This is a genomic window from Azospirillum endophyticum (genome assembly GCF_016595245.1).
GTDB lineage: Bacteria > Pseudomonadota > Alphaproteobacteria > Azospirillales > Azospirillaceae > Azospirillum > Azospirillum endophyticum.
The window spans coordinates 448,233-505,474 of sequence record NZ_JAENHM010000073.1; the positions used below are offsets into that span (position 1 = coordinate 448,233).

General features: G+C 68.7%; 48 protein-coding genes (2 of these 48 cut by a window edge). 25 read left to right on the forward strand and 23 right to left on the reverse strand.

What is annotated here, in order from left to right; translation table 11 throughout:
* A protein-coding gene (locus JHL17_RS29050) for a peroxidase-related enzyme (protein WP_200198111.1) crosses the window boundary here: on the reverse strand, nt 1–327 show its 5' portion. Its footprint begins 246 nt before the window's first position; the window shows 327 of its 573 coding nt (coding positions 1–327); its start codon is at nt 325–327; the stop codon falls past the left edge of the window.
* Between the two features lie 170 nt (nt 328–497).
* Here JHL17_RS29050 and JHL17_RS29055 point away from each other — a divergent pair, with 170 nt between their 5' ends.
* Nucleotides 498–1,565, forward strand: a complete 1,068-nt coding sequence (locus JHL17_RS29055) for a response regulator (RefSeq protein WP_200198112.1) — start codon at nt 498–500, stop codon at nt 1,563–1,565.
* A 67-nt stretch (nt 1,566–1,632) separates the two neighbouring features.
* Here JHL17_RS29055 and JHL17_RS29060 read toward each other — a convergent pair whose 3' ends face one another.
* Nucleotides 1,633–3,705, reverse strand: coding sequence for a methyl-accepting chemotaxis protein (locus JHL17_RS29060; RefSeq protein WP_200198113.1), 2,073 nt, complete (start codon nt 3,703–3,705; stop codon nt 1,633–1,635).
* Nucleotides 3,706–3,998: 293 nt separating this feature from the next.
* Between JHL17_RS29060 and JHL17_RS29065 the strand changes: the two genes are divergently transcribed.
* The 3 genes from JHL17_RS29065 (at nt 3,999) to glpX (ending at nt 7,676) form a co-directional block, all read left to right on the forward strand.
* Nucleotides 3,999–5,273 carry an LL-diaminopimelate aminotransferase gene (locus JHL17_RS29065; protein WP_098740140.1) on the forward strand — a complete coding sequence of 425 codons (1,275 nt, stop codon included), beginning with the start codon at nt 3,999–4,001 and terminating at the stop codon, nt 5,271–5,273.
* Nucleotides 5,273–6,577 (forward strand): homoserine dehydrogenase, encoded by a 1,305-nt coding sequence (locus JHL17_RS29070; RefSeq protein ID WP_200198114.1) that lies wholly within the window; start codon nt 5,273–5,275, stop codon nt 6,575–6,577. Before JHL17_RS29065 ends, JHL17_RS29070 begins: the two co-directional genes overlap by 1 nt.
* Nucleotides 6,578–6,674: 97 nt before the next feature.
* Nucleotides 6,675–7,676, forward strand: coding sequence for a class II fructose-bisphosphatase (glpX, locus tag JHL17_RS29075; protein WP_247893879.1), 1,002 nt, complete (start codon nt 6,675–6,677; stop codon nt 7,674–7,676).
* 105 nt (nt 7,677–7,781) lie between these two features.
* Here glpX and JHL17_RS29080 read toward each other — a convergent pair whose 3' ends face one another.
* Nucleotides 7,782–9,689, reverse strand: coding sequence for a carboxylesterase family protein (locus JHL17_RS29080; RefSeq protein WP_200198115.1), 1,908 nt, complete (start codon nt 9,687–9,689; stop codon nt 7,782–7,784).
* Between the two features lie 159 nt (nt 9,690–9,848).
* Here JHL17_RS29080 and JHL17_RS29085 point away from each other — a divergent pair, with 159 nt between their 5' ends.
* Nucleotides 9,849–10,187: a DUF1127 domain-containing protein gene (locus JHL17_RS29085; protein ID WP_200198116.1), complete on the forward strand. Its 339-nt coding sequence runs from the start codon at nt 9,849–9,851 to the stop codon at nt 10,185–10,187.
* Nucleotides 10,188–10,500: 313 nt separating this feature from the next.
* A complete protein-coding gene (locus JHL17_RS29090) occupies nt 10,501–11,712 on the forward strand; it encodes an ATP-binding response regulator (protein WP_200198117.1) in 1,212 nt (403 codons plus the stop codon).
* 67 nt (nt 11,713–11,779) lie between these two features.
* Here the strand turns inward: JHL17_RS29090 and JHL17_RS29095 are convergent, their stop codons facing one another.
* The gene (locus tag JHL17_RS29095) at nt 11,780–12,094 is read right to left on the reverse strand and encodes a hypothetical protein (RefSeq protein ID WP_200198118.1); all 315 of its coding nucleotides are present in this window, start codon (nt 12,092–12,094) and stop codon (nt 11,780–11,782) included.
* A 128-nt stretch (nt 12,095–12,222) separates the two neighbouring features.
* On the opposite strand from JHL17_RS29095, the gene cutA reads away from it, so the two are divergent.
* From cutA to JHL17_RS29110, 3 genes are all read left to right on the forward strand, one after another.
* Entirely contained in the window at nt 12,223–12,555 is a 333-nt protein-coding gene (gene cutA, locus JHL17_RS29100; protein ID WP_200198119.1) for a divalent-cation tolerance protein CutA, read from the forward strand.
* 164 nt (nt 12,556–12,719) lie between these two features.
* Nucleotides 12,720–13,967 carry a molybdopterin molybdotransferase MoeA gene (locus tag JHL17_RS29105; RefSeq protein WP_200198120.1) on the forward strand — a complete coding sequence of 416 codons (1,248 nt, stop codon included), beginning with the start codon at nt 12,720–12,722 and terminating at the stop codon, nt 13,965–13,967.
* The gene (locus tag JHL17_RS29110; RefSeq protein WP_200198121.1) at nt 13,964–14,866 is read left to right on the forward strand and encodes a LysR substrate-binding domain-containing protein; all 903 of its coding nucleotides are present in this window, start codon (nt 13,964–13,966) and stop codon (nt 14,864–14,866) included. Before JHL17_RS29105 ends, JHL17_RS29110 begins: the two co-directional genes overlap by 4 nt.
* Nucleotides 14,867–14,878: 12 nt before the next feature.
* Here JHL17_RS29110 and JHL17_RS29115 read toward each other — a convergent pair whose 3' ends face one another.
* Nucleotides 14,879–16,246, reverse strand: coding sequence for a PepSY-associated TM helix domain-containing protein (locus tag JHL17_RS29115; protein ID WP_200198122.1), 1,368 nt, complete (start codon nt 16,244–16,246; stop codon nt 14,879–14,881).
* Nucleotides 16,247–16,296: 50 nt separating this feature from the next.
* Nucleotides 16,297–16,707 (reverse strand): hypothetical protein, encoded by a 411-nt coding sequence (locus JHL17_RS29120; protein ID WP_200198123.1) that lies wholly within the window; start codon nt 16,705–16,707, stop codon nt 16,297–16,299.
* 205 nt (nt 16,708–16,912) lie between these two features.
* On the opposite strand from JHL17_RS29120, the gene JHL17_RS29125 reads away from it, so the two are divergent.
* A complete protein-coding gene (locus tag JHL17_RS29125) occupies nt 16,913–22,126 on the forward strand; it encodes an alpha-2-macroglobulin family protein (RefSeq protein ID WP_200198124.1) in 5,214 nt (1,737 codons plus the stop codon).
* A gap of 276 nt (nt 22,127–22,402) precedes the next feature.
* Nucleotides 22,403–24,436 (forward strand): penicillin-binding protein 1C, encoded by a 2,034-nt coding sequence (gene pbpC / locus JHL17_RS29130; RefSeq protein WP_200198125.1) that lies wholly within the window; start codon nt 22,403–22,405, stop codon nt 24,434–24,436.
* Nucleotides 24,437–24,441: 5 nt separating this feature from the next.
* Here the strand turns inward: pbpC and JHL17_RS29135 are convergent, their stop codons facing one another.
* A complete protein-coding gene (locus JHL17_RS29135) occupies nt 24,442–24,651 on the reverse strand; it encodes a hypothetical protein (RefSeq protein WP_200198126.1) in 210 nt (69 codons plus the stop codon).
* Nucleotides 24,652–25,354: 703 nt separating this feature from the next.
* Between JHL17_RS29135 and JHL17_RS29140 the strand changes: the two genes are divergently transcribed.
* Nucleotides 25,355–26,890 carry a multicopper oxidase family protein gene (locus tag JHL17_RS29140; RefSeq protein WP_200198127.1) on the forward strand — a complete coding sequence of 512 codons (1,536 nt, stop codon included), beginning with the start codon at nt 25,355–25,357 and terminating at the stop codon, nt 26,888–26,890.
* Nucleotides 26,891–26,936: 46 nt separating this feature from the next.
* Here JHL17_RS29140 and JHL17_RS29145 read toward each other — a convergent pair whose 3' ends face one another.
* From JHL17_RS29145 to JHL17_RS29160, 4 genes are all read right to left on the reverse strand, one after another.
* A complete protein-coding gene (locus JHL17_RS29145) occupies nt 26,937–27,149 on the reverse strand; it encodes a SlyX family protein (protein ID WP_200198128.1) in 213 nt (70 codons plus the stop codon).
* Between the two features lie 80 nt (nt 27,150–27,229).
* Nucleotides 27,230–28,519 carry an Nramp family divalent metal transporter gene (locus JHL17_RS29150; RefSeq protein ID WP_200198129.1) on the reverse strand — a complete coding sequence of 430 codons (1,290 nt, stop codon included), beginning with the start codon at nt 28,517–28,519 and terminating at the stop codon, nt 27,230–27,232.
* A 225-nt stretch (nt 28,520–28,744) separates the two neighbouring features.
* On the reverse strand, nt 28,745–30,946 hold the full coding sequence (locus JHL17_RS29155) for a helicase-related protein (protein ID WP_200198130.1): 2,202 nt from the start codon (nt 30,944–30,946) through the stop codon (nt 28,745–28,747).
* Entirely contained in the window at nt 30,943–31,752 is an 810-nt protein-coding gene (locus tag JHL17_RS29160) for a TrmH family RNA methyltransferase (protein WP_247893880.1), read from the reverse strand. Before JHL17_RS29160 ends, JHL17_RS29155 begins: the two co-directional genes overlap by 4 nt.
* A gap of 362 nt (nt 31,753–32,114) precedes the next feature.
* Here JHL17_RS29160 and JHL17_RS29165 point away from each other — a divergent pair, with 362 nt between their 5' ends.
* Nucleotides 32,115–33,197 (forward strand): patatin-like phospholipase family protein, encoded by a 1,083-nt coding sequence (locus tag JHL17_RS29165; RefSeq protein WP_211113581.1) that lies wholly within the window; start codon nt 32,115–32,117, stop codon nt 33,195–33,197.
* 6 nt (nt 33,198–33,203) lie between these two features.
* On the opposite strand, the gene JHL17_RS29170 is transcribed toward JHL17_RS29165, so the two are convergent.
* The gene (locus JHL17_RS29170) at nt 33,204–36,344 is read right to left on the reverse strand and encodes an efflux RND transporter permease subunit (RefSeq protein ID WP_200198132.1); all 3,141 of its coding nucleotides are present in this window, start codon (nt 36,342–36,344) and stop codon (nt 33,204–33,206) included.
* A gap of 15 nt (nt 36,345–36,359) precedes the next feature.
* Nucleotides 36,360–37,586: an efflux RND transporter periplasmic adaptor subunit gene (locus tag JHL17_RS29175; RefSeq protein WP_200198133.1), complete on the reverse strand. Its 1,227-nt coding sequence runs from the start codon at nt 37,584–37,586 to the stop codon at nt 36,360–36,362.
* A 361-nt stretch (nt 37,587–37,947) separates the two neighbouring features.
* Here JHL17_RS29175 and JHL17_RS29180 point away from each other — a divergent pair, with 361 nt between their 5' ends.
* Nucleotides 37,948–39,033 (forward strand): lytic transglycosylase domain-containing protein, encoded by a 1,086-nt coding sequence (locus JHL17_RS29180; protein ID WP_345773898.1) that lies wholly within the window; start codon nt 37,948–37,950, stop codon nt 39,031–39,033.
* 425 nt (nt 39,034–39,458) lie between these two features.
* Here the strand turns inward: JHL17_RS29180 and JHL17_RS37355 are convergent, their stop codons facing one another.
* From JHL17_RS37355 to JHL17_RS29195, 4 genes are all read right to left on the reverse strand, one after another.
* On the reverse strand, nt 39,459–39,704 hold the full coding sequence (locus tag JHL17_RS37355; RefSeq protein ID WP_345773899.1) for an aldo/keto reductase: 246 nt from the start codon (nt 39,702–39,704) through the stop codon (nt 39,459–39,461).
* Nucleotides 39,701–39,844 carry a hypothetical protein gene (locus JHL17_RS37360; protein ID WP_247893943.1) on the reverse strand — a complete coding sequence of 48 codons (144 nt, stop codon included), beginning with the start codon at nt 39,842–39,844 and terminating at the stop codon, nt 39,701–39,703. The genes JHL17_RS37355 and JHL17_RS37360 overlap by 4 nt, the downstream gene beginning before the upstream one ends.
* A gap of 41 nt (nt 39,845–39,885) precedes the next feature.
* Complete coding sequence (locus JHL17_RS29190; RefSeq protein ID WP_200198135.1) at nt 39,886–40,200, reverse strand: putative quinol monooxygenase; 315 nt, start codon at nt 40,198–40,200, stop codon at nt 39,886–39,888.
* Nucleotides 40,201–40,286: 86 nt separating this feature from the next.
* A complete protein-coding gene (locus tag JHL17_RS29195) occupies nt 40,287–41,087 on the reverse strand; it encodes a type 1 glutamine amidotransferase domain-containing protein (RefSeq protein ID WP_200198136.1) in 801 nt (266 codons plus the stop codon).
* 110 nt (nt 41,088–41,197) lie between these two features.
* Here JHL17_RS29195 and JHL17_RS29200 point away from each other — a divergent pair, with 110 nt between their 5' ends.
* The gene (locus JHL17_RS29200; protein WP_200198137.1) at nt 41,198–42,109 is read left to right on the forward strand and encodes a LysR family transcriptional regulator; all 912 of its coding nucleotides are present in this window, start codon (nt 41,198–41,200) and stop codon (nt 42,107–42,109) included.
* Between the two features lie 25 nt (nt 42,110–42,134).
* On the opposite strand, the gene JHL17_RS29205 is transcribed toward JHL17_RS29200, so the two are convergent.
* From JHL17_RS29205 to JHL17_RS29215, 3 genes are read right to left on the reverse strand one after another with little or no spacing between them, the layout of a single operon-like run.
* Entirely contained in the window at nt 42,135–43,115 is a 981-nt protein-coding gene (locus tag JHL17_RS29205; RefSeq protein WP_200198138.1) for an alpha/beta fold hydrolase, read from the reverse strand.
* Between the two features lie 14 nt (nt 43,116–43,129).
* Complete coding sequence (locus JHL17_RS29210) at nt 43,130–44,002, reverse strand: DMT family transporter (protein WP_200198139.1); 873 nt, start codon at nt 44,000–44,002, stop codon at nt 43,130–43,132.
* A 12-nt stretch (nt 44,003–44,014) separates the two neighbouring features.
* A complete protein-coding gene (locus JHL17_RS29215; RefSeq protein ID WP_200198140.1) occupies nt 44,015–44,857 on the reverse strand; it encodes an alpha/beta fold hydrolase in 843 nt (280 codons plus the stop codon).
* Between the two features lie 136 nt (nt 44,858–44,993).
* On the opposite strand from JHL17_RS29215, the gene JHL17_RS29220 reads away from it, so the two are divergent.
* Entirely contained in the window at nt 44,994–45,533 is a 540-nt protein-coding gene (locus tag JHL17_RS29220) for a TetR/AcrR family transcriptional regulator (protein ID WP_345773900.1), read from the forward strand.
* Nucleotides 45,534–45,652: 119 nt separating this feature from the next.
* Nucleotides 45,653–46,594 (forward strand): polyphosphate kinase 2, encoded by a 942-nt coding sequence (gene ppk2 / locus JHL17_RS29225; protein WP_200198141.1) that lies wholly within the window; start codon nt 45,653–45,655, stop codon nt 46,592–46,594.
* Nucleotides 46,595–46,730: 136 nt separating this feature from the next.
* Here ppk2 and JHL17_RS29230 read toward each other — a convergent pair whose 3' ends face one another.
* The gene (locus JHL17_RS29230) at nt 46,731–47,684 is read right to left on the reverse strand and encodes an NmrA/HSCARG family protein (RefSeq protein ID WP_200198142.1); all 954 of its coding nucleotides are present in this window, start codon (nt 47,682–47,684) and stop codon (nt 46,731–46,733) included.
* Nucleotides 47,685–47,810: 126 nt separating this feature from the next.
* On the opposite strand from JHL17_RS29230, the gene JHL17_RS29235 reads away from it, so the two are divergent.
* The 5 genes from JHL17_RS29235 (at nt 47,811) to JHL17_RS29255 (ending at nt 51,139) form a co-directional block, all read left to right on the forward strand.
* Nucleotides 47,811–48,695 carry a LysR family transcriptional regulator gene (locus tag JHL17_RS29235; protein WP_345773901.1) on the forward strand — a complete coding sequence of 295 codons (885 nt, stop codon included), beginning with the start codon at nt 47,811–47,813 and terminating at the stop codon, nt 48,693–48,695.
* 137 nt (nt 48,696–48,832) lie between these two features.
* Nucleotides 48,833–49,459, forward strand: coding sequence for a TetR/AcrR family transcriptional regulator (locus JHL17_RS29240; RefSeq protein ID WP_200198144.1), 627 nt, complete (start codon nt 48,833–48,835; stop codon nt 49,457–49,459).
* Nucleotide 49,460: 1 nt separating this feature from the next.
* The gene (locus tag JHL17_RS29245) at nt 49,461–49,904 is read left to right on the forward strand and encodes an SRPBCC family protein (protein WP_200198145.1); all 444 of its coding nucleotides are present in this window, start codon (nt 49,461–49,463) and stop codon (nt 49,902–49,904) included.
* A 4-nt stretch (nt 49,905–49,908) separates the two neighbouring features.
* Nucleotides 49,909–50,454, forward strand: coding sequence for a VOC family protein (locus tag JHL17_RS29250; RefSeq protein ID WP_425599658.1), 546 nt, complete (start codon nt 49,909–49,911; stop codon nt 50,452–50,454).
* 40 nt (nt 50,455–50,494) lie between these two features.
* Nucleotides 50,495–51,139 (forward strand): glutathione S-transferase family protein, encoded by a 645-nt coding sequence (locus JHL17_RS29255; RefSeq protein ID WP_200198146.1) that lies wholly within the window; start codon nt 50,495–50,497, stop codon nt 51,137–51,139.
* A gap of 154 nt (nt 51,140–51,293) precedes the next feature.
* On the opposite strand, the gene guaA is transcribed toward JHL17_RS29255, so the two are convergent.
* Both guaA and JHL17_RS29265 read right to left on the reverse strand, forming a co-directional pair.
* Nucleotides 51,294–52,862, reverse strand: a complete 1,569-nt coding sequence (guaA, locus tag JHL17_RS29260; protein ID WP_200198147.1) for a glutamine-hydrolyzing GMP synthase — start codon at nt 52,860–52,862, stop codon at nt 51,294–51,296.
* Nucleotides 52,863–52,899: 37 nt separating this feature from the next.
* Complete coding sequence (locus JHL17_RS29265; RefSeq protein WP_200198148.1) at nt 52,900–53,478, reverse strand: GNAT family N-acetyltransferase; 579 nt, start codon at nt 53,476–53,478, stop codon at nt 52,900–52,902.
* Nucleotides 53,479–53,724: 246 nt separating this feature from the next.
* Between JHL17_RS29265 and lptG the strand changes: the two genes are divergently transcribed.
* The 3 genes from lptG to pdxA form a co-directional block, all read left to right on the forward strand.
* A complete protein-coding gene (lptG, locus tag JHL17_RS29270) occupies nt 53,725–54,819 on the forward strand; it encodes an LPS export ABC transporter permease LptG (RefSeq protein WP_200198149.1) in 1,095 nt (364 codons plus the stop codon).
* 204 nt (nt 54,820–55,023) lie between these two features.
* Complete coding sequence (locus JHL17_RS29275) at nt 55,024–56,484, forward strand: peptidylprolyl isomerase (protein ID WP_200198150.1); 1,461 nt, start codon at nt 55,024–55,026, stop codon at nt 56,482–56,484.
* Nucleotides 56,484–57,242, forward strand: the 5' portion of a protein-coding gene (gene pdxA, locus JHL17_RS29280; protein WP_200198151.1) for a 4-hydroxythreonine-4-phosphate dehydrogenase PdxA. The gene runs 267 nt beyond the window's last position; 759 of the gene's 1,026 nt are visible here — the first part of the coding sequence; the start codon lies at nt 56,484–56,486; its stop codon lies beyond the right edge, outside the window. The genes JHL17_RS29275 and pdxA overlap by 1 nt, the downstream gene beginning before the upstream one ends.

Below are 57,242 nucleotides of genomic sequence, written 5' to 3' on the forward strand. Positions count from 1 at the left end.
CAGCATCTCGCCCAGCTCCGGATCGCCGGACAGCTTGCGCACCGCCTGCCCATGGGCGACCAGGCAGTAGTAGCAATGGTTGGCGGAGGAGACGACGACCGCGATCATCTCGCGCTCGAGCTTGCTGAGGCCGCTCTCGCCCAGCATCAGCTCGTTGTAGAGCATGGCGAAGTTGCGCAGCTTCTTCGGCCGTAGGCTGTAGGCCTGGAGCACGTTGGGCACGAAGCCCAGCTTTTCCGTGCACTTGTCGAACAGCGCCTGCATGTCGGCGTCGAGGTCCGGCTTTTCCGGCAGGGCCAGGGCCATGACGTGATCGGGTTGCGGCATCGGGCGGTTCCTCTTCTCTTTGATTGGTGGGCCTGTGCGGCCGGGCGAGGGTAACCGCGGCGGGGTCGGCTTGTCTCCCGTTCCGCTTGCCTCTCGCCAATTGGGACCGGCTGTGCCAGAAGGGGAGGAGTGAATGCGGGGATATGGCCCGGTTGGCGAGACAGGGGGCGATGACCCAGCCGAAGCTCGATCTTCTCTCCGTCCTGGTGGTGGAGGACAGCGGGTTCATCCGCACGGTCCTGGCCGCCACCCTGCGTGCCATCGGCATCGGCCGGGTCGAGGGCGTGGCGAGCGGCGCCGACGCGATCCGCTGGCTAGAGGACCGCCGCGCGGCGCTGCCGCCGGGGACCGCTCCGGTCGACTTGATCCTGTCCGATCTGGTGATGCCCGAGGTGAACGGGCTGATGCTTCTGCGGTGGATTCGCTCCAGCCCCAGGAGCCCGGACAAGTTCCTGCCGGTCCTGATGCTGTCGGGCGCTGCCGACCGCCAGTATGTGGAGCAGGCACGCGATCTCGGCGCCACCGACTTCATCGCCAAGCCGTTCTCCGCCCAGACGATCGCCAGCCGCCTGCTGTTCGCCCTTGCCCGGCCGCGCCGCTTCGTGCTGGCCAAGGGCTATTTCGGCCCCGACCGCCGCCGCGCCGACAAGCCGGTGGCGATGGATTGCCGGATGACCGCGCCGTCGGAGATCCTGATCGTGCACAGCGCGTCGAAGGCACGCGGCATCGACCGTTTCCCCGTCATCTATTTCGACCTGCCCAACCGGCTGGGCGCCAAGGTCGGCCTTGCCCCGCGCGATCCGGTCCCGACTTTGCCGCCGGAAGTTCTCGCCGCCGCGGAGGAGGAGATCCTGAACCGTGCCGGCGATTACGCCGTCTGGATCGGCGCGGAGGTGGAGGAGATGGGCCGCCGCATCGACCGGCTGCCGCATGAGCCGGCGGCGGTGCCCGGCCTGCTGGCCCAGGTCAACCGCTCCGCCCACGAGATGCGGGGGCAGGGCGGCATCTTCGGTTATCCCCTGATCACCCACATCGCCAAGTCGCTCTACGAAGCGACCCGCAACGGTCCGACCGCCGTGACCGCCAGCGAGCACCTGCTGTTCAAGGCCCATGTGGATGCGATCAGGGCGGTGATGACCGGCCGCGTCAGCGGCGACGGCGGGGCCACCGGGCAGCAACTGCTGGCGTCGCTGGAGGTGGCGAAGCGCAAGCACGCCAAGGCGAGTGGGGCAGGGTGAGGGGCTTCAAACTTCCCTTATCCTAGGGGGCGTGATCCCTACCGAATGTCAGCTCCTTTCCGTACCCTCACGCCGCCCGGATTTTCCCGATGAAGGCGGCCACGTCGTTGCGCAGGCCGTCGGCGTTCCGCTTCAGCGCGTCGGCCATGGAGAGAACCTCCTTCGCCATCGCGCCGGCGCGTCCGGCTTCGGTGCCGACCAGGGCGGCGTTGTGGGACACCTCGTCGGTGCCGTCGGCGGCTTGGCGGACGTTGCGGCCGATCTCCGCGGTGGCGGCGTTCTGCTCCTCCACCGCGGCGGCAACGGCGGAGATGTTCTCCTCGATCCGGGTCACGATGGTGCCGATGTCGTCGATGGCGGTGACGGTGTGGCCGGTCGCCGACTGGATCTCGGCGACCTTGGCGGTGATGTCCTCGGTGGCCTTGGCGGTCTGGTTGGCGAGCTGCTTCACCTCCTGGGCCACCACCGCGAAGCCCTTGCCGGCCTCGCCGGCGCGGGCGGCCTCGATGGTGGCGTTCAGCGCCAGCAGGTTGGTCTGGCTCGCGATGTCGGTGATCATCCGGACGATCTCGCCCACCTGCCGGGCGGCGGCGCTGAGATCGCCGATGACTTCGGCGGTGTGCCGGACGTCGGTGACCGCCCGTTCCGCCATCTCGGTCGAGCCCGCCATCTGCCGCCCGATCTCGGCGATGGAGGCGGTCAGCTCCTCCGCCGCTGCCGCGACCGCCTGAACATTGTCGGACGCTCCCTCCGACGCGCGGGCGACGGAGAGCACATGGACTTCGGTGTCCGACGCGATGCGGCTCATCTGCTCGGCATTGCCGCGCAGGCCGCTGGCGGCGCCCGCCAGTTGTTCGGCGACCTTTTCGATATGGCGGTCGAACTCCGCCACCAGCCGTTCCAGCCGCTCGGCCTCGCGCAGGCGGTCCTCCTGGTGCCGCCGCTGCTCGGCGGTGAGCCGGTCCGCCTCGGCGAGGCCGAGACGGAACTGGTCGAGGCGGCGGGCCATGGCGCCCAGCTCGTCCGCGCGTCCGGCCCCGTCGATGGTCAGGTCGCGTTCTCCGGCCTCCAGCCGGGCCATGTCGCCGTTCAGGCGGGCGATGGGCCGGGTGATGTTGCGGGCGACCAGCACGGCGATGACGCTCATCGTCACCAGCAGGATCGCCAGACCGGCGGCAACCCCGATCAGCCGGTTCATCGAGTCCCGTGCGTCGCGGTTGGCGAGCCCGATCAGGTCTTCGGCGACATGGGTTTCGACGCTGCGCAGCATGTCGATGGTGACGGTGATGGTATCGAACCACTTTCCAGCGTCGATGCCCCGGTTGTCCGCCCCATAGGCGGAGGCGACGCCGATCCGCCGCATCCGCTCGACCTCGGCGATGGCCGGGCCGGCGAGGGTCTGATCGTAATAATGCGCCTGTTCCGCCGTCAGCTTGGACTTCAGGCCGCCCATCAGCGCCTTGTACTCGCCCGACAGCTCGATGAAACGCTCATGCGCGTCGGCGGGGAAGCGGTCCTTGCGGAAGGCGCCGCCGCCCACGGCGCGCTGCTGCCCCAGCCGTTCCTTCGCCTCCGACAAGGAGACCATGGCGTCGGCGGCGCGCAGCTGGTCGCTGTCGTCGGACAGGGAGCGCGCCTGCCCGGCGGCGTCCAACAGCTTGCGGATCGTCGCGCTGTAACTTTTCACCACCTCCATCGAGGACTGCGACAGGCCGTCGACGCCGGAGCGCAGTCCGGCCAGCTGCGACAATGCGTCGCGGGCGCCGGTGAACGCTTCGGCGACCTGGGGATCGCGGATGCGGGCATCGGCGAATTGCCGGGTCAACTCCGCCAGCCTGGCGTCGGCCGCGGTCCGCACCGTCTCCATGCGCCGGCGGTCGTCGTCCAGCTTGCCGCTGAGGAAGATGGAGGAGGACCCGCGCTCCTTCTGCAGCTCATGCACCAGGCTGGTCATGCCCACCGACAGACGGGTGACGGAGGCGAGATCGGCGGCCCGGCGGCTGGAGTCGACCTGTTCCCAGACCAGCAGCGACGACAGGACGACCACCCCGCCTATCGGGACGGACAGGGCGAGCACCATCTTCCGCGTGAAGCGCAGGTCGCCGAGCAGCCGATCCGCAACCTTCAAAAGCGAAACCATCTCATAACTCCAGCAGACGAGGCTGTCACGACATGACCACAGAGAATTTCCGGCCGAAGGTATGAAAGCCAAGGAGTTAAAGCACAGTTAGGTTTAACCACGAGGTTGGTGGGGTGATTGTTAAGTCACTCCATGACCGGACCCGTCCGGCGGATCCCGGCCAAAGCGCTGCGCCGGACCGTCCGGCCGCGAAATTTGCCTCGCTTCCGTCGCGTCGCGGCGGTAGAACGTCAGTCCCGGTCCGCAGGTCTCTTGGGTTCGTGGCGTGACCGGAGCGGTCTTCCGGAGCGTCCATGTCCAACACCGAATTCCATCGCATCAAGCGCCTGCCGCCCTACGTCTTCGCCGAAGTCAACGCGATGAAGGCGCGAGCTAGGGCCAACGGCGCCGACATCGTCGACCTCGGCATGGGCAATCCCGACCAGGCGACCCCGCAGCACATCGTCGACAAGCTGGTCGAGGCCGTGCGCGATCCGAAGACGCACCGCTATTCGAACTCCCGCGGCATCCCCGGCCTGCGCAAGGCCCATGCCGCCTATTACAAGCGCCGCTTCAACGTCGACGTCGATCCCGAGACCGAGTGCATCGTCACCATCGGTTCGAAGGAAGGTCTGGCCAACCTCGCCCAGGCGATCACCAGCCCGGGCGACATCATCCTTGTGCCGAATCCCAGCTATCCGATCCATCCCTTCGGCTTCATCTTGGCCGGCGCCTCGGTGCGCCACCTGCCGGTGGGCATGGAGAACGGGGCGTCGACCGACATCGACAGCTTCATGATCATGCTGGAGCGCGCGGTGCGCCACAGCGTGCCGAAGCCGCTGGCGCTGGTTCTGAACTACCCGTCGAACCCGACGGCCGAGGTGGTCGGGCTGGACTTCTACCGCCCGATCGTCGAGTTCTGCCGCAAGCACGGCATCTACATCCTGTCCGATCTGGCCTACGCCGAGATCTTCTTCGACAACGACCCGCCGCCGTCGATCCTGGAGATTCCGGAAGCGCGCGAGATCGCGGTCGAGTTCACCTCGATGTCGAAGACCTATTCGATGGCCGGCTGGCGCATCGGCTTCGCCACCGGCAACAAGACGCTGATCACCGCGCTGGCCCGCATCAAGTCGTATCTCGACTACGGCGCCTTCACGCCGATCCAGGTCGCCGCCGCCGCCGCGCTGAACGGTCCGCAGGACTGCGTGCAGCAGGTGCGCGACATGTACAAGCAGCGCCGCGACGTGATGATCGAGGGTCTGGCCGCCGCCGGCTGGGAAGTCCCCAGCCCGAAGGCGTCGATGTTCGCCTGGGCGCCGATCCCGCCGCAATTCGCCCATCTGGGCTCGCTGGAGTTCTCCAAGCTGCTGCTGCAGCAGGCGGAGGTCGCGGTGGCGCCCGGCATCGGCTTCGGCGAATACGGCGACGGCCATGTCCGCCTGGCGATGGTGGAGAACGTCCACCGCATCCGCCAGGCGACCCGCAACATCAAGGAGTTCTTCCGCTCCAACGCCGGCGGCGTTGCGGCGAGCAAGGACCCGGTGGCCCGCGCCGCCCTTCTGGAATCCGAGAAAGCGAAAGCCTGATGCCGAACGCCCAGCAAGCCCCCCTGAAAATCGCCGTTGCCGGCCTTGGTACGGTCGGTGCCGGTGTCCTCAAGCTGCTGGAAACGCAAGGCTCGCTGATCGAACAGCGCTGCGGCCGCCGGATCGAGGTGGTCGCGGTCAGCGCCCGGTCGAAGGGCAAGGACCGCGGCGTCGCCCTGTCGCGCGTTCAATGGTTCGACGATCCCGTCGCCATGGCCGCCCAATCCGGCGCCGATCTGGTGGTGGAGCTGATCGGCGGGTCGGAAGGCCCGGCGCGCGACACCGTCGCCACGGCGCTGGAAACCGGCAGGCATGTGGTCACCGCCAACAAGGCGCTGCTGGCGATCCACGGTACCGAGATCGCGCAGAAGGCCGAAGCCCGCGGCTTGGCCGTCGCCTTCGAGGCGGCGGTGGCCGGCGGCATCCCGATCATCAAGGGGCTGCGCGAGGGTCTTGCCGCCAATTCCGTCTCGGAAATCCACGGCATCCTGAACGGCACCTGCAACTACATCCTGACGGAGATGCGGACCACCGGCCGCGATTTCGCCGACGTGCTGGCCGACGCCCAGGATCTCGGCTATGCCGAGGCCGATCCCAGCTTCGACGTCGACGGCGTCGATGCCGCGCACAAGCTGGCGATCCTCGCTTCCGTCGCCTTCGGCACGGCGGTCGATTTCGCCTCCGTCTTCATCGAGGGCATCCGGCAGGTCGCGGCGGTCGATTTCGACTATGCCGATCAGCTCGGCTTCCGCATCAAGCTGCTGGGCATCGCCCGGCGCACCGATGCCGGGATCGAGCAGCGCGTGCATCCCTGCATGGTGCCGAAGACCGCTCCGATCGCCTCGGTGGACGGCGTCTTCAATGCCGTGGTGGCCCAGGCCGATTTCGCCGACCGGGTGCTGTTCGTCGGCCGCGGCGCCGGCGCCGGCCCGACCGCGTCGGCGGTGGTGGCCGATCTGATCGACATCGCCCGCGGGCGGTCGACGCCCATTTTCGGCGTCTCGGCCGGGCTGCTGGGTGCCGCCACCCCTTCGCCGATGGAAGCGCGCCGCGGGGCGTACTACGTCCGCCTGATGGTGAAGGACCGTCCCGGTGTGATAGCGGATATCGCGGCGGCGATGCGCGACCAGGGCGTCTCGATGGAGCAGTTCCTGCAACGCGGCCGTTCGCCGGACGAAGGCGTTCCGGTGGTCCTGACCACCCATGACACCGACGAGGCGTCCATGCAGCGCGCGCTTGCGACCATCGCTGCCAGCGACACGGTTCTGGAGCCGCCGCGGATGATCCGGATCGAGCAGTTCTGAGCCAGAGCCTATTCCGAACAGGACAGCCTTGACCTGCCCCGTTTCCCACCTAACCAAACACAGCCTGATACGACCGAAGAGTCGGGGGGAGCACACGATGTCTACGCCGTCTACGCATGTCGACCTGTCCCACATGGACCGCAACCTCGCGCTGGAGGCCGTCCGCGTGACCGAGGCCGCCGCCCTGTCGGCCTCGCTGCTGATGGGCCGCGGCGACGAGAAGCTGGCAGACCAGGCCGCGGTCGACGCCATGCGCCAGGCGCTCAACACGCTCTACATCGACGGCACCGTCGTGATCGGCGAGGGTGAGCGCGACGAGGCTCCGATGCTGTACATCGGCGAGAAGGTCGGCGCCGGCATCGGCTCCGGCCCGAAGGTCGACATCGCGCTCGACCCGCTGGAAGGCACCACCATCTGCGCCACCGGCGGTCCGAACTCGCTGGCCGTCATCGCCATGGCGGAGGAGGGCGGCTTCCTGAACGCTCCCGACGTCTACATGGACAAGATCGCCGTCGGCGCCGGCCTGCCGGACAACGTCGTCGATCTGGATGAGACGCCGGCCAACAACCTGAAGGCGCTGGCCGCCGCCAAGGGCACCGAGGTGCAGGAACTGCTGGTCTGCATCCTGAACCGTCCGCGCCATGCCGAGCTGATCGCCCGCGTCCGCGAAGCCGGCGCCCGCATCATGCTGATCAACGACGGCGACGTGTCGGGCGTCATCGCCACCAGCCAGGCCGGCACCGGCGTCGACATGTATGTCGGCTCCGGCGGTGCGCCGGAAGGCGTGCTGGCCGCAGCGGCGCTGCGCTGCATCGGCGGCCAGTTCCAGGGCCGCCTGCTGTTCCGCAACGACGACGAGAAGGCCCGCGCCGCCAAGTGGGGCGTCACCGACCTCGACAAGAAGTACAGCCTGCACGAGCTGGCGCGCGGCAACGTCATGTTCGCCGCCACCGGCGTCACCGACGGCGCCATGCTGAAGGGCGTCCGCCGCTTCCCCGGCGGTGCCTACACCCACTCGGTGATCATGCGCTCCAAGTCGGGCACGGTCCGCTACATCGAGGCGCACCACAACCTGTCGCGCAAGGTGAGCGTGAAGTAAGGGTTTCGTCGCCGGTCCTGGGCACAGGGCCGGACGATCTAAGGAAAGGGCGCGCGGGAGACAATCCCGCGCGCCCTTTCCTTTGTCCAATTCCCCTGGGAGTGGTTACGGCTTGCTGCTCGCGGTCGTCTGCGCGGCGGCGGGATAGACGCCCAGCGTGTTCCACAATGCCGAGCAGTTGCTCGCCTGATCCATACCGGAGACCGGCATCGTCGCCACCGACGCCCGGCTGTTGAAGACGTTCAGCGCGCCGGTGGGAGTGTAGGCGGTCAGTCCGGCCGGGGCGGTCGGGTTCTTAGCGAAGCTGGCCCAGGTGGAGGTCATCGTGCCGGCCAGCGTGCTGTCAGCCTGCGGGGGCTGGCCGACCAGGACGTTCAGCGTGCTGAACACATAAGGCAGCTCGTTGGCATGGCAGACATTGCCGTTGCTCGGCGAGCAGGCCTGAACCGCCTCGCCCTTCGCCGTCTTGTAGAGATCGTAGATCGGCTGCTGCCCGAACAGATAGCCGTAGATCGGCGTCGTGCCCTTGACCTTGGCGATCTGGCCGTAGGCCTGTCCGGCCGTCCACAGGTTGGCGCAGTGGAAGGCGAAGTCGTCGATCAGGAGGTTGGTCGTCTGGGCGGTGCCGTTGGTGATCTTGTCCTTGCCGAAATAGGACGGCGAGTTGGCCGCCGGAGCGACATAGGGCAGCTGGCCGGCACTGTTCTTGTAGGCGGCGATCGTCTTCCGCGCGGTGTCGTCGGGAATCGCCTTCGACAGGATCTTGTTGTATTCCACCGGCAGGTAGGGGCCGGGAACACCGGCCGCGATCATCGCGGCGAAGATCGCCCCCTCGTCGGCGTTGACGCCGAACAGGAAGGGCTTCTGCGGCATTCCGCCGGCGAATCCGGCGATCGGCTGGGCGACGACGTCGCTGCCGTCGATGGTGGGGGCCCAGGGCAGCGAATCCGCCAGGGCCCCGCCGGCAGGGGCAGGGCCGCCGCCGTTGCCGATGCCCAGGTTGAGGAAGTCGGCCTGGGCCGCCAGGATGGTGTTGGCCGACAGGCCCTGCAGCCACGCCATGTTGCCGGGGCAGCTCAGGAGCTTGAGCGTCTTGGTGCAGAGCCAGTGGATGAAGTTCGTCCCCTGGCGCCGGGTGTCGGCGATGGGGCGGTACAGCGAGCCGATCGGGTTGCTTTCCATGATCGCCGCCTGGAACAGCGGGGCGCTGGCCGGGGAGGCGAACAGATGCAGCCCGGCCGACATCGCACCGGCGCTCTCACCGAACAGCGTCACCTGCGACGGATCGCCGCCGAAGCGGGCGATGTTGGCCTGGACCCACCGCAGGGCGTTGCGCTGGTCGTCCAGGCCGAAATTGCCGTTGATGTCGACCGTCTGCGCGCCCTTGGTGCCGTCCGCCGGAACCTGGGCCGCCATGAAGCCCAGCGCGCCCAGCCGGTAGTTCAGCGTGACCACGACGACGTCGTTCGTCGCCAGCGCCGTCCCGTCATAGATCGGCGAGCCGCCGGACCCCAGAACGAAGGCGCCGCCGTGGATGAACACCATCACCGGCAGTTTGGCCGTTGGGTTGTTCAGCGAGGCGGATGGCGCCCAGACATTGAGATAGAGGCAATCCTCGCCGGTCGCCGGCGGCTCGTCGTTCCAGGCCGGCAGCTTCTGCATGCACTGGTTCTGCACATTCACCGCCTGCATGGCGGGGGAGGGCGGCCAGGACGCCACCGCGCTGGGCATCCAGCGGTTCGGCGGCACCGGCTGCTGCGCGACGTAGGGAATGCCGCGATAGGCGGTCACCCCGGCCGTCTCCTGGGCGCCGCAGAGTGCGGCGGTGGCGTTCGTCGCATCGGTCCAGATCGTCGTCGGATCGGACGAGGTACAAGCGGGGGATGACGGCGGTTGGGGGTTGGGTTTTGCCGGAGGGGGAGTGGCCGCCCAAGCGGCCTGTCCCAGGAGGGGCAGGGCGAGGAGTCCGGCGACAACCAGGGAATTGATCGCTCTTTTCGGAATGATCTTCATGGCGAGTGGCCTCGACGGTGGAATGTCAGAGAATATTCCGTCCAATTAATACGCGTACTCCTATCGATTTATGATTTCAGGATGCAAACACTCCTAATTTATTCGCGCGCCCAGCTTACCGGGAGGGTTGCCGATCGCCTCGGCCCCCGGAATTCCTGCATGTCTCTGTTCCATCCGCTCCGCGCAAGGCTGAAATGGCCTCGGCGCAGGGTGTTGTCTGTTGATTTCGCAAGTGCAAAAGCCAAAATAGGCTCATGTAATCAGCGCCAAGCGCAGGAGATCATCATGGCCTACTCTTCGATGCAGTCTACGTCTGGTGAATTGTTTGCCGCCGGAACAAAGGAAACCTCCCTCTTTCAACGTGCCGTCCATTGGGTTCGCGAGCGAATTGAACTTCGTCGTGCCGAAAATGAGCTGATCCATATGTCCGATGCCGAACTGTCGGACATCGGGCTGACCCGCGGCGAAATCCACATGGCGGTCCGTCGCGGCGCCTGACGGCAGGCCGGTGAAAGGCCGGGCTGTCGACCGGCCGGCTATCGAAGGGTTTGCCCACAGAGTCTGGCGCAAGGCGGCCGATCGAGTCCCGAATGCGGAAAGCCCCGGAAAATTACCGGGGCTTTCGCATATGAACCACCATTAACCTTTTCTTCATGGACCCTGCCCATGCGGCACATATGCCTGGGAAGGGTTGCGCGATGCAGCATGATTATGGTTAATGAAGTTTAACATTATCCCCGGTTCTGTTCGAAAATGGAAACGGGGCGCCTTCGGGAACCCCATCATCCTCCGTGAGAGCCGTGGACGAAGCATGAGTCTCATTCATCGCCTTCAGTCGCTGGAAGCGGAGCGGGATGCCGCCCGGGAGGAAGCCGAGCGCGCCAATCTCGCGAAGTCGAAATTCCTCGCCGCCGCCAGCCACGACCTCCGCCAGCCGCTCCAAGCCCTGTTCTTCCTGTCCGCCGCGCTCGCCCGCCATGTCGGCGATCATGGCGGGCGCGATCTGCTGTCCCGGCTCGACCAGGGCTTGGACACGATGAAGGGGCTGCTGGACGGCCTGCTGGAGGTGTCGCGGCTGGAGGCCGGGGTGGTGACCCCGGTGCTGGACACCTTCGCAGCCAGCGAGATCGCCGATGCGATCGACGCAACCTATGGCGAGCAGGCGACCTCCAAGGGGCTGGTGTGGCGGGTGGAAAGTTGCGACGCGGTCCTGCGCAGCGACCGTGGCCTGCTGATGCAACTGCTGCGCAATCTGGTCGACAATGCCCTCCGCTATACCGAGGCCGGGGCGATCCGCATCCGCTGCCGCATCGATTCCTCGGCAGGGGACGACCGTCTGGCGATCGAGGTGCAGGACACCGGAATCGGCATTCCGCCCGAACATCTCGACCGCATCTTCGAAGAGTTCCATCAGGTCGACAACCCCGAACGTGACCGGCTGCGCGGGTTGGGTCTGGGATTGGCCATCGTGCGGCGGCTGTCGCAGCTGCTCGACCACCCGGTCGAGGTGCGGTCGGTGCAGGGGCAGGGCTCCGCCTTCCGCGTCCTGGTGCCGCTCGCACCGGCCCGCTTCCTCGCCGGACGGGCGGGAGGCCCGGAGCGGCCGCCGACGATCGACCGGCCGCGTCTGGCAGTGCTGGTCGACGACGACGCGGTGGTGCTGCTGGGGTTGCAGACGGTGCTGACCGAATGGGGCTTCCGCGTCGTCGCCGCCGACAGCGCCGACCGGGCGATGGACCGGCTGGAGTCGCTGGGGCGGGTGCCCGACATCGTCATCGCCGATTACCGGCTGCGCGAGGGGCGGGTCGGCACCGAGGTGATTCGCCGCGTGCGCGGACGCTATGGTGCGGAGGTTCCCGCCCTGATCCTGACCGGCGAGACCGGTGCCGACACGCTGGCCGATGCCTCGGCCCACGGCGTCGCGATCCTGCACAAGCCGGTGACCCCGCGCCAACTCCAGGCCGAGGTCGATCGCCAGCTGCGGATCACGCGTGGCAGTGACGTGGCGCAAGCGGCGCAATAGGCACGCGGAGCGACGGCATTCCGGCCCGGCCCAGCCCGACCTGGTCCGCCGTTCCTGATCCCGATCCTTAAATGAGCGCCTCTTGGCGCATGCCATCCACCACGTCCCCCGCCGGGGCGGCGTCACGGTCATGGCCGTCCAGCGCGCCGCGGCCATTTTCCGTCAGACGGCAGACCAACCAATCCGGCTTCAGCGGGTTTTCGAACCAGCGCTCCGCCCAGCCGGCCTTCAGGCAGGCCTCGATGGTCGCCTTCTTCACGCGTTGTCCGCGCTCGTCGAACAGCGGCAGCTTGCCGCCGGGCTGCTCCAGCCCACGGCGCAGCCACGCCCCCTGGATGTCGGACGGGGTGCTGCGGGACGGCTGGCGGCGGGACTTGGCCATGGGGTGAACGACTCTTGCGGCTTTTGGGATCGGACGGGCTTGCCGGCCCCGGTGAGGGCTGTGGCAAACTGCGGGCATCCTACGCGAAAGCGCGTCGCCGGTGCATCGAAAAGGAGGGAGGTTCCCCCATGCCGGAAACCCGGAAAGCCGATCTGGTCTTCGTCTACGTCACCACAGGCTCGAAGGAGGAGGCCTTGCGCATCGGCCGCATCCTGGTGGAGGAGCGGCTGGCCGCCTGCGCCAACGTGCTGGACGGCATGACCTCGGTCTATCGCTGGAACGGCGCGGTGGAGCAGGCCGAAGAAGCGGTGCTGATCGCCAAGACGCGGTCCTCCCTGTTCGACCGCCTCACCGACCGTGTGCGCGAGCTGCACAGCTATGATACGCCCTGCGTCGTCGAGTTGACGCTGGCGCGTGGCAACCCGGACTATCTGGACTGGTTGCGGGCCGAGACCGGCTGAACCGCGGAGATGTCGGGATCGGAAAGCAACATCTTGACGCCGATCAAAGTCGGGCGTTGCAGTTGCAGGTAGGAAGGACGCTGCCGGCGAGGCAACGTTGTCGCGCGTCATATCCGCATCGAATCAACGCAGCGCCGGCCCACCTTATCGAGGACACCGAGATCATGGACGATTGCTCCGCACACGGCCCCATTCCCCTGTCGCTGGACGAGGCGGTCTCGCGCGTCGCGCAGGGCTATGGCGCGGTGACCGGGACGGAGGAGGTGCCGCTGCGCCAAGCGCTCGGCCGGGTGCTGGCGGAGGAGGTCGTCGCCCCGGTCAACGTGCCGCCGGCCGACGTGTCCGCCATGGATGGCTGGGCCTTTGCCGCGGGAAGGGACGTTGAGGGCGAGACTTTCCGGCGGCTCGGCGTCGTCGGGCGGGTGCCGGCCGGCTCGGCCTTCGCCGGCGTGGTCGCCGTCGGCGAAGCGGTGCGCATCTTCACCGGCGCACCGGTCCCGGCCGGCGCCGACACCGTGGCGATGCAGGAGGATTGCCGGACCGACGGCGATGCCGTCCTGGTTCCGACCTCGCTGAAGCGCGGCGCCAACGTCCGCCTGGCGGGGGAGGACATGACCGCCGGTGCAGTGGTCCTGCATCCCGGCCAACGGCTGCGTGCCCAGGAGGTCGGCCTCGCCGCCGCGGTCGGCCGCTCCGGCCTGACGGTGCGCAAACGGCTGACGGTCGTGCTGTTCTCCACCGGCGACGAGCTGCGGGAGCCGGGCACGCCCAAGCCCGACCACGCCATCTATGACGCCAACCGCTACACCCTGGCGGCTCAGCTCGACGCGCTGGGGGTGGAGGTGCGCGATCTCGGCATCCTGCCCGACCGGCCAGACGCCACCCGCGCCGCGCTGGCCGAGGCGGCGGGCACCGCCGACCTGATCGTCACCAGCGGCGGCGTGTCGGTCGGCGAGGAGGACCATGTCAAGGCAGCGGTCAATGCGCTGGGCTCCATCGATCTGTGGACGCTGGCGATCAAGCCGGGCAAGCCGCTGGCACTGGGCCGGGTCGGCGACACGCCCTTCTTGGGACTGCCCGGCAACCCGGTGTCGGCGATGGTGACCTTCCTGCTGGTCGGCCGTCCACTGGTTCTGCGGCTGTCGGGAGCGAGCGGCATCGCCACGCCGCGCAGCCTGGTGGTGGCCGATTTCACCTTCACCAAGAAGCCCGGCCGCCGCGAGTTCCTGCGCGCCCGGCTGGAGCGCGGGCCGGACGGCCGTCCGGTCGCCGTCAAGTTTCCCAGCAACAGCTCCGGCGTGCTGACCTCGATGGTCGAAGCCGACGGGCTGGTCGACATGCCGGCCGAGGCCACCGCGGTGCGGCCGGGCGACCTGGTGGATTTCCTGCCCTTCACCGGTCTCTTCGCGTGACGCTGGAGCAATTGCGCATCTTCGCCACGGTGGCGGAGATGCTGCACTTCACCCGCGCGGCGGAAGTTCTGCACCTGTCGCAGCCGGCGGTCAGCGCCGCCATCGCGGCGCTGGAAGCGGAGCACGGTCTGCGCCTGTTCGACCGTATCGGCCGGCGGGTGGAGCTGACCGCCGCCGGCCAGCTGCTCCACGGTCAGGCCCGTTCCATCCTGGCGAAGGTGGAGGAGGCCGGGACCATGCTGGCCGAGCTGTCGGGCCTGTCGCGCGGCGCCCTGCGGCTGGCGGCGAGCCAGACGGTCGGCAATCACTGGCTGCCGCTGCATCTGCTGCGCTTTGCCGAAGCCTATCCGGGCATCCGCGTGGATCTGTCCATCGGCAACACCGAGCAGGTGGCCGAAGCGGTGCGCGACGGCCGGGCCGAACTCGGCATCGCCGAGGGGGTGGTGACGGACCCGCTGCTGGTGAGCGAGCCGATCGCGGGCGACCGGCTGCTGCTGGTGGTGGGGGCCGGGCACCCTTGGGCCGGGCTGGGACGGGTCGACCGCGACTCCCTGACTGCCGGGCGCTGGATCCTGCGTGAACCGGGCTCCGGCACCCGGGCGCTGTTCGAGGCGGCGCTTCGCGCCACCGGGATCGACCCCGGCGCGCTGGACGTCGCCATGACGCTTCCGGGCGGACGCATCATCCGGGCCGCCCTGCTGGCCGGGGTGGGGGCGAGCGTGCTGTCCGACCTGATCCTGACGGAGGAACTGGCCGCCGGCCGGATCGTCGCCCTGGAGGGGCTGGACCTGCCGTCCCGCCCCTTCCATCTGGTCCGTCATCGCGACCGCCATCGCAGTCTGGCGGAGCGTGCCTTCGTCCGCAGTGCACTGGAGGCCGGGCAGGGGCCGGCCTCCTGAGGGAATGCCGCTTCACGCCGTGCGCAGGGCGCGAACCCCTTGCGCAGCCAGCTCGACGGCGGCGAAGGCGAGCATCGAAATCCCCACCATCGGGAAGAAGAGGCCGGCGGCGACCGCCATGATGATCAACCCCTTCGAGGCCGTGGTATCGGCCGGAAGGCCGGGCGTGCCCAGGCTGCCCGCCGGACGGCGTTTCCACCACATCACCAGTCCCGACACCACCAGCCCGACCATCGCCACCAGGGCCGCCAGCAGGACGAGCTGGTTGGCCAGCCCGAAGGCCTGCCCCATGTGGATGCCGACCCCCCATTCCGCCAGCCTGCCGAAGACCCCGAGATCCTTCAGCTGCATGTCGAACAGCACGCTGCCGGTATATTGGTCGAGATGCACCACCCGTTCCCTGGTGACGTCCGCCGGATAGACCGACGCGGTGTAGACGCCGTCCGGTCTGGTCGGGATGACGACCGCATAGCCGGGCGCCATTCCTAGCCCCTCCACCGTCCGCACCACGTCGTCCAGCTTCGCCGGAACCCCGGCCGACGCCGTGGAGAGCGGCGTCGGCTGATTCTCGACGATCCAGGGGGCGTGGTCGATGGTGTCCTTCAGCGGCACGGTGGAGACCGGGTACTTGTCCCAATAGCCGTCGGGCATGCCCATGCCGACGGCATAGGCGAAGCCGTAGAAGGACTTGCCCCAATAGCCCGACCAGGGCAGGCCGGTCATCGCCAGGAAGACGATGAAGACGCTGACGAAGAGCCCGGTGACCGCATGCAGGTCGCGCCAGAACAGCCGCTTGCCCGGCCGGCCGCGCACGGTGACGACACCGCCCCTCTGGCCGTTCTTGCGGTCACGAGGCCACCACAGATAGAGGCCTGAGGCGGTCATCAGCACCATCCAGCCGGCGACCCCCTCGACGATGCGCTCGGCGAACCAGCCGACATATTGCAGGCTGTGCAGCTTGCGGACCACATACATCGTCGGCGATCCCGCGGCGCCGCCGTCCCACAGGCTGCCCAGCACCCGGCCGTTGTAGGGATCGAGGTAGATGGTGTCCTTGAGGCCGTCGGAGCCGACGATCCTCACCTCCGCGGCGCGATCCGGCACCGCCGGCGGGGAATAGCCCTTGAGAGTTCCGGGATGGGCCTCCAGCGCCTTGGCGACCAGGGCGGACGGCGCTAGCCGCTCGGCGTTCTGGGGGGCGACGATGCGCAGGTCGCGGTGCAGGCCGTCGTTGATTCCATCCTTGAACAGGTAGATGGCGCCGGTGACGGCGAGCAGGAGGATGATGGGGGCGGAAATCAGTCCGGCGAAGAAATGCCAGCGCCAGAGAATCCGGTAGAGGGCAGGGCCGATGGCTCCGCCTTGCAGAGTTCGAGTCATGGTTCGTCCATTCGGTCGTCGCGACGGGGATCGCCCGGGAGGCGGGCGGTTCAGTGCTGCGAAGGGCGACCGGATGGCGGCGCTTGGGAGTGGAAGGGCTTCAGCTCCTTCGGCCGGTGGACCTCGGCCTGCTTCGGCAGGTCCGGCGGCAGACCCGGACCCGCCGGCATGACGAGCAACAGCAAGGTCGGGAGCAGGGCGACATACTGGCCGAGCCAGCTGCAGGGCAGATGGAGGGGCTGAAGCTGCGGTTCGTCGGTTCCCTTGCCGTCCGGGAGGGGGAGGCCGTCCTTGTCCGCCGGCAGATAGACGAGTTCGCTGCCGGTGCAGATCGCGACATAGCCGTCGCGGTCGGCGACGCCGGCATAGGGGGCGGCGAGGCGGACGAACAGGCTCAAGCTCAGCGCGATCGCAAGCGCCAGCCCCCACCGTTCCTGCAGCCTGCGGCACTGTGCCAGCATCGGATTGTGATCGTCCTGCGGCCCCGAGGAGCGGATCGTTACCCGATCCACCGCCCATGGACAAGCACCGGTGGAATAGAATTAGCCGGCAAGCGTCGGACTACCCATCCGGTAGAAGGGTGCATCGGCGGTTCGGCCTATCGCAACCCACTGATTATCGGCGTTATAACCAGGGCGCTCCCGCTTACGGTTGTAAGGCGATAAAATGGTACGGCTGCTGACGCTCTTTTGGGTCCTGATGGTGATGGCTGTCGCGGCCGGTCCGGTACGGGCCGACTATACGCCGCCGGGAGCGCTTGCCGATGCGAGCGCCTACGCCAACGGCCTGCTGCTGAAATCGCCGCCGCAGCCCAAGCCGCAGGTGATCGCCGACCTGCTGAAGCAGGCGCGCGCCGCCCGCGACCGCAAGGACATGGCCGGCGCCATCCAGGCCTATGAGAAGACCATCACCCAGGGCGGCGGCTCGCCGTCGGTCTGGCTGGAGCTGAGCGCCGCTTGGCAGGCCGCCACCCCGCCCAACAAGGACCGCGCGCTGCAGAGCGCCGTGATGGCCGGGCAGTTCAATCCGAAGGACGAGGAGCGCGTCGCCATCCTCTGGCGCATCGCCACCCTGATGGACGAGGCGTTCGGCAAGCCGGACGAGGCGGTGAAGGCGCTGAAGTCGATTCGCGACATCGCTCCGCGGATGGAGGCGGCGACGGTGGACGCCCAGGCGCCCAAGCTGGAGGAGCGCATCGTCGCCATGCGCCGCAAGGCCGGGCTGGCGCTGACCAACGTCGCCGTCAATGCGGAGGGCAGCAGCCCCAACGTCTGCTTCCAGTTCTCCGACCGGCTGAGCGGCAAGCAGGGCGTGCGCTTCGACGACTATGTCCGGGTGGAGCCGCCGACCAAGATCGCCATCGAGGCGCGGGAGAACAGCCTGTGCCTGCGCGGCGTCAGCCACGGCACCGGCTACACCGTCACCCTGCGCCAGGGGCTGCCCGGCGAGGACGGCATCGCGCTGAAGGCCGACGAGACCCAGCGCGTGCGCGTGCCCGACCGGCCCTCGATGGCCGCCTTCCGCGGCTCCGCGTACATCTTGCCGCGCAAGGGCGCCGACGGCATCCCGGTGGTCAGCGTCAACACCGACCGGCTCGACGTGTCCGTCTACCGCATCGCCGACCGGGCGCTGGTGTCCAACAAGTATGAAGGCAACATCTTCAACGAGCTGACCAGCTATTCCGCCGACCGGCTGGCCCAGGAAAACGGCGAGCTGGTGTGGACCGGCTCGCTGGACGTGAAGGGGGAGCGCAACCGCGACACCACCGCGGCGATCCCGTTCCGTCAGGCCGTCGGCGACGATCCCAAGGCCGGCCTCTATGTCGTCACCGCCCGTCCGCACGACCTGGAGGAATCCGACCGCTGGGATGCCCTGGCGACCCAGTGGGTCCTGCTGTCCGACATCGGCCTGACCAGTTTCCGCGGCGCCGACGGGCTGACCGTCTTCGCCCGCTCCTTCGGCACGGCCAAGCCGATGCCGGGGGTCGACGTGGCGCTGGTCGCCCGCAACAACTCCGAACTGGCCCGGGCCAAGACCGACGAGTTCGGCCGCGCCCGCTTCGCACCCGGCCTGCTGAAGACCGGCGGCAACGCGCCCGAGATGGTGATGGCCTATCTCGGCACCGATTTCGCTATGCAGGACCTGACCGGCGCCGCCTTCGACCTCAGCGACCGCGGAGTCGGCGGGCGCCCGGCGCCGGGCCCGATGGACGCCTTCGTCTATTCCGACCGCGGGGTCTACCGCCAGGGCGAGACGGTGAACCTGTCGATCCTGCTGCGCGACGACAAGACCGAGGCGGTCGACAACTTCCCGCTGACGGTCAAGGTGCTGCGTCCGAGCGGCACCGAATATTACAGCGGTGCCCTCAAAGGCCAGGAGGCCGGCGGCTTCTTCCTGCCGCTGACCCTGACCCGCACGGCGCCGCTCGGCGGCTGGGAGGTGCAGGTCTACAGCGACCCGAAGGGCGAGCCGATCGGCCGCGGCTCCTTCCAGGTCGAGGATTTCGTGCCGGTCAAGCTGGCGCTCGACGTCACCGCCAGCGCGCCGATCCTGGTGCCGGGCCAGCCCTTCGAGGTGACGGCGCAGGGCCGCTTCCTTTACGGCCCGCCGGCCGCCGGGCTGGACGGCACCGCCGAGGTGGCGCTGAAGCCCGACCCGATGCCCTATCCGGCCTTCAAGGACTATCGCTTCGGCCGGGTGCAGGACAGCGTGACCGAGCGGCTCGATCCGCTGGAATTCCCGACCACCGACGAGCAGGGCGTGTCGCACGTCGCCGTGACTCTGCCGGAGCTGCCCGACACCAGCAAGCCGCTGCGCGCCGATATCCGCGTCACCCTGTCCGAGCCGGGCGGGCGTCCGGTCAGCAAGTCGGTGTCGGTCCCGGTGCGGCCGAAGACCCATGCGCTGGGCCTGCGCCCGCGCTTCTCCGACGGGCGCGTCGGGGATGGCGGAGAGGCGTCCTTCGACCTCGTCGCCGTGGCGCCGGACGGCAGCGCCATCGCCAAGCCCGGCATCAAGTGGGACCTGGTGGAGGAGCGCGTCTCCTTCGTCTGGTACCGCCGCGACGGGCGCTACAGCTACAACGCCACGGTGCGCGACGTGCCGCTGGCATCCGGCACCGTCGATGTCGGCGCCGACAAGCCGGCGCTGGTGGCGCTGGGCAAGCGCGACTTCGGCCGCTACCGGCTGGAGGTCACGGACAAGGCGGCCGGCGTCGCCAGCTCCTACCGCTTCTATTCGGGCTGGGCGAGCGGCGACGAGACCGCCGACATTCCGGACAAGCTGGAGGTCTCCACCGACAGGCAATCCTACAAGCCCGGCGAGACCGCGCGCATCCGCGTCGCTCCGCCCTTCGCCGGCGAGCTGCTGGTGACGGTGGCGACCGACCGCATCTTCGACGTCCGCACCATTTCGGTGCCGGCCGGCGGGACGACGGTGGAGATCCCGGTGGATGCCGCCTGGGGTCCGGGCGCCTATGTCACCGCCACCGCCTACCGTCCGCCGGTCAAGGGACGGGAACGGCAGCCGGTGCGCGCCATGGGCGTGGCCTGGGTCGGCGTCGATCCGTCTGTGCGCACGATGACCGTCGCGCTGGAGGCGCCGCAGGTGATCCGCCCGCGCAGCCGGCTGGAGGTCGGGGTCAAGGTGGCCGCAGCCGACGGCGGGTCGATGCAGGACACCTATGTCACGCTGGCCGCGGTCGACGAGGGCATCCTGCGCCTGACCGACTTCGCCAGCCCGCAACCGGAGAAATATTATTTCGGCAAGCGCCGGCTGGGTCTGGACATCCGTGACGATTACGGCCGGCTGATCGATCCGCTGGAGGGGCCCTATGGCGCCATGCGCCAGGGCGGCGACTCCAGCGGGGCCGGCCTGCCGGTGGTGCCTTTCACCGTGGTCTCGCTGTTCCACGGGCCGGTGAAGGTGGGGGCCGACGGCACCGCCCGCATCGGCTTCGACGTGCCGGACTTCAATGGCGAGCTCCGCCTGATGGCGGTGGCCTACAGCCGCGGCCGGGTCGGCTCCGCCGCCGGACCGGTGACGGTGCGCGATCCGATGGTGGCCGACGCCATCTTCCCGCGCTTCCTCGCCCCCGGCGACGACAGCCGGGTGACCCTGTCGCTGCACAATGTCGAGGCGGCGGCCGGCACCTACGAGGTCGCGGTCACCGCCCAGGATGCGGTGTCGGTGGAGGGCGGCAACCTCTCGGTTCCGCTGGCGAAGGGCGAGCGCAAGACGCTGGTGGTGCCGCTGAAGGGCGTCGCCGCCGGCATCGGACACGTCACCGTCGCGGTCAAGGGGCCGGAGAACCTGGCGCTGAACCACGACTACGGCATCACCGTCCGCCCGGCGCGCTCGGTCGAGACCCAGTTCGTCACGCGCCAGATCGCACCCGGCGAGAGCGTCCGCTTCGACGGCGCCGACCTTGCGACCTATCTGCCGGGAACCACCAGCTGGTCGGCCAGCTTCACCACCGCGCCGCCCTTCGACGTCGGCGGCATCCTGCGGGCGCTCGACCGCTACCCGTTCGGCTGCCTGGAGCAGACCGTCAGCCGTGCCCTGCCGCTGCTGGTGGTGAGCGACGTCGAGCTGGCGCTGGGCAAGGACCGCAAGCCGGACGACGGCCTGCAGGCGCGGGTCCAGCAGGCGATCTCCCGCACGCTGGACAAGCAGCGCTTCGACGGTGCCTTCGGCCTGTGGGGCGCCCATGACGAGGCCGATGGCTGGCTGAGCGCCTATGCCACCGAGTTCCTGGTCCGCGCCAAGCAGAAGGGCGAGGCGGTGCCGGACAAACCGCTGACCGATGCGCTCGCCTGGCTGCGCCAGCGCGCCATCGCCAGCGCGTCGGAGCCGGGAGATCTGGCGGTGCGCGCCTATGCCCTGCACACGCTGGCGCTGGCCGGGGTGTCTCTGCCGGGGCCGGCGCGCTACCTGCACGACACCGCGCTGGAGAAGCTGCCGACGCCGCTCGCCAAGGGGCAGCTCGGCGCGGCTCTGGCCCGGATGGGCGACCAGGAGCGGGCGGCCAGCGCCTTCGACAGCGCCGTCGGCCATCTGGCGCGCGAGGAATGGCATCTCGATTACGGCTCCACCGTCCGCGACGCCGCGGCGCTGGTGGCGCTGATGACCGAGGTCAACATGGCCGGCACCCGCATCCCGGCGCTGATCGACCGCCTGCCGGCCTCGGCCACCGCCGCCAACCGCACCAACACGCAGGAGAAGGCGTGGTCGGTGCTGGCCGCCGACGCGCTGCTGCGCGGCGCGCCGGCCAAGGTGGAGGTGACGCTGGGCGGTGCCAGGAAGGATGGCGCGCGGGTCGACCTGACCCCGACGCTGGCCCAGTTGAAGGCCGGCATCCCGGTCGCCAACGCGGGCAGGGCGGCGGTGTGGCAGGCGGTGTCGCTGTCCGGCGTGCCGATCGCGCCGCAGCCGGCGGCGCGCGAGGGGCTGCGCATCAAGCGCAACTTCTTCACCCGCAAGGGCGAGGTGCTGAATCTCGACACCGTCAAGCAGAACGACGTCTTCGTCGTCGTGCTGGAGGGCGAGGCCAACACCAAGCTGTTCCACCAGGGCATGGTCACCCATGCGCTGCCCGCCGGCTGGGAGATCGAGAACGCCAAGCTGGGCGGCGGCACGCCGGAGGAGATGCAGTGGCTGGGCGATCTCAGCTACACCCGCACGACCGAGGCGCGCGACGACCGCTATGTCGCCGCGGTGGATCTGACCGAGGACCAGCAGACCTTCAAGCTGGCCTTCGTCGTCCGCGCCATCACCCCCGGCACCTATGAACTGCCGGGCGCGACGGTGGAGGACATGTACAAGCCGCGCTTCTTCGCCCGCCAGACCACCGGGCGGATCACGGTCCATCCGGCGGAGTGACGATTGGCGTGGGTTTGGGCACGGCTGTTGCGGTTGAGGTCCGAGCGGAAACGTACCAACTCGGAAGCCCTTCTCCCCTTGCGGGAGAAGGGGTGGGATGAGGGGGGCGGCCGGCCGCACGGCCGGTGGAAATTCAAATTTGCGACCCCTCACCCCAACCCGCGGGTCGGCAAAACGCCGTTGGCGTTTGGCCGATCCCGCCCCACAAGGGGAGAGGGGCATCCACGCACGCGCAATTCCAAGAGGCAAGTCTGGCTTCGGCGGGCAGGCATCGCGGTGGCGGCTCTCGTCACCCTGGCGGGAACGGCATTGGTGCTCGACCGCCTGTTCCCGCCGCCGCTCGACCGGCTGGCCGACCTGTCGGTGACCGTCACCGACCGCAAGGGCCAGCCGCTGCGCGTCTTCACCAACGAGGCGGGGGCATGGCGGCTGCCGGCGACGGTCGACGACGTGTCGCCGCTGTTCGTCGAGCTGCTGCTGGCCTATGAGGACCGGCGGTTCGAAAGCCACGCCGGCATCGATCCGCTGGCCGTCCTGCGCGCGGCGGCGCAGAATCTGGGGGCGGGCCGGGTGGTCTCCGGCGCCTCCACCATCACCATGCAGGTCGCCCGCCTGCTGGAGCCGCGCCCGCGCACCTTCGGCGCCAAGCTGATCGAGGCGGCGCGGGCGGCGCAGCTGGAATGGCGCTACGACAAGCGCGACATCCTCGGCATGTATCTGACGCTCGCCCCCTATGGCGGCAACATCGAGGGGATCCGCGCGGCTTCGCAGATGCTGCTGGGCAAGGCGCCGGTGGAATTGGACGCGGCGGAGGCGGCGCTGCTGGTCTCGCTGCCGCAATCGCCCTCCCGGCTGCGGCCGGACCGCTATCCGGAGCGGGCGCGGGCGGCGCGCGACAAGGTGCTGGACCGGGTGGCGGAGGGGGGGGCGCTGTCGCCCAAGGCGGTGGCGGAGGCGAAGACCCTGCCGGTGCCCTCGGCCCGGCTGCCCTTGCCGGCTTCGGCCCCGCATCTGGCCGACCGGCTGCGCCTCGCCAATCCCGGCCGGCCCGTGATCGCCACCACAATCGACGGCACCCTGCAGCAGGCGGTCGAGGCATTGGGCCGCCGGGCGGCGGAAACGCTGAACCCGCAGGCCGGGCTGGCGGTTCTGGTGGTCGACAACCGCGACCGCTCGGTCCTGGCCTATCTCGGCAGTCCCAACGTCTTGGACGAGACGCGGCAGGGTCCCATCGACATGGTGCGGGCGGTGCGTTCGCCGGGGTCGGCGCTGAAGCCCTTCATCTATGGGCTGGGCTTCGACGACGGCATCATCCATCCGCTGACGCAGATCGCCGACGTCTCGACCCGCTTCGGCGACTGGGCGCCGCGCAACTTCGACCGCAGCTTCACCGGCGACCTGACGGTGATGGAGGCCTTGCAGCGCTCGCTCAACGTGCCGGCGGTGCTGGTGCTCGACCGGGTCGGACCGCTGCGTTTCGCCGAGGCGTTGCGCAAGGCCGGCGTCCGGCTGGTGCTGCCGGGTGGCACCGCGCTGCCGGGGCTGCCGGTGGCGCTGGGCGGCGCCTCGATCAACCTGTGGGACATGACGGCGCTCTACAGCGGGCTGGCGCGCGACGGGCTGGTGGCGCCGCTGCGCAGCATGCCCGACCAGCGGGACGGGACGGAGCAGCGGCTGCTGTCGGCCACCGCGGCGCAGCAGGTGCGGGCGATCCTGGAAGGCTCACCGCCGCCGCCGGGGGTGGTGCAGGCCCAGGAACTCCGCGGCAGCGGGCCGGTGGCGCTGAAGACCGGCACCAGCTACGGCTTCCGCGACGCCTGGGCCTTCGGCGTCACCGGGCGCTATACAGTCGGCGTGTGGGTCGGCCGGCCGGATGGCACGCCGAGCCCCGACCATTACGGCCGCAACACCGCCGCGCCGCTGCTGTTCGAAGTGTTCGACCGGCTGCCGGCCGAGCGCGGCCGTCCCGCCGGGCCGGTGCGCAACGAGGCGCCGCCGGAGCTGCTCCGCCATTTGCGTCCGGGCGAGGTGGAGTTGGCCGGATCGCGGCGGACCGACCGCCTGCACCTGACCTTCCCGGTCAGCGACATGGTGCTGGAGGCGCTGGGGCCGGACGGAAAGGGGGAGGCGATGACCCTCACGGCGGCCGGCGGGCGCCGTCCGCTGTCCTGGCTGATCGACGGGCGCCGCATCGCCCAGTCGCCCATCGCCCGCGAGGTGGTATGGCGGCCGGACGGGCCGGGCGTGGTGCGGGTCACGGTGGTGGACGCCGACGGCCGCAGCGACAGCGCGACCGTCGAGATTCGCTGAAGCCGCTAGGATGCGCGGGGCAGGCCGAAGGGGGTGTCGTCGCGCCGGCTCCACACCCGCGTGCGGACCCGCATCTGCTTCTGGCAATCCGCCGAGCAATAGAGCGGTGCCGGCCCCCGCGTGGACGGACGGACGAAGGGGCGGCCGCAGCAGGCGCAATGCAGCTGGCGGGTCGCGGTGTGCGGGATGGTGGCCGGACGGGCGGAGGAGGACATCTCGGATGGGGGTCTGTTGGTTTTTGGTGACCGCCAATATAGGGGTGGTGTGTTGCAGTTCCATGTTCGGGAAAACGCCTAGGACTGAATGGGTAGATGCCCTGTCCGGCGGCCGGGGAGCGTTGACCGCTTCCAACCGAAGGCCTATCTGGAAAGGCTGAAAACGAGCGGGAGCGGTGCGGTGCCGATGCGCGTCGCCGACTGGATGCGGAGGTTGACCGGAGTTGCGGGGGCTATGGTCCTCGTGATGCTCGGCCTGCTGCTGTGGTCGGGTGCCGCCGTCGCCGCATGCCCGCATGGCATGTCGGAGTCATCGGCCGCCACCGTCTCCGCTCCGACGCATTCGTCGCATTCGTCGCACGCGGCGACGGCGGTTAAGAGGGCAACCGACAAGATGGATCATGGCCGGCAGATGCCGGGCCGATCGCATCATGGGGTGCAGCCCTGTTGTGCCGGGATGGCTTGTGCCGCCATGCCTGTCGGGCTGCCGACTGCGGGGATGTCGTCGCCCCTCGGGTCGTCGAGGCTGCGATTGGGCTGGCCTGCCGGGCCGTTGCACGAGGGGTTGGGGCTGCGGCCCGATTTGCCGCCGCCGCGACTGGGATAAGTCCGGCGCACCGCCGGGTGCGCCCCTGAACGCGCCGCACGATCCCGTGCGGTGCCGATTCCGTCCGAGCTTCCTCCCGATCATCCGGAGTCCGTCATGACTCTCGCGCTTTCCCGCCGCCGTCTGCTGTCGACGGCGGTCGCCGGCGGCTGTGCCGCCCTGTTGCCAGCCATTCCCCGTTCCGTCCTGGCTGCCGCTCCGGCCGCCTCTCCCGTTGTCGGCGAAGCGCTTCGCCTGACCGTCGACCGCCGCACCCTGGAGGTGAACGGCAAGGCGGCCAGCGTGTTCGGCATCCGCCAGCCCGACGGCACGCCTGGGCTGGCCCTCGACCCTGGCCGCCGCTTCCTGGTCGACCTCGCCAACCGGGCGGGGGAGGAGACCGTCATCCATTGGCACGGCCAGACGCCGCCCTATGTGCAGGACGGCGTCGCCGACAGGAACCGGCCGGCGATCCGCGACGGCGAATCCGTCCGTTACGACTTTGCGCCGCGCACCGGCACCCACTGGATGCATTCCCACCACGGCCTGCAGGAGCAGCAGTTGATGGCGGCCCCGCTGGTGGTCCGCAGCGAGGACGACCAGCGCGCCGACGAGCAGGAGGTCACCCTCCTGCTGCACGACTTCACCTTCCGCGATCCGGCCGAGATCCTGGCTTCGCTCGGCGGCGCGTCCGGCGGGATGGGGCATGGCGGGCATGGCGCCGCGCCGGCGCAGGGTGCCATGGACCATGGCTCGATGAATCACGGTTCAATGAATCACGGCTCGATGGCACAGGGGAGCGGCCACGACATGGCCGGCATGGCCGGCGGCATGACGATGGATTTGAACGACGTCGACTACGACGCCTATCTCGCCAACGACCGCACGCTCGCCGATCCGGAGGTGCTGCGGGTGGAGCGGGGTGGGCGGGTGCGTCTGCGCGTCATCAACGGCGCCACCACCACCGCTTTCCATCTCGATCTCGGGCGCCTGACCGGGCAGGTGGTCGCGGCCGACGGCAATCCGGTCCATCCGGTGGCGGGGAGCCGCTTCGGCATCAGCATGGGCCAGCGGCTCGACATCCGCCTGACCCTGCCGGCCGAGGGCGGCGCCTTCCCGATCCTCGCCCTGCGCGAGGGCGCGGTGCAGCGCACCGGCCTCATCCTCGCCACGCCCGGGGCGGCGGTGGAGAAGGTCGCGGCGGTGGGACAGGCCGCGACCGACGCGCTGGACCTGTCGCTGGAACGGCAATTGGTTGCCATCGCGCCATTGCCGACGCGGGTGGCCGATCTGTCGCGGCGGATGCGGCTGACCGGCTCGATGTCGCCCTATGTCTGGAGCCTGGACGGGCTGACCTTCGGCGCGCACCGGCCGCTGCTGGTCCGGCAGGGCCAGCGGGTCGAGCTGACCTTCGAGAACGCCTCGATGATGGCGCATCCCATGCACCTGCACGGCCATCATTTCCAGGTGGTGGCTGTCGATGGACATCCGGTGGCGGGGGCGGTGCGTGACACCGTCCTGGTGCCGATGATGGGCAGCGTCACCGTCGCCTTCGATGCCGACAATCCCGGCCGCTGGCCGCTGCACTGCCACAACCTGCTGCACATGGCGACCGGGATGATGACCGAAGTGGTGTATGAGGGGTTCGTCTGAGCGACGGGGGTGGGGGCTTCGACGCCCCCACCTCGATCTCTCCCCCTCAGTAATGCGGCGGCGGCCGGTCGTCCTGCGGCGAGGCGATCGCGTATTCCGCCGCCTCGACCCGGTCGCGCATGCGCTTCATCTGGGCGGTCAGGCGGTCGATGGTCTGGCCCTGGGCGAAGATGACCTCCGACATCTCCTCCGCCATCCGCTCATGGTGGGCGAGGCGGCTTTCGAGATCGGCCAGACGCTGTTCGAGAGCAGAATCCATGACGGCACCGGTAGGCTGGAGAATGGGGAGCGGGCCGCAAAATGGACCATTCCCCGCTCCGGGTCGAGGAGCCTTTCCGCTCACGCCATCGCCGTGGTACCGGCCAGCCAGCCGGACAGGCCGGTCAGCACCAGGACGGTCAGGCTCGCCAGCCGCAGGGTCATCGGCGCCATCGCCAGCCCGCCCATCACCTTGTCGTTGCGCAGCAGCAACAGCATCGGGATCAGGATGAAGGGCAGGGTCAGGGCCAGCACCACCTGGCTCAGCACCAGCAGCCCGTCTACCGCGCCGTCGCCGGCACTGCCCAGCACCGCCAGCGCTGGGATCAGCGAGGCGCCGCGGGTGATCAGCGCACGGGTGACCGGACGCAGCCGCAGGTTCAGGAAACCCTCCGTCACCATCTGGCCGGCCATGGTGCCGGTGGTGGTCGAGCTTTGGCCGGCGGCCAGCAGGGCGATGGCGAAGACCAGGGCGGCGACGCCGCCGATACTGCTGCCCAGCAAGGCATGCGCATCCTCGATGCCGGGGGAACCGCCGGTGGTCACACCCTGGAAGGCCACGGCGGCGACCGCCAGGATGGCGCCGTTCACCAGGCCGGCCAACGCCAGCGCCGTCGATAGGTCGATGGTCAGCCAGCGGGCGGCCTGCCGCCGCTCCTCCTCGGTCTTCACTTCGGCCAGCCGTGCCTGCACCAGACCGGAGTGCAGGAACAAATTGTGCGGCATGACGGTGGCGCCGATGATGCCCAGCGACAGGTACAGCATCTCCGGATCGCGGGCCAATTCGATGCTCGGCACCAGTCCGGCCAGCAGGGCGGCTGGGTCGGGACGGGCGATCGCCAGCTCCCAGGCGAAGCAGACCACCACCACGCTCATCAGCGCGCCGACCACCAGTTCCGGTGCCCGGCCGCGGGCGCCGGGCAGGGCCAGGATGCCGAAGGTCAGCACGGCGGAGGCCACGACGCCGGCCATGATCGGAATGCCGAACAGCAGCTTCAGCGCGATGGCGCTGCCCAGCAGCTCGGCCAGATCGGTGGCGATCATCGCCAGTTCCGACACCGCCCACACCAGCATCGCCACCGGCCGTGGGAAGCGCTGGCGGATCAGCCGGGCCAGATCGGTGCCGGTCGCCAGCGTCAACCGGACGATCAGCCCCTGCAGGAAGATGCCGGCCAAGCTGGCGATCAGCACCGCCGACAGCAGGGCGAAGCCGAAGCTGGAGCCCGCCGCGATGTCCGTCGCCCAGTTGCCTGGGTCCATGTAGCCGACCGCCACCACGAAGCCGGGGCCGAGCATCGTCCAGAACCGGCGCCCGGTGGCGGGGGCACGGCTGGACATCGTGGCGGCGATGGTGGGGGATGCGGTCTTCACGCCGGTTGCTCCTGAACGGGGCGGCCAGGGGCTTGGCCGCTGATGCAACGATGGCAGAGCGTTACGATAGCGTCCAATCGACGATTTTTAACGTCTCGATAGGTATTGGCTATCGATATGGCGGCTCCGCCATGGCAGGTCCAATTCAGAACAGCGGGATGGTCCCTTCGTTCGCAGTGCAGCAGTGCCATGCGAACGAATTTTGCACGGAACCATCTGCGACGCTCAGCGGCGGCGTGGGCCGAAGCGTTTGCGTGGGGCGCCGCGGAAGCCGGCTGCGGGCGGCGGCTCCCGGCGGCGGGCGCGGGAGGCCAGGGCTTCCGACAGCCGCTGGCCGATGGCGTCGCGGGCGCTGCGCACGCGGTCGCGGTCGGGCAACGCCTCGGGGAATTTGCGCGAAGCCCAGAAATAGAGGTCGCAGGCCCGCGACGCCGCTTCCAGCACATCGGCGGCCAGCCCGTCGAACCGCGCCGGAATCAGCCGGCCGAGCGGCAGAACCTCCCCCGCCTCCATCGCGTCGAGGATGGCAGCGAAGACCTTGGCATCCTCCGCATCCTCCAGGTCGGCGGGGGCGAGCAGCAGGTCGAGCCTGGCCGACAGGGCGAGCCGGCGGGCGTCCAGCATCGGCGCGGCGCGGCGCAGTGCCGACAGGTCGGCCAGCCGGAAGGGAGAACCCGCCGTGGCGGCGCTGCCGAAACACTCCACCAGCAGCCGGGTCTCGTCGCTGTCGATGTGGTTGGCAAGACGGGCCAGCATGGCGCGGGTCGGGCGGACGGGCAGGGGGGCGTCGGCGTGCAGGCGGCGGTCCGGCGCCTCCAGCAGGCGCTTCAGCGCGGCGGGAGTGCCGCGGGCGATGACGCCGAAATGCCCCTCCTCGAACTGGCCGAAGCGGCCGGCACGGCCGGCGATCTGCTTCACCTCGGTCGCGGTCAGCGGGCGCACGGCGCTGCCGTCGAATTTCTCCAGCGCGGTGAACAGCACGCGGCGGCAGGGCAGGTTCAGCCCCATGCCGATGGCGTCGGTCGCCACCACCACGTCGGCGTCGCCGGACAGGAAGCGCGCCGCCTCGCGCCGCCGCACCGCCGGGGCCAGCGCGCCGTAGATGGCGGCGACCGATAGTCCTTGGGCCAGCAGCGTGTCGCGGACGCTGTGCACCTCCCGACGGGAGAAGGCGATCAGGGCGTCGCCGCGCTCCACCTCCGCCCAGTCCAGCCGGCGGTCGAGCATCGACAGCGGCGTTTTGCGGTCGAGCTCCACCACCTCCAGCGCCTCACCGAGATGGGCCGCGGCGCGTTCGACCAGCGGACGGACCTCCGGAGCGCCGAGGATGTAGACGGTCTCCGCCGGCACACCCATCAGCGCGGCGGTCCAGGCCCAGCCGCGCGACGGATCGGCCAGCATCTGAATCTCGTCGATCACCGCCACCTCGACCGGACGGTCGGGATCCATCACCTCGATGGTGGACGCGGTGTGGCGGGCGCCGGGGGTACGGATTTCCTCCTCCCCCGTGATCAGGGTGGTGGGGGTGCCCTCCGCGTTCAGCCGCTCCATCACCTCCAGCGCCAACAGGCGCAGCGGGGCGAGATAGACGCCGTCGCGCGCCTCGCGCAACGCGGTGATGGCGCGGTGGGTCTTGCCGGAGTTGGTCGGGCCGATCACCAGGACCAGCCGGCGATTCATGCCGCGCGCCACCGGGAACAGTCGCTCGAAGCGAGAGAAGTCGAAATGGCGGTCGACATAAATCCGGCCGCGCGCCTCGGCCCGGTCGCGCCGCCACTGGTCGTAATCGCGCTCCCAACGGTCGATCAACTCGTCGGCTTCCGACCGGTTGCGGGCGGTCTTGCCCAGCCGCTCGGCAAGGTTGGCGAATCCCCAGTCGGGATCGTCGCCGGCCCGCTCGGCCAGATCGCGCAGCCGGGCGGCGACACCGGACAGGGCATCGTCCAGCGCGGCGTGCAGTGCCGGATCATGGTCCAGCCGGGCCGACAGCTCGGCATCGGAGAGGTCCGACAGTTCCAGCGCGTCGAAGGTCCGCGACACCTGCAGCCGGATCGCCGGTGACAGGCCGGGCCAGGGCAACTCGTCGCTCCGCACGGCACGGACGCGGGTGCGGTCCTCGCAGGACAGCAGGGCGGTGTGGCTGCCGGCCAGCGTGCGCCGGCCCTGGGCCAGCAGAGCGTCGCGGCGTTGGGCGCGGTCGATCCGGCCGGCGATCTCCAGCAGGATGGCCTCGCGCCGTTCCGCCGGCACCAACAGGTCGCGCTTGCCCTTCGGCAGCGGCAGGCCGAGCGGCACCAGCCCGCGCGCCTCGGCGTCGGGCATCCGCAGCACGCCGGCCGCACCCAGCGTCGTCACCTCGGGATGGGCGACGGCGAGGTCGTGGACCAGATGCGGGTCGGCGGCCGGGGTATCGGAATCGTCGGTCATGCGGCCTGTCCGGAAGCGATGTGGTGCAGCACGATGCCGCTGGTGGTCGCCACGTTGAGGGAATCGAAGTCGCCGGCCATCGGGATGCGGACGCTGCGGGCGCGCGCCAGAAAGGGCGGGGGCAGGCCGGGTCCCTCCGACCCGAACAGCAGGGCAGCGCGTCGCGGCGGGTCAAGGGCGGCCAGCGTCTCGGCACCGGCTGGGCTGAGCGCCACCGCCTCGAACTCGAAGCGGTCGAGCAGGGCGAGCGGATCATCGTCCGGAGCGAGCCTCGCCGTCGGCACCAGCAGCGTCGCCCCCACCGAGACGCGGATCGCTTTGCGGTAGAGCGGATCGCAGCAGCCGGGATCGAGGATCACCGCATCGGCACCGAAGGCGGCGGCGTTGCGGAAGATGCCGCCCATGTTGTCGTGGTTGCCGATGCCGAACAGCATCACCACGCGGGCGACCGGGCCGCAGGCGCCCAGCAGGTCGGCCGCGGTCGGCACGGCTGCCTTTTCCCCCACGGCCAGGATGCCGCGGTGCAGGGGGAAGCCGGCGATGCGGTCCAGCACGGTCTGGGTGGCGGTATAGACGGGGGTGTCCGCCGACAATGCCGCCAGCATCGGCTCCAGCGCCGTCACCCGCTTGTCGGCGATCAGCAGCGAGCGGGCGCGGTAGCGGGTCGATTGGACGAGGCTGCGCACCACGACCGCGCCCTCGGCGATGAACAGCCCGTCGCGGCCGACCAGATCGCGCTCCCGCACGTCGCGGTAGGATTCGATGCGCGGGTCTTCGGGGTCGGTGATCGCAAGGATGGTGGGCAAGGGGCGCTCGGCGTCTGGAGAAGGGTGATCGTGTAAAGCTCCCTCTCCCGTCCCGGGAGAGGGAAGGGGCCCAAGCGGAGCTTGGGAAGGGTGAGGGATGATCCAAGGAACCATGCGGTTCTTGAGGCTTGGGCAACCCCTCACCCTCCCCACTTCGTGGGTCCCCTCCCTCTCCCGGGGCGGGAGAGGGCGATCATCGCCACATGCTATAGCCCCGGCGTCGGGGGCGTGGGCGAATTTTGTGTATGTGCACGCGGCATTTCCAATGTCGTTGCCATGCCTCCATGGACATACCCCCTTGCCGATGCACAAGCCTCCGCTCATGTTGCAATGCAGCAAATCTTGTTGGAGACGTGCCGGCCATGACCATGATCCGAACGCTGTGGAACCGCATGCGTGGACGGGCAAAGCCTGCGCCGCGCGCTCTGCCGGCGGAACCGCTGGAGTTGTCAGGGCCAGGGGCGATACCGGCCCTGCCGCCGCCCAAACCGACCTTGGCGCTGGCGTTGCAGGGCGGCGGGGCGCATGGCGCCTTCACCTGGGGGGTGCTCGACCGGTTGCTGGAGGAGGATATCCGTCTGGTCGGGGTCAGCGGGGCCAGTGCCGGGGCGATGAACGCCACCATGCTGGTGCAGGGCTGGGCGAGGGGCGGATGCGCCGGGGCGAGGGCGGAGCTTGCCAATTTCTGGGAGCGGGTCAGCGCCGCCGGGCGGCTGGGCCCGATCCGGCCGAGCCCGACCGACCGGCTGCTCGGCCGCTGGAACGTCGATCATGCGCCGGGGAGCCATCTGGTGGACTGGGCGCGGCGCTGGATCAGCCCCTATCGGACGCAGTCGGCGGATTTCCATCCGCTGCGCGGACTTCTGGGTGAATTGGTGGAGCCGGAACTGATCCGGCGGAGCGGGTTGCGGCTGTTCGTCAGCGCCACCAATGTGCGGAGCGGCGCCTTGAGGCTGTTCGACGAGACGGAGGTCGGGGTCGACCATCTGCTCGCATCGGCCTGTCTGCCGAACCTGTTCCGCGCGGTGCGGATCGACGGGCAGGACTATTGGGACGGCGGCTATCTCGCCAATCCGCCGCTGTCTCCGCTGGCATCGGCCTGTCCCGGCGCCGACCTGATGGTGGTGGCGATCAACCCGTTGACCTGCGCCACCACGCCGGAGGACCCGGCCGGCATCGCCGCCCGGCTGAACCAGATCACCTTCAACGCCGCCCTGTTGCAGGAGATGCGGTGCCTGTCCGCCCGCGCCGACGCCCCCCGCCTGCACCTGATCGGCGCGGACGAGCATCTGCAGGATCTGGGGCTATATTCCAAGCTGATGACCGACTGGAGCTTCCTGAACTGGCTGCGCGATGCCGGGCGCGAGGCGGCGGGGTGCTGGGTGGAGGAGAATCTGCGGGCCGTCGGCAGAGAGAGTTCGGCGCGGTCGCCGGCGCTGGCGTGAGTCTGCTCACTCCGCCGGGTGCTGCCCCGTCGGGTGCTGCCGGGCATCGGGGTCGGCATGGGCGAACCGGCGCTTCATCAGGCGCGACAGCCCGTCGAGATAGGTCAGCGCCACCGGCACCACCAGCAGGGTCAGGATGGTGGAGGACAAGAGGCCGCCGATCACCGCATGGGCCATCGGTGCCCGCTGCTGCGCGCCCTCGCCGATGCCGAGCGCCAGCGGCAGCATGCCGAAGATCATCGCCGCCGTGGTCATCACGATGGGGCGCAGGCGGATGATGCCGGCCTCCACCAGCGCATCCTGCAGGCCGGCGCCGCGCTTGCGGGCCTGGTTGGCGAAATCGACCAGCAGGATGGCGTTCTTGGTCACCAACCCCATCAGCATGATGAAGCCGATGGCGCTGAAGATGTTCAGCGTCGATCCCGCCGCCAGCAGCCCCAGGAACACGCCGACCAGCGAGAGCGGCAGCGAGGCCATGATGGCGAGCGGCTGCAGGAAGCTGCCGAACTGCGAGGCCAGGATCAGGTAGATCAGGATGACGGCGAGCGCCAGCGCCTGTGCCGCATAGCCGCTGGTCTCCGCGATGTCCTTGGTCGAGCCGCCGAAGACGATGCGGTAGCCGGGCGGCAGTTCGATCTTCGCCAGCGCCGCCTGCAGATCGCGGCCGGCGTCGCCGGCGGCGCGGCCCTGCACGTTGGCCTGGACGTTCACCTCGCGCTGCAGGTCGCGCCGGTTGATCTGCGAGGCGCCGAGCGTCGTCGTCACCTCCGCCACCTGGGACAGCGGGATCATGCGCGGCGTGCCGTTGGCATCCACGCCCCCGGAGAAATAGATGCGGTCGAGATCGGCGCGGCCGGCGCGGTCGCCCTCCGGCAGCCGGACCAGCACCTCGTAGCTCTCGCCGTCCGGCGCCTTCCAGCTCGACACCGTGTCGCCGGCGAACAGCGGGCGCAGGGTGTCGGCCACCTTGGCGGTGCCGATGCCGAGGTCGCTGGCGAGATCCCGCTCCAGCCGCACCGCCAGCGTCGGCTTGGCCGCCTTCAGCGTGCTGTCGACGTCGACGAAGCCGGGGATGGCGCGCATGGTGCCGATGACCGTCTGCGACAGCCGGTCCAGCTCGGCGATGTCGCGGCCCTGCACCGAGACCTGGATCTGCTTCTGCACGCCGCCGACGCCGGGAATGGCGATGCCGATGGTGACGCCGGGGATCGCCGACAGCCGTTCGCGCAGCAGGGGCGCGAGGTCGTTGGGCGAGCGCCTGCGCTGGTCGATCGGGGTGTAGCGCAGATAGATGCTGCCGCGGTTGCGGCCGACCGAAACGCCGGTGTTGACGGTGCTGTAGGTGTAGGCGATCTCCGGGAATTCGCGGATCGCCGCCTCGACTTGGCGGGTCTTGGCGGTGGTCGCGGCCAGCGACGATCCGACGGGGGTCTCGACCTCGACGATCTGCTCGCCGAGATCGGCCGCCGGAACGAACTCCACGCCGATGCGCGGCACCAGCAGAAAGCTGCCGAAGAAGATCGCCAGCGCCACGATCACCACCAGCCAGCGCCGGCGCAAGCCCCAGCGCAGCAGCCGGCCATAGCCCTGCGACAGCGCGTCGAAGCCGCGCTCGAACCCTGCGGCGAAGCGGCCGAAGACGGAGCGGCCGTGGCGGCCATGCGCCGCCGGATCATACCACAGGCTGGACAGCATCGGGTCGAGCGTGAAGGACACGAACAGCGAGATCAGCACCGCCGCCGAGACGGTGATGCCGAACTGGAGGAAGAAGCGGCCGATGATGCCGCCCATGAAAGCGACCGGCAGGAAGACAGCGACGATGGTCAGCGTGGTCGCCAGCACCGCCAGCCCGATCTCCGCCGTGCCGTCGAGCGCGGCCTGCCGGTGGCCCTGGCCACGGGCGAGATGGCGCATGATGTTCTCGCGCACGACGATGGCGTCGTCGATCAGGATGCCGATGGCGAGCGACAGCGCCATCAGCGTCATCATGTTCAGCGTGAAGCCCATCGCCGCCAGCATGCCGAAGGTGCCGAGCACGGCGACCGGCAGGGTCAGCGCGGTGATGACCGTGCTGCGCCAGGATCCGAGGAAGACCATGACGATCAGGATGGTCAGGATGCCGCCTTCGACCAGCGTTTCCTGCACGTTGCTGAGCGAGTTGGTGATGCCGCGGGAGCTGTCGCGCACCACCGCCAGCGTCACGTCCGCCGGCAGCGAGCCGTTGGTCCGCAGATCCTGGATCGCCGCATGCAGGCCGCGGGCGACCTCCACCGTGTTGGCGCCCTGGACCTTCACCACATCGACCGCCAGCGCCGGGTTGCCGTTCAGCAGCGCCGCGGAATCCTGCTCCTCCTGGCCGTCGATCACCTCGGCGACCTGACCCAGCCGCACCGGGCTGCTGCCGCGGCGGGCGACGATCAGGTCCAGCAGGTCGCGCGGGTTGCGCACGCGTCCCTCCACCTGCACCACGCGTTCCCGCCCCTGGCCGGTGACGGTGCCGGCGGGCACGTCCTGGTTCTCGCCGGTGACGGTGGCGATCACCTCGTCGACGCCGACAGTCAGCGCCTCCAGCTTCTCCGGCTTCAGGCGCACCAGGATCTGGCGCTTGACCCCGCCGACGATGGTGGCCTTGCCGACGCCGCGGACATTCTGTAACCGCTTCAGGATGATCTGGTCGGTGAGCGTGGTGAGGTCACGCAACGGCCGCAGGTCGGAGGTGACGGCGATGGACAGGATCGGCTGGTCGTCCGGGTTGAAGCGGGTGATCTGCGGATCCTTCACCTCGTCGCGGAAGGCCGCGCGGATGGCCGAGACCTTCTCGCGCACGTCCTGCAAGGCCTGGACCGACGAGGTCTTCAAATCGAACTCGGCGATCACCACCGACTGGCCCTCGTAGGAGCGCGAGGTCAGCGTCTTGATGCCGGCGATGGTGTTGATCGCATCCTCAACGGGCCTGGTGATGTCGGTCTCCACCGTCTCCGGGCTGGCGCCGGGATAGGCGGTGCTGACCACCACCACCGGAAAATCGACGTCGGGAAACAGGTCGACACCCAGCCGGTTGTAGGAGAAGAGGCCGAGCACCATCAGCGCCACCATCATCATGGTGGCGAAGACCGGATTGTCGACGCTGATGCGGGTGATCGGCATAAGAGTGTCCCGGGGTCAGGAGCCGGTGCCGCCGCCGGCGACCGTGACGGGCCGGCCGGCGGTCAGGCCGGGCAGGTTGCCGGTGACGACCCGGTCGCCCGGCGCCAGCCCGTCCACCTGCACGAGGTCGCCGCGCGCCCAGGACGCCGCCCGGGTCACCGGCCGGCGCAGGGTGCGGCCATCGGCGACGACCAGGACGAAGTCGCCCTGGTCGTCATGGCGCACGGCGACCGGCGGCACGGCGATGGCGTTCGATGCCTGCGCCACTAGGACCTCGCCGCCGGCGAACATGCCGCCGCGCAGCGCCCCATCCCTGTTGTCGATCGTCACATAGACCGGAATGGCCCGCGAACCCGCCCGTGCCATCGGGTTGATGCGGGCGACGCGGCCGGCGAACTCCCGCTCGCCGAAGCCCTCCACCCGCAGGGCGGCGGTCTGGCCGACGGCGAGCCGCGCCACGGCTTCCGCCGGGACGGTCGCCTCGACCTCCACCCGCGACAGGTCGACGATGGTGAACATCGCGGCGTTCACCGCCAGCGTCTCCCCCGGATTGACCGAGCGGATGGCGACCATCCCGTCGATCGGGCTGACCACCACCGCATCGCGCAAGGCCTTGCGCGCCAGCTCCACCTGGGCTGCCAACGCGTCGACCTGGGCGCGCTGGAAGCCGAAGCTGCTTTCCGCCTGATCCAGGCTGGTGTCGGAGACGATGTTGCTGCGGTTCAGCGTGCGGTTCTTGGCCAGCGTCTTTTCGGCGAGCACCAGCTGGGCGCGGGCACCTTCCAGGTTGGCCTGCTTCTCGTTCAGGCGGGCCGTCAGTTCGACCGTGTCGAACCGGGCCAGCACGTCGCTGCGGCGGACCGGCTGGCCTTCGCGCACCGGCACCTCGGCCAGCCGCGCCGCAACCTCCGCCTTCACCGCCGACTGCTCCATCGGCGAGACGGAACCGCTGAGCCGCACCGTCTCGGTCAGCGCGCGGGGGGCGACCGCCGTCACTTCCAGGGCCGTCAGCTCGACCGGCCGTTCGGCTGCGGGGACGGTCGGGGCGGGGAGCGGGGCCGCCGGGCTGCGGGCACGCCACAGGACGATCCCGCCGCCGGCCAGCAGCAGCACCAGCAGGACCGCCAGCAGCCTGCCGAACCGCCGCCGCGGACGGGGTGGAGGAGGGGCGACGCCCGGCGCCGGCCGCTGGGAGGGAAGGGGCTGCGGGGCCGGCGGGACGGTCCGTTGCGGGGCGTTCATGTTCGTCGATCCAGTTCGGCCGGCCCGTCGGGGTGAGGCGGCATCGGTTGAAGGCCCGGCCGCCGCGTTCGCCCAAGGGGCGCACTCCATTAAGGATGGCGTGGATGTTCCGTCAAGGTTCCCATTGTCGCGCCTTGTGACGGGAGCGTCCTGTCCAAACGGACAGGGAAGATCGGCATAGCGGTATTTGCCCAAAATCCTAATTGTCGACTTTTTCACAAGAGATAATTCGGGCAACTTTAAGGCATCTTCGGGACAGGAATCGGCAAACGGCCGTGATGTCGCTTGACAGGCGTGGGCTATACATTGAAAAGCGATCCATCTCTTGTCCCGCCTGCGCCAACAGCACGGAAATCCCCTCGTGGTCAAACGACACCTCGCGACGATCCACGCCGCCGGAGCACTGCTGTGCCTTGCTCTCGGTCTGGCCGGCTGCGCTTCCGACGCGCCGCAGGTGCAGACGGCTCCGTCGGTCGAAGCCGCCTATGTCCCGGATCCCAATGATCCGCTGTCGCGCTGGGTCCCGCACATCCGCGAGGCTTCCCAGAAATACGACATGCCGGAGAAATGGATCCGCGCGGTGATGATGCGCGAGAGCAATGGCCGTGCGACCACGAACAGCGGCAAGGTGCTGACCAGCTCCGCCGGGGCCATCGGCCTGATGCAGGTGATGCCCGGCACCTATGAGCTGATGCGGACGCAGTACGGCCTCGGATCCGATCCGTCCGACCCGCATGACAACATCATGGCCGGCACCGCGTATCTGCGCGAGATGTACGACCTGTTCGGCGCGCCCGGTTTCCTGGCCGCCTACAATTGCGGCCCCGCCTGCTATGCCCAGCATCTGGCCGGCAAGCAGCGGCTGCCGCGCGAGACCAAGCTGTATCTGGCCGCCCTGACCCCGGTGCTGCGCGGCACCGGCCCGCGCGAGCCGTCGCAGGCGGCCGGTGCTTCCGCCATCGAGGTCGCGGTGGTGCCCGGCGACGCGCCGAAGCCGGCCGGCGGCCGGCCGCCGGTTCCGGCTCCGCAGCGGTCCGAGCCGGCTCCGGTCGTCGTCGCCTCCGCAGAGCCGGCGCCGTCCCGCGCCCCCGAATCCCGCGCCGTCGAACCGCGGCGGATGGAGCCCCGTCCGGCCGAGCCCAAGGTCGTCGAACAGGCTCCGGTCCCGGCCCGTGCCCCGCTGCCGGCCCCGGTCGCTGTGGCGTCTCTGCCCGCGCCGGCACCCGCGGTGTCCAAGCCGATCCAGGTCGCCAGCCTCGATTCGGCTTCCCCGACCCACCGGGTCAACCCGCAATTCACCACCCAGGTCGCCGAGGCGCTGCTTCCTCCGCAATCCGTGGGCAAGGGGGAGCGCGTGGTGATGCGTTTCGTTTCCCAGCGCGCCGACGGCTGCGGCAGCCTTGCCGGCCGCGACCGCGCCTGCGTCACGCTGGCGGACGCCCGCTAGGGAAGGAGGGCGGCGGGAGGCTGTCGCCCCCGCTCCGCCCGCTTCGGGCCGGTCGATTTTTTCGCCCTTGCGGCCGGAATTGATCCGCATCACTTACGGATCGCTTGGCGACTGGCATAACGGTGGAATGGACCGGCCCGCACATACATCCAGCCCATATCCGCCCTGCGCCTGTTGTGGCGAAGAGGTTCTGCTCGGCGAGCCCATGTACTGGACCCCGGAAAGACCAGGGTTCGTCTGGCATGACATGTGCGCGAGGCGGGAGGGCTTGCTCCCCCCCATGCCCAAGCCGCAGCGCGGCAGACGACGCCTCCCCAAGATGCAGGCGGTCGAGTCGCTGTTTTGAGATCGGCGGCGGGATCGACTGCGCGCTCCCGAACGGGAGAAAGAGAGCGGTTTTCCGCCTCCGTCCCCCGCTTCTTCCCTCACTTGGCGGGAAGCGGGGCTTCGGGATGCACGAGCCCCGCCGCACGCAGTTCTTGCCGGAAATCGGCAGGCACACGCTCCTCCAGCGCAGCGCGATCCTCGGCGATGCGGTCCGGCCGGCTGGCGCCGGGGATGACCGCCGCGACCGCGGGGTTCGCGAGCGCGAACCGGAGTCCGGCGGCCTTCATGCCGATGCCGTGACGATCGGCGATCGCCTTGATCCGGGCGACCTTGTCGAGGATCACCGGGGTCGCGGGCGCATATCGTCTTTCCAGGCCGCCTCGATTGTCGCCAGCGCCTCCTCCCCGGGGATGGCGCGGACCATGTCGCCGAGCGGAGCGGCGCCGAAGCCCAGCTTGCCGGGCAGGATATCCTTGAGTGCCATGGTCTGTTCCTTTCCTGAGTTCGGGCGGTGGACGGACGGCGTCAGGCGACCTGGACGGGATCGAGCAGCAGGGCGCTCCGCTCGGCGACATCGGCGATGCGGCCGAGATAGTCGCGGAAATGCGGCGTCTCACGGTGGGCCGCCACGGCCGCTGCATCGACGTAGAGCTCGTCGAGCACGAAGCGGTTCGCGTTGCCCTGCTCCCGCCACAGGTCGTAGCGGAGGTTGCCCGGTTCGGCCCGGCTGGGGGCCAGCATGCCGTCGAGCAGTGCCTGCAACTCTTCGGCCTTGCCCGGTTTGGCGGTGAGGACCGCCATGATCTTGACGTGACTGGTCGCGTTACCCTGACTGGTCATGGATCGAACTCCGTGTCGGCGGATGTCTGGTCGCGTGGCGTGGCCGGCGGGGTGCATGCGCAGCGCCCCGCCGGTCTTGCGCGTTCTCATGCGGCGGTGGTCGACCGGTCGAGCGCCTCGACGAAGGCCTTGGCGATCGGATGGTCCGAGCGTGGATTCTGGCCGGTGATGAGTTCGCGGTCGATGACGATGTGGGGCTGGAAATCGACGTCGGTCGCCGCCACCGAACCTCCTGCCGCCGTCAGCGCCGATGGCATGTCGAAATGAAGCTGGGCATGCAGGATGTGGTCTTCGACGACCTTCTCCTCGCTGGCGGAGAAGACGGTCATGCGATAGCCCTCATATTGCCAGCCCCGAGCCCATTCCCTTGCCTTCTCGCCGTCGCCGGCGATCAGCGCCGCGCGGAATTCGCGGGCATGCGGCATCGCCGAGACGACGGCGACCGGACCGTGGCACAGCAGAGCGGTCGGCTTGGCGGCGTCGTGGAAGTGGCGCAGGATCCTGCCCAGTTCGGCGTCCTGCATCAGGTCGACGACCGGGGCCTGCCCGCCGGGCACGAACACGCCGGCATAATGCTCCAGCCCCTCCTCGATGACCGAGCGCAGGGTGCGGATTTCGGACATCGCCGGGTGTTCGGCCCAGAAGGCCCTGGCACGGGCATAGGCGTCCGCGTCGCCGTCGAAATGGTCGGCCGACTCAGAGGCCGGGTCGATCGTCGGCCGCGTCCCGTCGGGCGTGGCGAGCACGACCTCGTAGCCCGCGTCGATCACCGCCATGGCGGGAACGACGGTTTCATTGAGATACTGCCCGGTTGCGGCCCAGCCGCCGCCCTTGACCTCGATCCGGGTGGCGTTGGAGCCGATCACCAGCACTTTGCCCTTGGTCATGTGAGCCTCCTTGGTTGCGTCCCCGCTGGACGAGTCAGGAGATACGCCCGCCTCACATATTTCAGAAGTTTATCTTCTGGATTTTAGATATACAGTTGGCATTATAAGTCATGCGCTACGATCTGAACCTGCTCCCGATCTTCATCGCCTTGATGGAGGAGCGCAGCGTGACCCGTGCGGCCGAACGGCTCGGCATGACCCAGCCGGCCCTGTCCAACGCGCTGGCACGGCTGCGCCTCATGCTGAAGGACCAACTTTTCGTCCGGGAGCGCTACGGCATCCAGCCGACCGCCGTGGCGCTCGACCTGGGGCCGGTGATCGCCGAAGCGCTGGCCGCCATCGACGATGCCGTGCTGGGCCAGCAGGAATTCGATCCCGCGCGGGCGGAACGGCTGTTCACCATCGCGCCCAACGGCTATGTCGAGTTCGTGCTGGTTCCCGCCATCGTCGCCCGGCTGCAGGCGGTGGCGCCGGGCATCAGGCTGCGGCTCACGCCCTACGGCAACGACCTGGCCGAGACCGGCGTGATCTCGGGCACCACGGCGATGGTTGTCGGCCGCATCGTCGATCCGCCCGACAATCTCGTGGTCCAGCACCTTATGGACGAGGGGCTCGACTGCGTCGTGCGCGCCGGCCATCCCGAGATCGGCGACACCCTCAGCCGCGAGCAGTTCGAGCGTTTGCGCCACGTGAACATCGTGCCGCCGGGCCGCCTGCGGGCAGGGCTGTTCCAGGCCCTGGCGCAGCAAAGCCTGCGGCGCGACGTGGCGATCTCGGTCACCAATTTCTTTGCCGTCGCCGAGATGATCGCGGTCACCGATCACATCGCGACTTTGCCCCGGCTGATCTGCCGGCGGCTGGCGCAGGATCCGCGGGTCAAGGTGCTGCCGGCGCCCGCCGATCTCGGCACCTTTCCGGTCGAGATGGCCTGGCATGTCCGCTACCGCCACGATGCCGCGCACCGCTGGCTGCGCGGGTTGGTCGCCGAGGTGGCTCGGGAGTTGGGTGGGGCGCCGGGGTAGGCGCCCCGTTGGAGCGGCCGTCCGGTCAGGAATTCGGCTCGCCGCAGGCCTGGGTGCCCGCGTTCGCCAACAGGAACGGCTTCAGGGAGCGCAAGACCTCATCGGAAGCGTCTTCCGGCTGAAGATGCCCGCCGCTCGTCGGTGTTCCGTCCACCTGGTCGGCCCATCGGGACCAGATGGTGATCGGGTTCCGGACGGCCGGATTTCCAGGGGACGGTTTCGCTTCGGCGCCCGGCCAGTCCTTCGAAGGCCACAGGACATGCACGGGGCATCGCAGCTTTCGGCCCGAGGCGGCGTCTTCCCGGTCCTGGGCGAGATCTTCGTCCAGCGCCGCCCGGTAGTCCTCGCAGATCGCATGGCGGACCGCCGGATCGCGGAAGGCCGCGCGATAGGCGTCGAGGGCCGCCGGTTCGATGGTCTCCAGCCCGCCGGCCATCCTCGCCAGCGCGGCGTCGATGAACGCATCGGGCGCCCCCGCCAGCAGGCGTTCGGGCAAATCCGCCTCCTGGGACAGGAAGAACCAGTGGAAGGCCTTCGCGGCGATGCGATAATCGATCGCCGTCATCGCATCGAGGGTGGGGATTACGGTGAGGGAGGCATAGGCGGTCACGCGATCGGGATGGTCGAGCGCCAGCCTGTAGCCCGCCCGGGCGCCGCGATCATGGCCGACGACGGCGAAGCGGCCATGGCCCAGCCGCTCCATGAGCGCGACCAGCGCCGTGCCGACGCGCCGCTTGGTCCAACGCGGCGCCATCCTGTCCGGCCTGCTGGCGCCGTAGCCGGGCAGGTCGGGGATGACGAGCGTGAAGTCCCGGGCCAATTCGGGAGCGATCCTGCGCCAGGCGATGTGGGTCTGCGGGTAGCCGTGCAGGAGGAGGACGGCCGGCCCGGTGCCGCCGGTCGCACCGGAAAAGCCGACGCCCCCGGCCTTCAGGTCGATCGGCCGGAATTCCGGAAAGAACGCCGCCCCGGCGGATTGGACGCTATCGTCCCTATGCTCATTCATGTGCGTGGGCTTTCTCATGAAGGCTTCGGATGCGGCCTGGCGGGCGAGGCCGACTGCGTCAGGATGACGCCGGCGATGCAGATCGCGGCGCCGATCATGAGCGGCATCGTCGCCCTCTCGCCGAGGAAGACGATGGCGGCGAGGATCGCGAAGACGGTCTGAAGCAGGGCGAAGGGCCCGGCCCGTGCCAGCGAAACCCTTTCGATGAGCCAGAACCACAGGCAGAAGGCCAGAATGGCGCCGAACAGCACCGCATAGCCGAGGGAGAGCCATGCCGGGAGGTCGGCGGCGCGGAGTGCCGCGATCTGTCCCCACTCCAGCAGCCAGGAGGCCAGCCCGACCTGGGGAACGGTGAAGAGCGACAGCCAGCCGATGAGGCGCAACGGTTCCAAAGGTCCCAGACGCTTGATCAGCACGTTGCCGAACGCCTGCGCCGCGGAGCCGGCGGCAACCAGAAGGGCCGCAATCGGGGGCATCGGTTCGCCGGGATTCGCCATCGCCAGGGCGACGCCGGCGAAGGCGATGGCCAATCCGAGGGCGACGCGGGCCGGCGGGCGCTCCCCCAGCATCGGCCATGCTATCAGCACGGTGAAGGGGGCGGTGAGCTGCACGATGACGGCCGAGAGTCCGACCGCGCCGAGATGCAGGCCGGTGAAGAAGAGCCCGAAGCACAGGCCGCCGAAGAAGACGGAGATGAGCGCCGATGCCGCGATCTCCCGGCGTGACGGCCGTCGGGTGAAGGGCAGCAGCAACAGTGCGACCAGGGCGAAGCGCAGGGTGACGAAGAACAGGGGCGGGAAGGCCTCCACCCCATATTTGCTGGTGACGAATTGCACGCCCCACAGCAGGGCGACCAGCAATGCCGCACCGATTTCGAGGATGGACATCATGTCCTCCCGTCAGGCGTGGGCGAATGCGGCCAGTTCGCGATTGAAGCGTTCCGGGCATTCGTAGAACGGCGCATGCGCCGCCCCTTCGAAGATCGAGAGCGTCGCCGCCGGGTTGAGGTCGAGCACGCGTTGCGACATCTCCAGCCGGGTGTGGCGCTCCTGGTCGCCCCAGGTGACCAGCAGTTTCGGGACGGCGGCCCAGACCTCGTCGAGCCCGTCGCTGTCGAGACTGGGAATGGCGAGCTGCACTTCGCGCGGCACCATGCCGTTGAACACCAGCATCCGGCGAAATTCGGCGTCGTCGGGCGGGGTTGCGAAGCAGGCGGCAAGGAAGGTCGCGTAGGCGTCGCTCCGGACGGCGAGATCCGCGGAGCCCAGCAGTTCGACATGGGCGAGCGCCGCCGGTCCGAGCAGTTCCGGCGCCAGCTTCGTGACGGCGCCGACGAGATTGACGCCGCCGACACGGTCCCGACCATTTTTCCTGAGGCCGTATTTCCTGAGGTAATAGCCGGCGATCAGCCCGCCGAGCGACCAGCCGGCCAGGATCGGGCGGGCGAAACCGGATGCCTCGATGACGGCATGAAGGTCGTCCGCCCAGAGCGCGGGATCGGCATAGGCGGCGATGTCCGCCGGTTTCGAGGAATCGCCGTGCCCTCTCAGGTCGTAGCTGACGATCCGGCAGGTCTCCGCCAGCGTGCCGGTCAGTTGCCGCGACCAGCTGAGGCGGCTCTGGCCGAGGCCGTGGATGAGGATGATTTCGGGGCCTGCCGCCGCGCCATGGCGGGACGCGGCCAAGGTCAGGCCATCGCGGGTCCTGACCGTGAACTCTCCGGATGCTGCGGGAAGAGGCATGTCGGCTCCTTGTGTGTATCGATCGCTAAACGTTAACCGCTTGCCTTTTCCTGTCAATGAGTTTTTAGTGATCGCTATGGATAAGGTGAAGCGGACACGACGAGGCGGCCCCCGGACGTTCGATCGGAACGAGGCGGTGGCGACCGCGATGCGGTTGTTCTGGCGGCACGGCTACGAGGGCGTGTCGATCAGCGACCTCACGACGGCGATCGGCATCGCGCCGCCCAGCCTCTATGCGGCCTTCGGCAGCAAGGCCGAGCTGTACCGGGAGGCGCTGGACCGTTATGGCGATCTGCCCGGCGCCCTCAACACCCTCGTGCCGGGGGAGACGCCGAGCGCCACGGCCGAGGCTTTGCTGCGCCGCGCCATCGAGTTCGCGACCGACCCGGCAGGCGAGGGCGGCTGCATGGTGTCCGTCGGCATGGTGCAATGCGGCCCCGACCACGCGGACATCGCCCACGACCTCGCGGCGCGGCGGCAGGCGATGTTCGAGGAGGCTGCGCGCATCTTTTCCCGATGGCTCGACAGCGCTTCCAGCCATGCGCTGGCCCGGTATCTTCTGACGGTGATGCAGGGGATCGCGGTCCAGAGCCGTGACGGAGTCGGCAAGCAGGAGCTGCAGGCGATGGCCGACACCATCGTCGACGACATCCGCCGTCGTTACGACGGGGGCTGAACGGACCGGGGCCGCGATGCCCGCGTATTTCGTCGCAGTGCCCGCACAGGTGGTTGCCCGCCGCATCCGCTTCTCCTAGCGTTGGGTCCTGGGAAAGCGACAGGCAAGGGGGCGCAGCGATGGACGAGGACAAGCCGAAGAAGAAGCGGAAGGCGCCGAAGCCGCAGAAGCTCAAGGAGCTCGGGCTCGGCGTGCCGTCGACCGGCGGCGAGGTTCTGCGCGATGCCAAGGAGACTGCGGCCATCGAGGCTCACTGGCACGATCTTGGCGGCGCGGAACCGCCGAAGGAGGGTCGGAAGGTCAAATATGTCGATGAGCTGGCCCGGCTGCAGTTCGAGCTGATCAAGTTGCAGGAGTGGGTCCGGGTCAACGGGCTGAAGGTCTGCGTGCTGTTCGAGGGGCGCGACGCCGCCGGCAAGGGCGGCGTCATCAAGCGCATCACCGAAAGCCTGAACCCCCGCGTCTGCCGGATCGTCGCGCTCGGAACCCCGACCGAGAAGGAACGCGGGCAGTGGTATTTCCAGCGCTATGTGGCGCAGCTTCCCGCCAAGGGGGAGATCGTGCTGTTCGACCGCAGCTGGTACAACCGGGCCGGCGTGGAACGGGTCATGGGCTTCTGCACCGACGACGAATACAGCGAGTTCCTGCGCGCCTGTCCGGTGTTCGAGGAGATGCTGGTGCGTTCGGGCATCATCCTGGTCAAATACTGGTTCTCGGTCAGCGACGAGGAGCAGGAAAAGCGTTTCACCGAACGGATGCACAATCCGATCAAGCGCTGGAAGCTCAGCCCGATGGACCTCGAATCCCGCAAGCATTGGGTCGAGTATTCCAAAGCCAAGGACGTCATGCTGGAGCACACCGACACGGCGCTGACGCCGTGGCACATCGTCGACGCCGACGACAAGAAGACGGCGCGGCTGAACTGCATCCACCATCTGCTCCGGCAGATCCCCTACCAGGACATCGCGCCGGTGGAGCTGGAATTGCCGCCGCGACAGGGCGACGACGGTTACCAGCGGCCGAAGAAGTCCAAGCAGAACTGGGTGCCCGAGGTGTATTGAGGAACGGCCCGGTCGATGCGCCGGGCCGTGGTCGGTTCAGGACGAGCCGTTCGGACCGACCACGGGAAAAAGCAAGACCGCGGCCTTGCGCCTGACGGATCGACAGCCAAATCGGTGCCGGCTTACGCGCTCCGATCTAGACGCCGAAGGAACGGGCTTCTCCCTGCCAGCCCGTCCGCCGCAGGAACTGCTCCCAGGTGACGCTCCCGGGATCGATCCTGCGGCTCCACAGCAGGTCGCGTCCGCTGCGGTAATAGCCGTACTCGACGGCATATTCCGCCATGCCGAGGAGTTCATCCACCAGCAGCGGGTTCGACCCGAACTGAGGGAAGTGATGCAGCAGTTCGGAGCGGCGATAGGCGGACGCATATTTCGCCGCCTTCCCCGTGACGCGGGTGAAGGTTTCGACCATTTCCCCCGGCGAGATCATCTCGCCGATGACCGGGAGCGACTTGCCGGCATAGTCCATCGGGTGATCCAGGATTTCGAGCAAGGCGGGGCCGGTCGCGCTTGTCGGATCGACGAACGGTGCGCGAAAATCCTCGGGAAGGTAGATGGGGAAGACCAGGGAATCGCCATCCATCCTCGGAATGTAATACTCGAAGAGATTCGTATAGAAGAAAGCCAGATAGACGAATGAGCTTCGGACGGGTAGGGTTCTTATGTAATTTTCGATTCTTGCCTTGTCCGTGAAATGAGGAGCGAACTTCGCTCCGGTCGTGATCTCCTCGACATTCTCGAGGCCGCTGAAGACGATGTGCTCGACCCCGGCAGCGACTGCGGCGTCCGCCAGTTCGCAGCCGAGATCGAATTCGCGGGTATCGCCCGGCGCGGTGGGCGGCGTCATGAGGAACGCCGCTTGGGCGCCCTCGAACGCGGCGACGAGCGACCGTTCGTGGCCGGGTTCGAGCGGCACGCCGACCAGTTCCGCCCCCCGGCCTTTCAACGTTCCGGCCGCCGCCGATCCGACGTCGCGGGTGAGGGCGCGTACCCGGTATCGTCCGCTGTCGAGGAGGGTACCGGCAACGCTGCGGCCTTGCTTGCTCGATGCGCCGACGACGGTGACGAGGGGCTTGTGACTGGGTGACATGGGCGGCCTGACTTGTGGGTGAGAAGGACGCCTTGACTTTAAGCAGCCCGACTTCCATTCGGTAGGCGGATGCCCCGTATAGGATTGTTCCGGAAAATGGATAGATCGGCGATCACGCTCGAACGTATGCGGAGCTTCGTTCGCGTCGCGGAGCGGGGATCGCTGTCCTCCGTCGCACGGGACCATGGCGTCGGACAATCGACCGTCACGCGCCACATCGCGGAACTGGAGCAGGCGCTCGGCGTCACGCTGCTCAACCGGACCACCCGGCGCATCACCCTGACCGCGGAGGGAGCCCGCTACCTCGACGACGCGCGAACGATCCTGCGTCTGGTGGACGAAGCGGCGGATGGCGCGCGCAGCGCGGCGGATCGCCTGACCGGCACCGTCCGGATTTCCTGCACGGCCGCGCTGGGCGTGCGGCATGTCGCCGACATCCTGTTCGCCTTCCAGGACCGGCATCCCGGTGTGTGCATCGACTTCCGCCTGTCCGACGTTCAGGTCGATCTCGTGCGGGACGCGGTCGATGTGGCGATCAGGCTGGGCACGCTCTCCGACAGCTCGATGCAGCGCAAGCAGATCGGCGTTTCCCGGCGCATTCTGGTCGCGTCGAAGGGGTATCTGGACGAGCACGGACGCCCGGACGAGCCCGCCGCGCTTGTCCATCACGCGATCGTCAGGATGAGCAACGTGACCGGCAGCGACAGGCTGGTTCTCCACCGCGCGAACTCCGAACCGTCCATCGTGCCGGTCGCCGATCGCCTTCTGGTCGATCACGGCCTTGCGGCCAGACAAGCCATCATGATGGGGCGGGGCATCGCGCCCACCCATCTCTGGCTGGTGAACGACCTTCTGGAGGCCGGGACCGTCGAGCAGGTGCTGCCGGACTACCTTCCGGAGCCGGTGCCCCTGTCCATCCTCTTCGTGCCCGGCCGGGCGCGTCTCAATCGGATTCGGGCACTGATCGACGCTCTCCACGGCGCCCTCAAGGGGCTCCCCGGCATACAGTGACGTTCTGCGGGTTTTCCATCCGACCGGCGTAGCCGGTGCGCACGGATTGCGGGAATAACAAACAATCTGTTTGACTCCATACCGATCAGTCGGTATACTCAAAACCAACCAGTAGGTATGGTGATCGAGTGATCGAAATGCAGCCGGATTCCAAGACCAGACTTCTCGATGCGGCGCTGAGGGTGGTGCGCACCAAGGGCTATACGGCAACGCGGATCGAGGATCTCTGCGCTGAGGCGGGTGTCACCAAAGGAAGCTTCTTCCATCACTTCAAGAGCAAGGACGAGCTGATGCTCGCGGCCGTCGCCCATTGGAACGCGATGACCGGCGGCTTGTTCGCACAGGCGCCCTATCATGATCTGGCGGATCCTCTCGACCGGTTGCTCGCTTACCTGGATTTCCGCAAGGAACTGCTCGCCGGCGATCTTCCCGATTTCACCTGCTTCGCCGGCACGATCACTCAGGAGGCCTACGAGACCCGTCCCGAGATCGTCGCCGCATGTGCCGGCAACATCGGCGGCCATGCCAGGACACTCGAGGCCGACATCCTGGAAGCCATGCGGAAATACGGCGTGACCGCCGATTGGAGCGCCGAAAGCCTCGCGCTGCACACCCAGGCCGTCCTGCAAGGCGCCTTCGTGCTCGCCAAGGCGAAGGGCGGTGCGTCCGTCGCCGCCGACAGCATCGACCATCTCCGGCGCTACCTGAGGCTTCTGTTCCGCCGGGACAGCGGCAACGGATCCCCTGAACCGAAGGAAAACTGACATGCCGAACACCATCCGTCTGCATCGTGTCGTCACGGCAAAGCCGGGGAAGGTCTATCGGGCATTCGTGGAGCCGGACGCCGTCGCCAGCTGGTTGCCGCCCTACGGCTTCGTTTGCACCGTGCACGAACTGAACGCGGAGGTCGGCGGCACGCACCGGATGTCGTTCCGCAATTTCACCACCGGCCACGGCAATTCTTTCGGGGGCGACTATCTCGACCTCGTTCCCGGTGAACGGCTCGTCTACACCACCAAGTTCGATGACCCTCACCTGCCTGGCGAGATGACGGTAATCGTGACCTTGAAGGCCGTATCGGTCGGCACGGACATGACGATCGAACAGAGCGGCGTGCCGGACGCGATCCCGGCGGAGGCCTGCTATCTCGGCTGGCAGGAAAGCCTGCGGAAGCTCGCCAGACTGGTCGAACCCGAAATCACCATGTGAGTCCGTGCCGGTCGCCGCGATCACTGAACGCGATCCCGGTAAAAAAATCGATGAGCTGGGAGGAGAGAAAATGCCTGATCTCGTCACCTGCCTGTGGTTCGACCACGGCCAAGCGGCCGAAGCGGCCAGCTTCTATGCCGCCACATTTCCGGACAGCCACGTCGACCGTGTCAACATGGCGCCCGGCGATTTCCCCGGTGGGCACGAAGGCACCGCATTGACCGTCGAGTTCACGGTACTCGGGCGGCGGTTCGTGGGGCTGAACGGCGGACCGAACTTCACGCCGAACGAAGCGGTCAGCTTCATGGTCGTCACTGAAAACCAGGAAGAGACCGACCGCTACTGGACCGCGATCGTCACCAATGGCGGCAGCGAGAGCGCTTGCGGCTGGTGCAAGGACCGGTGGGGTTTTTCCTGGCAGGTCACGCCGCGGCGGCTGCTCGACCTGGTGACGGGGGCTGACGGTGCCGCGGCGAAGCGCGCCTTCGAGGCGATGATGACCATGCGGAAAATCGATATCGCTGCGCTCGACGCCGCCGTCGGCGCCTGATCGATGGTGTGAAGCGCCAAGCCATGACAGGAGTCTTGGAATGACCGTCACGATCACTGCGTTCGAGCGGTCACCCGACGGTGGCAAGGGCTTGGCGCGTGATACACGCGTCCGCTGGGCGCTTGAGGAGGTGGGCCAACCCTATGAGGTTCGCCTCATTTCGTTCGCCGCGATGAAGGAACCCACGCATCTCGCGCTTCATCCCTTCGGACAGATTCCAACCTTCGAGGATGGCGACCTCGCCCTGTTCGAGACGGGTGCGATCGTCTTCCATATCGCTGAACGCAATGTCGGCCTGTTGCCGGACGATGCGAAGGCGCGGGCCCGTGCGATCACATGGATGTTTGCCGCGCTCAACACGGTCGAGCCGCCGATCCTTGAACTCGTAAACGCCAGGATTCTGGAAGGCGACAAGCCCTGGAGCAACGAGAGGCTGCCGCTGGTCGAGGATCGGATTCGCACCCGACTGCAGCAGTTGTCCATCCGTCTCGGCGATGCCGAATGGCTCGACGGCGCATTCAGCGCGGGTGATCTGTTGATGGTGTCGGTACTGCTCAGGCTGAAATTGCCGGGCCTGCTCGGCAACCATCCGAACCTGTCGGCCTATGTTGCACGAGGCGAAGCTCGTCCCGCCTACAAGCGTGCTTTCGACGCCCAATTGGCGGTGTTCACCGCAAACGGATAACGAACCGGCCCATGAATGCGCAGGCGCATTGCGGTTCTGTCCTTATGCGCGCTGTTGTGGGCCGGAGCCGTCGAGCGAGACATAGACGGCAGTGACGTTGCGCGACGACGGAAATCCGCCGCCGGAGCCACGCCACTGCCGCCGGTTGCTGCCCTCACTCCCACTCGATCGTGCCGGGCGGCTTCGAGGTGATGTCGTAGACCACGCGGTTGACGCCGCGGACTTCATTGACGATGCGGTTGGACACCCGCGCCAGGAACTCGTGCGGGAACTGGTACCAGTCGGCGGTCATGCCGTCTGTCGAGGTCACCGCGCGCAGCGCCAGGACGTGGTCGTAGGTGCGGCCGTCGCCCATCACGCCGACGGTGCGGACCGGCAGCAGTACGGCGAAGGCCTGCCAGATCGCGTCGTAGAGGCCGGCGTTGCGGATTTCCTCCAGATAGACCGTGTCGACCTTGCGCAGGATCTCCAGCTTTTCCGGGGTGATCTCGCCGGGGATGCGGATGGCGAGGCCGGGGCCGGGGAAGGGGTGGCGGCCGATGAAGGCGGCGGGCAGGCCGAGCTCTCGGCCCAAGGCCCGGACCTCGTCCTTGAACAGCTCGCGCAACGGCTCGACCAGCTTCAGCTTCATCCGCTCCGGCAGGCCGCCGACATTGTGGTGCGACTTGATGGTGACCGAGGGGCCGCCGGTGAAGGACACGCTCTCGATCACGTCGGGGTAGAGGGTGCCCTGGGCCAGGAACTCGGCGCCGCCGATCTTGTGGCTCTCCTCGTCGAAGACCTCGATGAACAGGCCGCCGATGATCTTGCGCTTCTGCTCCGGGTCGGTGACGCCGGCCAGCTTGCCGAGGAACAGGTCCGACGCCTCGCGGTGGACCAGCGGGATGTTGTAGTGGTCGCGGAACAGGCGAACCACCTCTTCCGACTCGCCGGCGCGCATCAGGCCGGTGTCGACGAAGATGCAGGTCAGCTGGTCGCCGATCGCCTCATGGATCAGCACCGCGGCGACCGAGCTGTCGACGCCGCCCGACAGGCCGCAGATCACCTTGCCGGTGCCGACCTGGGCGCGGATCTTCTCGATCGCCTGTTGCTTGAAGGCAGCCATCGTCCAGTCGCCCTCGATCCCGGCGACGCGGTGGACGAAGTTCGCCAGCAGCTGGGCGCCATGCGGGGTGTGGACCACCTCCGGGTGGAACTGCACGCCGTACAGGCGGCGGCTGTCGTCGGCGATGGCGGCGAAGGGCGCGCCGTCGCTGACCGCCACGGCGCGGAAGCCGGGCGGCAGCGCGGTAACGCGGTCGCCGTGGCTCATCCACACCTGTTCCTTCGACCCGATGTCCCACAGCCCGTCGAACAGGGCGCAGGGCTCCTTGATCTCGATGAAGGCGCGGCCGAACTCGCGGTGGTCGGAGCCGGAGACGTTGCCGCCGAGCTGGTGGCACATGGTCTGCTGGCCATAGCAGATCCCCAGCACCGGAACCTTCAGGTCGAACACCGCCTGCGGCGCGCGCGGGCCGTTCGCCTCGGTGACGGAGGCCGGGCTGCCGGACAGGATGATCGCCTTCGGATCATACGCGCGGATGCGCTCGTCGCTCATGCCGAAGGGATGGATCTCGCAGTAGACACCGCTCTCGCGCACGCGGCGGGCGATGAGCTGGGTGACCTGCGACCCGAAATCGAGAATGAGGACGCGTTCGGCGGAAAGGGAGGCGGCGCTGGACATCGGCGAATCCTGATGCGTGGGGACTCAAGGCCCCTCACTACCTCACCTCCGGCCCCGCCGACAAGCGTGCAAGCGGCGTCAGGTCGCGCCAGCCATAGGCGATTTCCACGAGGTCGGTGTTGGCGAAGCGGATCGGCCGCTCCGCCACCTTGATCCCGCCCAGCCGTTCGTAGAACCAGCGAGAGGGGTTGTCGCGCAGGCACCACACCGCGGCGGAGTGGATGCCGGCCGTCAGGAAGCTGTCGGCCATTGCCGCCATCAGCCGCCGGCCGATGCCGTAACCTTTTGCATCGTCAAGAAGATAGAGCGCGTGGAACTCCCCCGCATGCCCCTGCACCGCGACCCTCTGCGTCCCGAAGGACGCGATGCCGACGATGCCGCCGGGGGGCGCGATCCGGCCGGCGACATCCACCGCGACGAAAGCGCCCCTGCCGGGGCCGCGCGTCTCGGCGATGGCTGCCCAGCGCTGGGCGGCGGGCGGTTCGGACAGGGCGACCAGGAACTGTGCCGGGATCAGGCCGGGATAGGTGGACCGCCAGCTCTGCACGTGGACGCGGGCCATGCCGTCGGCATCCGACCCGCGCGCCTGGCGGATTGCGACAGTGACGTCCGTCATCGACCGACCCTCCCGTGCAGCCTCTCCATCAACAGTTTGGAGTGCGGATGCAGGATGTCCAGCCGGAAATGGTGGCAGGGCTTTCGCCCCGGCGCCGGGCGCGGTTGTCATCGCGCCGCAACAGGGGTAAACAGCCGGGACTTGTTACGGCGGGGGCCCGTACCGATCCTATCGGGCGGGGCTCCGCCGGTCCGCTCCACGCGCCATGGCGGCGCGCCGGGCGGGGCGCCGGAGACCGGACACCGCATGTATTCCTCGCCCACGCTTTCCCGTTACATCGGCCGGCAGTTCATCGTCTGGTTCTGCCTGCTGATGGTGATCCTGCTCGCCATCGTGCTGCTGCTGGACACGGTGGAACTGCTGCGCCGCGCCGGCACCAAGCCCCACGTCACCTTCGGGCTGGTGGTGGAGATGGCGCTGCTGAAGCTGCCGGAGATCGGGCAGCAGATCTTCCCCTTCGTCGTCCTGTTCGCGGGCATGTTCACCTTCTGGCGGCTGACGCGCAGTGCCGAACTGGTGGTGGCGCGCGCGGTCGGCGTGTCGGCCTGGCAATTCCTGATGCCGGTGATGTTCGCCGCCGCCGCCATCGGCGTGGTGAAGGTCACGCTGATCAACCCGGTCGGCGCCGTGTTCGTCGCCAAGTACGAGCAGTTGCAGGACCGGTACCTGAAATTGCAGTCAAGCACGCTGAACATCTCCCGCTCCGGTCTGTGGCTGCGCCAGACCAACGAGACGGAGCAGTTCTTCATCCATGCGGAGCTGGTGAACCCGGTGACCTTCGAACTGTCGAACGTCATCGTCTTCCTGTTCGATGCCGACCAGACTTACCTGGCCCGCGTCGACGCGCCGAGCGCCGTGCTGAAGGATCGCAAGTGGGAGCTGCAGGACGCCATCCTGAACCGGGCAAAGAAGGATCCGGAGAAGCTCGACAGCTACACCATCCCGACCGAACTGGACATGGCCACCATCGAGGAGAGCTTCGCTCCGCCGGAGACGATCTCCTTCTGGGAGTTGCCGCGCTTCATCCATACCTTGGAGACCACGGGCTTCCCGGCGGTGCGGCACCGCCTGCACTACCAGTCCCTGCTGGCCCAGCCCTTCCTGTTTCTGGCGATGGTGCTGTTCGCCGCCGCCTTCTCGCTGCGGCTGCCCCGGCGGGGCGGGACCATGGCGATGGTCACCGGCGGGGTGCTGACCGGCTTCGTGCTGTTCGTGATGACCGACGTGGTCCGAACCTTCGGCATGTCGGAGACGATCCCGATCGTGATGGCGGCCTGGAGCCCCGCCGGCATCAGCCTTCTGCTGGGCATCGCCGCACTTCTGCATCTGGAGGACGGCTGACCGGTGGGGCGGCCGACTCCGAAGGACGACCGAGCAGGGGTGGGGCCATTCGCCGCAAAGCCACCGGTTGTCCCCCTCGGTCATAATTCCGCCCAGTTGGTTTTGCCCAGTGTCTTCGCACCGGATTGCCGGGGCGGATTCCGTTTGCAAGCGGCACCGGCCCCACCGTAATAACGGGCGACCCGTTTTTGGAGCTTGAGCACCATGTCGAGTTTGCGAGCCGTCCGGACCACCGTCGCCGTGGCGACCGCCTGCGCGCTTCTGGCCCTGCCCGCGATGGCGCAGTCCAGCAAGGCCGCCGCCGGCGCCGCCGCGCCGAAGGCCGGCGGCGAGTCCGCCCGTCCAGCCCGGGCTCCGGGAGCCGAGGGCATCGCGGCGGTCGTGAATGACGAGGTGGTCTCAGTCTCCGACGTCAATGCCCGCATCCGCATGGCGCTGCTGAATGCCGGCGCCGCCAGCAACCCGGAAACGATCCAGCGCCTGACTCCCCAGGTCATGCGCCTGCTGGTCGACGAGCGGCTGCAGATGCAGGAGGCCAAGCGCCAGGGCATCAGCGTGTCGGCGGCCGAGATCGACGACGCCATCAAGCGCATCGCCGAACAGAACCGGCTGAACGGCCAGCAGCTCCAGGAGATGCTGAAGCGGCAGAACGTTCCGGTTTCCACGCTGAAGGACCAGATCCGTGCGCTGCTCGCCTGGCAGAAGGTGATGCAGCGCCGCATCCGCCAGGAGGTCGTCGTCGGCGAGGACGAGATCGACGCGGCGATGGAGCGGCTGAAGGCCAACATCGGCAAGCCCGAATATCTGGTGGCCGAGATCTTCCTGGCGGTGGACAGCCCCGACCAGGACGACGAGGTTCGTCGCAACGCCGATCGTCTGGTGGAGGAGGTGAAGCGCGGCGGCAACTTCGCCGCGCTGGCCCGCCAATTCTCGCAGTCGGCCGGCGCCGCATCCGGCGGCGATCTCGGCTGGGTGCGCAGCGGCGAGCTGTCCCCGGAGGTCGACAAGGCGCTGTCCGGCATGCGCGGCGGCCAGTTGTCGGCGCCGGTCCGCACCGCCACCGGCTACCACATCCTGATGGTGCGCGGACAGCGGCCCTTCGGCAGCAGCGGCGGCGAGATGCCCATGCCGGTCGCCCGGCCCGCCGCCCCCCGTCCGCAGCCGCGGCCGGACGTGGCCAAGGCCACGGTCAACATGAAGCAGATCATCATCCCGATCGAATCCAAGGAGCAGGCCAAGTCCGTCAAGGAACAGGCCGAGAAGCTGCGCAAGTCGATCAAGAGCTGCGCCGACTTCCAGGCCCGCGCCAAGGAGACCGGGATGCCGGAATCCGGCGACATGGGCACCATGCGGGTCAAGGACATGGCGCCCGGCCTGCAGAATCTCGCGCTGGGCATCCCGCTGGGGCAGGCCAGCCCGGTGCTGATGAGCCAGGCCGCCGCGGTCATCCTGATCGTCTGCAAGCGCGACATGCCGATGATCCAGCCGCCGCCGGAAGCCCAGCCGGCCCCGCCGCCGCCGCCGGCCCCGACGCCGATCCAGGAAGCCAAGCTTCCCGGCCGCGAGGAGGTGGAGCACGACCTGATCAACGAGCGGGCCGAGCTGCTGTCGCGCCGCTATCTGCGCGACCTGCGCCGTTCCGCCTTCATCGAGACGCGCCTGTGATGGCCGCCCCGCCGAAGGACCTGCCGCTGGCCCTCACCATGGGGGAGCCGGCCGGCATCGGCGGGGACATCACGCTGAAGGCCTGGGCGGCCCGGCACGAGGCCGGCCTGCCGCGCTTCGTCGTCCTCGACGACCCCGCAAGGCTAGCGGCGTTGGCCGGCAAGCTCGGACTGGCGGTTCCGGTGCAGGCCGTGTCCTCCCCGGAGGAGGGGGCCACGCTGTTCGACCGGGCCCTCCCGGTGCTGCCGGTCGGGCTCGGCGTGCCGGCCGTCGCCGGCAAGCCCGATCCCGCCAACGGCGCGGCGGTGATCGCCAGCATCGACCGGGCGGTCGCCCTGGTGCAGGCCGGGCGGGCCGCCGCCGTGGTCACCAACCCGATCCAGAAATCCTCGCTCTACGCCGCCGGATTCCGCCATCCCGGCCACACGGAATATCTGGCGCATCTGGCCGGCCTGAGCGATGAGCCGATCATGATGCTGGCGGCGGCCGACCTGCGGGTGGTGCCGGTCACCATTCATGTGTCGGTGCGCGACGCGGTGGATTTGCTGACCACCGAGGCCATCGTCCATGCCGGCCGCGTCACCGCGGCGGCGCTCGCCCGCGATTTCGGCATCGACCGCCCGCGGCTGGCCGTCGCCGGCCTCAATCCCCATGCGGGGGAGGGTGGGGCGATGGGGCGTGAGGAAATCGACGTCATCGAGCCCGCCGTCGCCCTGTTGCGCGCCGACGGCATCGACGTCTCCGGCCCCCATCCGCCC

Bases quoted from the DNA above. Each gene is read 5' to 3' on its own strand.
- JHL17_RS29085 (WP_200198116.1), top strand. From the start codon at position 9,849: ATGTCTCTGTTCCATCCGCTCCGCGCAAGGCTGAAATGGCCTCGGCGC.
- JHL17_RS29235 (WP_345773901.1), top strand. From the start codon at position 47,811: ATGCGGAGCTTCGTTCGCGTCGCGGAGCGGGGATCGCTGTCCTCCGTC.
- JHL17_RS29240 (WP_200198144.1), top strand. From the start codon at position 48,833: ATGCAGCCGGATTCCAAGACCAGACTTCTCGATGCGGCGCTGAGGGTG.
- JHL17_RS29080 (WP_200198115.1), bottom strand. From the start codon at position 9,689: ATGAAGATCATTCCGAAAAGAGCGATCAATTCCCTGGTTGTCGCCGGA.
- JHL17_RS29200 (WP_200198137.1), top strand. From the start codon at position 41,198: ATGCGCTACGATCTGAACCTGCTCCCGATCTTCATCGCCTTGATGGAG.
- JHL17_RS29125 (WP_200198124.1), top strand. From the start codon at position 16,913: ATGGTACGGCTGCTGACGCTCTTTTGGGTCCTGATGGTGATGGCTGTC.
- JHL17_RS29215 (WP_200198140.1), bottom strand. From the start codon at position 44,857: ATGCCTCTTCCCGCAGCATCCGGAGAGTTCACGGTCAGGACCCGCGAT.
- JHL17_RS29145 (WP_200198128.1), bottom strand. From the start codon at position 27,149: ATGGATTCTGCTCTCGAACAGCGTCTGGCCGATCTCGAAAGCCGCCTC.
- JHL17_RS29190 (WP_200198135.1), bottom strand. From the start codon at position 40,200: ATGACCAGTCAGGGTAACGCGACCAGTCACGTCAAGATCATGGCGGTC.
- JHL17_RS29245 (WP_200198145.1), top strand. From the start codon at position 49,461: ATGCCGAACACCATCCGTCTGCATCGTGTCGTCACGGCAAAGCCGGGG.
- JHL17_RS29165 (WP_211113581.1), top strand. From the start codon at position 32,115: ATGACCATGATCCGAACGCTGTGGAACCGCATGCGTGGACGGGCAAAG.
- JHL17_RS29090 (WP_200198117.1), top strand. From the start codon at position 10,501: ATGAGTCTCATTCATCGCCTTCAGTCGCTGGAAGCGGAGCGGGATGCC.
- JHL17_RS37360 (WP_247893943.1), bottom strand. From the start codon at position 39,844: ATGGCACTCAAGGATATCCTGCCCGGCAAGCTGGGCTTCGGCGCCGCT.
- guaA (WP_200198147.1), bottom strand. From the start codon at position 52,862: ATGTCCAGCGCCGCCTCCCTTTCCGCCGAACGCGTCCTCATTCTCGAT.
- glpX (WP_247893879.1), top strand. From the start codon at position 6,675: ATGTCTACGCCGTCTACGCATGTCGACCTGTCCCACATGGACCGCAAC.
- JHL17_RS29070 (WP_200198114.1), top strand. From the start codon at position 5,273: ATGCCGAACGCCCAGCAAGCCCCCCTGAAAATCGCCGTTGCCGGCCTT.
- JHL17_RS29170 (WP_200198132.1), bottom strand. From the start codon at position 36,344: ATGCCGATCACCCGCATCAGCGTCGACAATCCGGTCTTCGCCACCATG.
- JHL17_RS29105 (WP_200198120.1), top strand. From the start codon at position 12,720: ATGGACGATTGCTCCGCACACGGCCCCATTCCCCTGTCGCTGGACGAG.
- JHL17_RS29265 (WP_200198148.1), bottom strand. From the start codon at position 53,478: ATGACGGACGTCACTGTCGCAATCCGCCAGGCGCGCGGGTCGGATGCC.
- JHL17_RS29055 (WP_200198112.1), top strand. From the start codon at position 498: ATGACCCAGCCGAAGCTCGATCTTCTCTCCGTCCTGGTGGTGGAGGAC.
- JHL17_RS29155 (WP_200198130.1), bottom strand. From the start codon at position 30,946: ATGACCGACGATTCCGATACCCCGGCCGCCGACCCGCATCTGGTCCAC.
- JHL17_RS29255 (WP_200198146.1), top strand. From the start codon at position 50,495: ATGACCGTCACGATCACTGCGTTCGAGCGGTCACCCGACGGTGGCAAG.
- JHL17_RS29195 (WP_200198136.1), bottom strand. From the start codon at position 41,087: ATGACCAAGGGCAAAGTGCTGGTGATCGGCTCCAACGCCACCCGGATC.
- JHL17_RS29210 (WP_200198139.1), bottom strand. From the start codon at position 44,002: ATGTCCATCCTCGAAATCGGTGCGGCATTGCTGGTCGCCCTGCTGTGG.
- JHL17_RS29140 (WP_200198127.1), top strand. From the start codon at position 25,355: ATGACTCTCGCGCTTTCCCGCCGCCGTCTGCTGTCGACGGCGGTCGCC.
- JHL17_RS29205 (WP_200198138.1), bottom strand. From the start codon at position 43,115: ATGAATGAGCATAGGGACGATAGCGTCCAATCCGCCGGGGCGGCGTTC.
- JHL17_RS29120 (WP_200198123.1), bottom strand. From the start codon at position 16,707: ATGCTGGCACAGTGCCGCAGGCTGCAGGAACGGTGGGGGCTGGCGCTT.
- JHL17_RS29135 (WP_200198126.1), bottom strand. From the start codon at position 24,651: ATGTCCTCCTCCGCCCGTCCGGCCACCATCCCGCACACCGCGACCCGC.
- JHL17_RS29065 (WP_098740140.1), top strand. From the start codon at position 3,999: ATGTCCAACACCGAATTCCATCGCATCAAGCGCCTGCCGCCCTACGTC.
- ppk2 (WP_200198141.1), top strand. From the start codon at position 45,653: ATGGACGAGGACAAGCCGAAGAAGAAGCGGAAGGCGCCGAAGCCGCAG.
- JHL17_RS29230 (WP_200198142.1), bottom strand. From the start codon at position 47,684: ATGTCACCCAGTCACAAGCCCCTCGTCACCGTCGTCGGCGCATCGAGC.
- JHL17_RS29275 (WP_200198150.1), top strand. From the start codon at position 55,024: ATGTCGAGTTTGCGAGCCGTCCGGACCACCGTCGCCGTGGCGACCGCC.
- lptG (WP_200198149.1), top strand. From the start codon at position 53,725: ATGTATTCCTCGCCCACGCTTTCCCGTTACATCGGCCGGCAGTTCATC.
- JHL17_RS29060 (WP_200198113.1), bottom strand. From the start codon at position 3,705: ATGGTTTCGCTTTTGAAGGTTGCGGATCGGCTGCTCGGCGACCTGCGC.
- JHL17_RS29095 (WP_200198118.1), bottom strand. From the start codon at position 12,094: ATGGCCAAGTCCCGCCGCCAGCCGTCCCGCAGCACCCCGTCCGACATC.
- cutA (WP_200198119.1), top strand. From the start codon at position 12,223: ATGCCGGAAACCCGGAAAGCCGATCTGGTCTTCGTCTACGTCACCACA.
- JHL17_RS29115 (WP_200198122.1), bottom strand. From the start codon at position 16,246: ATGACTCGAACTCTGCAAGGCGGAGCCATCGGCCCTGCCCTCTACCGG.
- JHL17_RS29175 (WP_200198133.1), bottom strand. From the start codon at position 37,586: ATGAACGCCCCGCAACGGACCGTCCCGCCGGCCCCGCAGCCCCTTCCC.